Raw genomic sequence first — 54,548 nt, forward strand, 5'->3', positions numbered from 1 at the left:
GCGATTGTTGCGCTCTGGGTTGGCCGAGTTGCCGGGGATGCGGCGCAGTCACAGCTTAAATCGACAAAGTCGCTCAACCCCTCCATGGCAGGGCTACTCGGTCAGGCCCTCAAGGTCGCGTTCATGGCGGCGGCGATACTCATTGCGATGTCGTCGCTCGGGATCAATCTTACCGCGCTCACTGTCTTCGGCGGTGCTCTTGGTGTCGGTATCGGTTTTGGCCTTCAGTCGATCTTCTCGAACTTCATTTCAGGCATCATCATCCTGTTCGAACGGACGATTAAGGTTGGTGACTTCATCGAGCTACAATCGGGCGTGAACGGGCTCGTGAAAGAGATCAATATCCGCTCGACGCTGGTCACGACGAATGACAATGTCGATATCCTCGTCCCCAATGAAGAGTTCATCAAGGCGCAGGTCATCAACTGGACCTTGCGGGACGCGCGTCGGCGGATGCGCGTTGGCTTTGGCGTTGCCTATGGAACCGACAAGGAACTCGTCAAAAAGGCCGCTCTCGAGGCTGCGGAGGAAGTCGACTGGACGTTCGGCGGTCTTCCCGGCCGTGAGCCACAGGTCTGGCTCGTCGGCTTTGGCGATTCCAGCCTGGATTTCGAACTCGTTGTCTGGCTGACCGAAGAAGCGGTGAAAAAACCGGCCCGCGTAAAGGCGGACTATTATTGGGCGCTTCATACAGCGCTCTACAAATACGAAATCGAGATTCCGTTTCCACAGCGCGATATCAACTTCCGGAATGCGGGTCAGTTTGTCGTTCAGTCCCGCAGCGAAAAAGGGGAAACAGGCGAGAGCTGACCTAGCGCTTGACCCAATCAAGCGCCGCCTGAAGCGCCGAATCCGGGCCATTGCCATTGTCGGCGACAACCTCATAGCGCGGGCGCCATTCATGCCTGTCGGTGCCTTTGACGTGCATCAAATTATAGGTCGGAAAGCGGACGGAATAGGAGCTGCCCGGCAGAGGGAAACTCTCAATTCCGCCCGCCAGCTGCGCCATCTGCGAACCGTAGACACGGCCTCTTTTCAGGCCATCGAACCCGATGGCCATGCCCTCGCCCATACTCCCCGTCCAGCGTCCGACAAGAACCGCGACGCGGCCGCGCGCACGCCAGTCACCACGGGACGCAACGCGTCTGACAGGCTCGCCCTCCCATCGCGGTCCGGCAATCTGATATTTCTTCACGCCCCTGATGAACCGGCCCATGATCGGTTCGGCGACGGAGGTATTGCCGCCGCCAGGCGTGTTGCGCAGATCAATGATCCAGCCATCGGCCTCGCGGAGCTCTTCTAGCGCAGCGTCGAAAGCAGCGACGGTGTCGCGATCGCCGAGCGAATCCTCAATCCGGATATACCCCGTATTTCCCGACAGAAAGGTCGACGTGACAGTGCTTTCCGGACGGGTGGGCCACGGTTTTCCAAGCGCAAGCTTGAGTGTTTCTTCGCCTCGTCGTACCGAAACATTGCGCGGCGCGCCGCGATACCCGGCCGCTTGCGCATTCAGCGCCCAGTTAAGGCGCGCAGCGCTGACCGAGGTGCGCCCATATCGCATCCGTCCTGTTGCAGCGGCAAGAACAGGCACTGAATTCATTGAAATAATCTCGTCGCCAACCTGCAGCCCGGCTTTCGCCGCGCCCGAGCCGCGCCGGACGGCTTTCACCAGGGCTTCGCCATTTTCAAACTCAATCCAGTAGTCGCTGCCTGAGGGAACAAGCCGCGGTGAGACGGCGGAATGCGTGTCCAGAGAAACGTGATTGTCCCACAATTGGTCCAGCATCTGTTCCAGCAGCGCGAGGTGACCGGCAGACGTTTGGGCCGTTTTCTGGGCCGCCCGCAAACGCGACCGGCGGCAGGTTTCTTCCCACACGCTTTTGCGGGTCTCGTAATAGACGTAATGCTCGGTAACGAGTGTGCACAGCGCATCAACGTCCTGCTGAACTGGCGTCTGCGCGGCGTCGATTTCCTGCGCGAAGGACGGTGTCGTAAGAGGCAACCAGGGCCGCATATTTAGTGTCGTAGCGGTGTAAAATACGCCGATGGCGGCCGCTTTCAGGGCAAGTCTGGAGAATAAGGTCAACGGGCCTCCCTCAAAGCCGAAATCACCCTCTCCCCTGCCCGAAAGATGCAGATTGCCCGCCTGCTCACCGCCTGTCCATTTTCCGTCGCAGTCTCTCAGCTGCGCTTGAAACGGATCGACTTGCCGGCAACAAATCCGATGACCAGACAAATCAGGATGAGGAAAATCCGGCGCGTCTCGAAACCGAGCCCCAGGAAATTGACCTGAATGACCGCCATATTCTGCAAGGCGAAAATCAGAACCAGAATGATGAGTAAGCCGGCAAGCCAGGTCTTGGCGTGTTTCATGATGTGGGTCCTTTCGCGGGTCACGTCACCCCAGTAGGACGCCCGGCATCGCACGGGTCAAGCCGCCCCCTGTCGGAACTGGCAGAGCTCCTCGCGAGTTACACCTCTGATGGGCACTCCAAAATTTATCAATCGGATCAGGCAGACAGGTTTCTACCAGAAGCGGCTCGATCCTGTGGTCGATATCACCGGCCGGACCTTGGCCCGCATCGGGCGCGATGATGTCGCGCTCGTGTCTGGCGGCGTGGCGTTTTACGCTTTCCTCTCAATTTTTCCGGCCGTCGCCGCTGCGCTGATGCTGTGGGGTCTGTTCACCTCTTCGGCGGATCTGCGCGACTATTTCGAGGTGATGAACACCTTCCTGCCGAACGAGGCTTACAAGCTAATCACCAATCAGATGATCCGCATCGCGGAGTCCCAGTCCTCGGGCCTTTCATGGGGCGCCGTGATCTCGCTCCTCGTGGCGCTCTGGTCGGCTTCGCGCGGGGCGAATGCCCTGTTGCAGGCTGTTGAGGTCACCTATGACCGGCCGAAGAAACGCGGCTTTCTTGCCCAGAATGGGCTCGCCATAGGCTTTACTGCCGGCGCAATCGTCTTCGCGATCATCTCGCTGGCAGCCATCGGCGCGGTGCCGCCGATTATCGAGGCCCTGCAGCTCGGCGCGATCATAGATGCGGGTTTAAGAATTCTCAGATGGCTCGGCCTGATCGCGCTCTTTCTTGGCGGCATCTATGCCTTCTTGAGAACCGCCCGCCCGCGCGGGGTGAAAGGCACAGAAGGCCAAAGCCGCCGCATCCTTCCGGGCGCCATCGCATCAGCGGTTATCTGGCTGATGGCCTCACTCGGCTTCTCTTTCTATCTCGGCTCATTCGCCGACTATAATGAGACGTTCGGCTCGCTCGGGGCCGTCGCCGCCCTTCTCATGTGGCTCTGGCTGTCTGCCTTCGCGATCTGTGCCGGCGCTGAGCTCAACGGCGTTTACAGCCGCCGCCAGCGCGGCCTGACGACCGACACCGCCAAGGAAGGCGCGCCAGCCGAAGACGAGGAAACGCTGCAGCCGGGCTAAGACAGCCTCCGCCCCTTGCGTCATGCCTTGCAGACGATTGCGTTCCAGCTAGGGTGGCCTCCAACAAGAAAATTCCATGGAGGACACCGCATATGAAACTCTACACATCCGTAGGCCCAAACCCCCAGGTCGTAACGATGTTCATGGCCGAACGCGGCCTGACCGTGCCTGCCGAACAAATCGACATCATCAAGGGTGACAATCGCCAGCCGGACTATTTGAAAACAAACCCGCACGGCCAGGCGCCAGCGCTTGTGCTCGACGATGGTACGCTGATCACTGAGATCACCGCCATCTGCGAATATCTCGACGAAACCCAACCCGGCGACAGCCTGATCGGCTCAACACCTGAAATGCGCGCCCAGACCCGCCGCTGGACCCGCTGGGCTGACCTGAATGTCGCTGATCCTCTGACCGTTGCATTTCGTGGCTCTGAAGGCCTGCCCATGTTCAAGGATCGCGTCGTCTGTGTGCCGGAAGGTGCCCCTGGACTGAAAGCCTATGTGCAGGACCGGCTGAGCTGGCTCAATGAGCATTGGGACGGCCGCGAATGGCTCGCCGGGGACAATTTCTCGCTCGCCGACATTTTGCTGTTCTGCTTCCTCGCCTTCGGTGAACAGGTTGGCCAACCGCTGAACCGGGACTTCAAGAATGTCGCTGACTGGTTCGACCGTGTGGCTGCGCGCGAGAGCGTGAAGGGGTAGGTTTGGGAGGCGAGGCTTTGAGCCATCGCCGTTGCGCTTGTTTGAGCGCTCAGGAGATGGGCCCTCGGACCGCTCACGCGGTCGAGGGTGACGCCTGATGCGGGTGCTCTATGCAAACTTCGAACTTACAAAGTGCGACGCTTGCCGCATGCGTCACTCCCGATGAGCGTTAGCTCATCTGGTAGGCCAGCTCCTAAATACTCCTACTCGCATCCGGCCTCATGCTGAGCTTGTCGAAGCATGCTGGCGCGGCGCTTGTGGCTTCATCCTTCGACAAGCTCAGGATGAGGTTCCGGCGTTTCGGGGCTAGCCTCGGCAGTCCCCTACTCGTCCACCTCGACAACCAGTTCCTCATCGCAAAGTTCGATCGTGCGGTTGAGCTTTGCGACGAAGTCTTTCAGCCCCTCGGTGCCGAATTCGCGTTCGATGCGGGCATTGATTGAGAGCGTCTGGGAATTGGCCTTGGCGATGGCGGTTTCGCCGTTCTTTGTGAGCTTGAGCGCCCAGGCGCGGCTGTCGCTCTGGCTCCGCGTTTTCTCGATCATGCCAAGCGTCATGAGGCGTTTGACCATCGCGGTGATGGCCGAATCGTTGAGCCGCAGGTCGCGTGCAAGACTCGTCTGGTTCAACTCATGGGCGGCATCAATCCGGTTCAGGACGCCAAGCTGGGCTGCGGTAATGCCCGCGACCTCAACCAGCTGGCGGTCAGTGACCTTGCGTAGCATCTGCGCAGCGATCTGGAGCCGTGAATAGACACGCGGATTTCTGGGTTCACTCATTGTCGCATGCCCTTGCACTCTCGTTCACCAGGAAGTATACTTCACTAGTGAAATAAATGACAGCCTTGTTAGGTTCCGCTTCGCAGGTCTGCCCTCTGGAATTTATGTTAAACCCCACGGGAGGAGAGTAAAACCATGGATACAGCAACACTCGGATCAATGACCGTTCGCGACGAGATGAACGATCTTCGTATGTCGGAAAAGTCGATCCCTCTTTATGAGCATGTGAAGAAATTCATCGCTGAAGAAGTCGAGCCCATGAGCAAGAAGTTTCATGAGCTTGGTGCCAATCGCCCGGACCGGTTTTCATATGCCCCAGGCCAGCTGGAAGCGCTTGAGGAAGTCAAACAGAAAGCCAAGGATCAGGGTCTCTGGAACTTCTTCCTGCCGGACGCAGAAACCGGCGAAGGCCTGCCCAACCTCGACTATGCGTATATCGCAGCCGAGCTTGGCAAGAACTCGCTCGCGTCTGAAAGCATGAACTGCGCCGCGCCAGACACAGGCAATATGGAAGTTCTGGAACGTGTCGGCACGAGAGAGCAAAAAGACAAGTGGCTGAAGCCTCTGCTCGCCGGCGAGATCCGCTCTGCCTTCGTGATGACCGAGCCTGAGACCGCCTGCTCCGATGCGCGCAACGTGCGCACCCAGGCCGTTCTGAAAAATGGCGAATGGGTCATCAATGGCGAGAAGTACTACGCCTCTGGTGCCGGCGACCCACGCTGCAAGATCATGATCGTCATGGTGCAGACAGACCCGGACGCGCAAAGCCACCAGCAGCAGTCGCAAATCCTGGTCCCGATGGACACGCCCGGCGTTGAAGTGCTCGGCCCGATGCATGTCTTCGGCAAGGATGACGCGCCACACGGCCACATGCATATCCGCTTCACGGATGTGAAAGTGCCTGAAGAGAATATCCTGCTCGGCGTTGGCCGCGGCTTCGAAATCTCCCAGCTGCGCCTCGGCCCAGGCCGCATCCACCACTGCATGCGCTCCATCGGCGCGGCAGAAAAAGCCCTCGACCTGATGCTCGAGCGCGGCATGACCCGTGAGGCGTTCGGTCGTCCGCTGATCAAGCTTGGCGGCAACCAGGAAATCGTCTCGCGCGCCCGCATCGAAATCGAAGCCATGCGCCTGATGGTGCTTAAAGCTGCCAAAGCGATGGACGTGCTGGGCAACAAGGAAGCCCGCGTCTGGATCTCCATGGTCAAGGCAATGGTGCCGGAACGCGTCTGCAAGATCATCGACGATGCGATCCAGATGCACGGCGCAACCGGTGTGTCCCAGTGGACGCCGCTCGCCGACATGTACACCCAGCAGCGGACCCTGCGTCTCGCTGACGGCCCGGATGAGGTTCACCACATGGTGGTCGGCCGCAACGAAATCGGCCGCATGGGCATGAAGGGCATGACCAAGAAGTAGGCGTAGAGCTTCATTATCAGTGAGAGGCCGTCCCTTCGGGGGGCGGCCTTTTTCTTTGCGGTCAAGGCTTCCGAAATTATATTAAACTATATGGTTGACTAAATGTCGCGCGGCTTTACTAAACCAAATGGTTGAACAAAAGGCCCGGACACATGGATGCGATTTTTCAGGCGCTCAGCGATGGCACACGCCGGCAAATGTTGCGTGACCTCGCAACCGGCGACCGCACCGTGAGTGAACTCGCTGCGCCGCACCCGATGTCGCTCGCGGCAGCTTCGAAACATATCAGGGTTCTGGAGAATGCCGGTCTGATCCGGCGCGAGATCGAAGGCCGCACGCATCGCTGCCATCTCGAAGCCGCCCCGCTTGCGGCCGCGCACAGCGAACTCTCCTTCTACGAACAGTTCTGGACATCCAGCCTCAATGAACTCGACCGCCTGCTGCGCGAGGACGCGGCGCAGGAGAAACAGGCCGCTATTTCATCCCGCCCAGCCGCTCACAAGGACGATTAGAATGACTTCCCAACCAGACGAAGATGATTTCGCCATTCTGACCGAGCCGACCACGCTGGTCATCAAACGCTGGCTGCCTGGCAAGCGCGAACGCGTCTGGGACTATCTCGCCGACAGCGACCTTCGCCGTAAATGGCTGGCCTCCGGCGACATGCCGGCGACCCCCGGAGACACATTCACGCTGACCTGGCGCAATAGCGAGCTCAGCCCGGACGCGCCAGCCCCCGACGGCAAGGGAGGCGAACACAGCATGGAGAGCGAGATCGTCACATTCGATCCGCCGAAGACGCTCGAATTCATATGGGGCAATGGCACGGTCACATTCGACCTGGAGCAGAAAGGCGAGAAGACACTGCTCACACTGACCCATACCGGTATCGAGACCCGTTCCAACAGGGTCGGCATCTCGACCGGCTGGCACGCGCATCTGAATCTGCTTGTCGCCGAAATTGGCGGGACCGAGCGCGGCTCCTTCTGGGCGTCGTACGACGCGCTAAAAACGATCTATGAGGCGCGCGTGCCGTAACAGGTTTACCGCTCGCGCCCCCATGGAAGCCGGCAGAAACCGGACCTGTCGGCTTTTTTTCATTAGTTCTAGCCCGCCTGCCCTTCCTCGATGCGGCGGAGCGTGACCATGCGGTCGACGAACCAGAGCTTGGCGAGCATGGAGACGGTCATCCCGAACAGGGTCGGCCAGATGTCGAGCTGCCACAGCCCCCAGGCAAAGGGCAGCATGGCGAGCGCACTGAGGCCGTTGAGCAGGTTTGCCATCCGCGCGTGATGCGCCGGGATAGGCCGCACATTACGAGCAAGCCAGATCCGCTCCCCCATGACGCCGCGCGACATCCAGTTGTCGAGGCTGCGCGGTTCGGGAAAGAGGCGCGGATTGAGCCAGGTCCACAGAAGGACGAGGACAATGAGGGCAAGCGCCCACCAGCCGATCCAGGCGCGGCTCCAGATCGCAAGCGCGAGCGCCGGCAGGGTCGCGACACGGCTCCAACCGCTCCATGGATTGGCATGGCGACGCCAGGTGGCGTCATCCATGCTCATCAGTTTTTCCGAGGCGTTTCCAAAATCGACCATTTCAACCGCCCTCCCTGGCTCGCTGTTTGCGGAAAGCCTTATGCGTCCATGTCCCACTCGCTCGGCGCTTCATCCATCACGCCGACGGCCCTGCGGACGTCCTCATCGGATTGATCAGAACCGGCCGCAGCTCGCGCGCTTTACCACGGTGAGAGTTGCCAATCATAGCCTTCGCGGGCCTGCTCTTCGCCAATCGCGTAGAGCTTGCGCATATAGGTTTGCTCGAACGGGCGCTTCGATGTTTCGGTGAAGGTTTGTGGGATATAGGCCAAGCGGAAATCCAGGCCGTCTCGCTGTGTGAGGCTGTAAATCTCGGAAATGCTGCTCTGGGAGGAATAGTGTAGCAGGAGCGCCACTGACCGTCCGGCCACTTCATACCATCTCGGGCCCGTCTCGGAGTGCAGCGGCAAACGTCTTCCATTCTTTATAACATACACCGTCATCCGGATATCGGCTGGCGCGCTTTCAAGAATTTCGCTGACATCGACTTGTGGCCCATAGGCAAACAGGCTTGCCGCCACGCTGCCGTCTGCATGTAACTCTGAATACACGTTCTGGCCCACACTCACCTCGATCGGGACGGGTGGAAAGGCCGCCGGTACGGACGCAGATGCGCGGATGACTTCACGGAAAAGGGCGAGAGCTTCCGGGCCGCCATGACTGGCAATCGCTCCCATGTCCCAGACGACCGGCCTGCCCGTGTCCAGTTCTGTTGTGCTGACGAACAGTCGCCGTCCGGCCCTGTGTTCCGTCGCTATGTCGCGCAGGACATCAGGCGTGATGTTCGCTTCGATCATGTTACCAAGAGGCGTGGAATCAGAAAGCGCCGAACCGGTGAGAATGTTTTCCAGAATTTTAGGCGTATAGATTTCAGAGGGCGTGACCTCTGTGTAGGCCACCCGAAGCGCGTCATCATACGTTTCACCAAGAAATGCAAAAGGTGCGATGAGCGCGCCGGTGCTGACGCCCGTTACGACCTGAAACTCCGGCCGCGTTCCCGAGGCTGACCAGCCATTCAGCAGGCCTGCCCCATACGCTCCATATTCGCCGCCGCCGGATACGACCAGGAAGGACAACTCTACAGGCGATCCGTCTTCAATCTCTGCGGCATGGCTCTTTAGAAACGGCTTGTCGGCCAACGGGGATGTCAGGGTCTGCGGCGGTGCTGCATCTCCCCAATATCGGATTGTGCGGTCAAAACCGCTCACCACGACATCATCTGATAGCTCTGCCGGGACCGGAACACGGTCGACGCTGATCGTTGTGCAGGCCACCGCCAGAAAAGTGACGGCGACCAGGAGGACAATCCTGTGTATCATCATACCGTTGCCCTGCCCCAAAAACCGGTGCCAACCGGCTGCGCATGGGTCCTGATCGTACCGCGTTACCCCTCCATCTCCCACTCGCTGAGCGCTTCATCCATCACGCTGACGGCCTTACGGACGTCTTCGTCGGTGATGATCAGAGGCGGCGCGAGGCGCAGGACATTGTTACCGGCGACGCCGACGAGCAGGCCCTTCTCGCGGCAGGCATTCTGGACGGGCTTTGGCGCCGCCTTCAGTTTCAGACCGGTCAGCAGGCCCTTTCCGGTGACGCCGTCGACCTTGTCGGCATGGCTGTCAGCGAGGGATTTGAGGCCTTGGGCAACAGTTCCGGAAACGCGGCGGACTTCTGCGAGGAAGTCTTCGTCAGCGATCGTGTCCCAGACGGCATTGCCGACGGCCATGGCCAGCGGGTTGCCGCCATAGGTCGAGCCGTGTGAGCCTGGCTGCATGGGCAGGCCAACCTCTTCGGTCATCAGGCAGGCGCCGAAGGGGAAACCGCCGCCGACACCCTTGGCGACACACATGATGTCTGGCTGAGCGTCCGGGGCCCACTCATGGGCGAAAAGCTTACCGGTGCGGCCCATGCCGCACTGAACCTCGTCATAGATGAGCAGCGTGCCGGTCTCGTCGCAAAGTTTGCGAAGGCCCGTGAGGCATTCTTCAGGCATGGCGCGCACGCCGCCCTCGCCCTGCACAGGCTCGACGAACACCGCGCAGGTCTTGTTGGTGACGGCGGCCTTCAGCGCATCATGATCGCCCCATTCCAGCTGGCGGAAACCTTCAATAGGTGGGCCGAAGCCTTCAAGGTATTTTGGATTGCCGCCAGCATTGATCGCGCCGAGTGAGCGGCCGTGGAAGGCGCCAGTGAAGGTGATGAACTCAATGCGGTCTTCATTGCCCTTGGACCAGTGATACTTGCGGGCGGCCTTGAGCGCGCATTCGACAGCCTCGGTGCCGGAGTTTGTGAAGAAGACACGGTCCGCAAAGGTGCGGGCGCACATCTTGTCGGCAAGCTCCTCGCCAGCCTTGACGCGGAACATGTTGGACAGGTGCCAGAGCTTTCCCGCCTGGTCTTGAAGCGTCTCGACGAGCTTGGGGTGCGAGTGGCCGAGCGAATTAACTGCAATGCCTGCGACGAAGTCCAGATATTCAGACCCGTCCTCTGTATAGAGATTGACGCCCTCGCCTCGCACAAACGCTTCTGATGGCGGGGCATAGACCGGCATGATGTGGGCGCGGGGATCGGACATGGAAGGCTCCAGACTAGGGGTATAAATCTTGTGTTGGGCATGGCTGGCGGCTGATCATAAGTCAACACTGAGCGCTGGGCGCCATGCCGTATGAACTCACGTAACGGCGCGGGAGCAAACTAGTTGCAAATGCAATCATGCATGGATGCCATGCCGACTGAAGCGGTAGCCATGCATAACAAGAGAGATTACATCCCCCATGGTCGTTTCAACTGAAACGGCTAAACAGGTTTTAATAATTGTTTTTCGATATGCACTTGACGGTAATCGATATGTGTTTTATTGAAAAACAATAATAACAAGAGCCCGGTTGGTTGCTACCCCTGACGCCCTGACCCTGAGCCGCCAATCGGGCCAACTCTCACAAGTCAACTCTATCAGAGGCCCCGAAAGGGGCCTTTTTCTTGTGCGCGCAAAAAAACTGAAGTCCGCTCGGGCCCTACCGACTTTAGAAGCTTTCAGAGTTTCTGCTATGAACTCCCCAAGCTTCATAAAAAGGGGACATCATGAAAGCTTGTATCATCTGCCTGACGGCAGCTTTGAGCGCAGCGACCGCTGCAAACGCGCAGACACTGACTTTGCAACCGGGCGAGTGGGAAACCATGACGACCGAGACTTTCGTCGATGAAAGCGGGGTCGAAGACGTAAATAGCTGGAGTGAAAACGTTTGCATCGCGCCAGCGGACGCTGACCACGACGCCAGTCGATTTGCTTCGGCTGGCTGCACGGCATCCGACAGTCGGATTGAGGACGGTATCCTCAAATTCCAAGAGACCTGTCATGACGACTTCATGACTTTGTCAGGAGACGCCACCGTCACCCAAAGCAAAAGCGACGGCTCAATCCGGATTGATGAAAGTCTCGCCGGGGAAGATCTGATCCTCGGACCGATCGTCATCGACCGGGTGATCACATCCAAGCGCGCGGGCGATTGTTAAGGCCGGGGATTGCTAAGGCCAGGGTTCGAAACGCAAGACAAAAAAATGGCGCGGCTATCGAGCCGCGCCTTTGAGAGTTCTTGCAGCGTTTCCTCCCAGAAACTTGCCTGCTCTGTATCGCCGCTTTTCTGTCACATTGTCAAGCGCCTCGTTCCAATTCAGTAACAAACGCTACGAAAGACGGCGTTTCGCGTTCGAAAATGAAGTCCGCATTAACGATTGAGACAGGTCCTGCCCCCGATTCAGCGATTCTGCGGGCATTTTCTGCCGCACTTAAGGCAGGCGAAAGAACAGAATTTGCCGAGACGCGGGTCAACCCCTGCGCGTCGATGAGAGAATCGGGGATGGAATCAGCGGCCTGAAGCAGTTTTTGCGCATCCGCCGATTCGACTGCGCCGATGGCCGAGAGCAGTTTTTCGAGCGCGCCGAGCGACTCGCCCGTCCAGTCGGCTTTGAGCGATCCGGTGAGCGCCGCCTGGCTTTTCAGGATCACACCATCATCGAGGACTTTCAGGCCATTGGCCTTCAGCGTCGCGCCAGTCGATGTGATGTCGACGATGACTTCAGCCTGCCCTGAGCTGGGCGCCGCTTCGGTCGCGCCCGCGCTTTCCACGAGGCGGTACTCGCCGACAGACTTCTCGGCAAAATAGTTGCGCGTCAGACGAAGGTATTTGGTCGCCACCTTCATGCGGCGGCCATGGCGCTGGCGGAACCGCGCACCTGCCGCTTCGAGCTCGCTCAACGTATTCACATCAAGCCAGGCCGCCGGGACAGCGACGACAACATCAGCGCCGCCAAAGTCGAGCCGTTTGATGACGCTGGCATCGCGGGAGAGATCCGCCGAGAGATCATGCAAAAGGTCTTCACCAGTCACCCCGATATGGAACGCGCCGTCGATCAGCCCCTGCGCAATCTCACGGGCCGAGAGCAGAAGTACGTCTGCCTCAGGCAGGCCGCGAAGCTCTGCGGTGTAACCGCGTTCGCCGCCAGCCTGTTTGAGGCGGAAGCCTGCCTTGGCGAGCCAGCTCTCGGCATTGTCTTTCAGGCGCCCCTTGGACGGGATCGCAATTGTAAGCCGGGTCATGATTGGGCTCCCTTGGTGAGCCGGTCAGGCCGGACGACACCGCCGATGGCTGTTGCATCGACCTTGCCGCCGGAGAGGCGGGATAACAGCGTGTCATAGCGCCCCCCTGCCCCGAACGGTTTTCGGCTGGAGGCATCGCCGGGATGGAAAATCTCAAACAGGAAGCCGTCATAATAGTTGAACCGACGACCAAATGGCGTGCCGAAACGGGCTGAGGCGAGCGCGCCGGGCATGAGGGCTTTCATCTTCGCCGCGCGCGCTTCAAGACGCTCCAGAGCGGGCTCAACGCCTGATATCCCTGCCTGACGTGCGATGGCGAGCAAGGCGTCGGCCGCTTGCTCGGCCGTCGTGTCGACAGCCATCACGGCTTCAAGCGTCTGGCGGGCAATATCTGGCGTGGCGCCATATTCTGCGTCAGCCGCCTGTGCGAGCAGCCCTTCGACAATCTCGTCGAGCGAGCGCGTCCCTTGAGGCTGGATGCCGGAGAGCTCAAAGATGTCCGACACGATGGCGCGGGCCTCATCAGCGCTTGCGCCTTTCAGCCGGGAGGCAAGGCCATGGGCCGGTTTGCCGGGCTTTGCATTGAGCAATGCGGACACGCCGCCTGCCTGACGGAAAGCCCGCTTCAGCGCATCGGCAAGCCCGGGCGCGAGATCGAGCGCATCGACGAAAGCCGGGAAGATGGCGAGATCGCCCATGCGAACATCCGCAGCCTCAATGCCTGCAGACGCCGCCGCCTCATAGACAAGCGCGAAGGTCTCAGCATCAGCGTCTGCAGTGGACGGCGCGCCATAGCGCTCAAAGCCGATCTGGGTGAACTCCATGACATCACCCGGGACGACCGGCAGGCGGAACGCGCGCGCTTCATAGCGCCGGACGGTTTCACCCGAAACGCCTGCTTCGGCCTGCGCAATCGCGACGGGCAACGTCAGGTCTGGCCGCAGGGCGCATTCCTCACCATTCTCGCCCATGAAGACGCAGAGGCGAGCGCGGACAGCCTCACCGGAAAGCTCCAGCGGCTGGTTGGCCGGCATGATGACGGGCGGGTCGGTCAGCTCACCGCCGAGGCGGGCAAAGATATCAGCGGGACTGCTCATTCGGACATCTCGATGATTTCGCGGATACGGGCGACCATGTCGGCGCGAGGCGCTTCAAACTGGCCGGGCCGGGCTTCGCGGTATTCCTCATTGGACTTGATTGCCTTGGCTTTCTTCGCGCCCTCTTTCAGATCCTTGATCGTGACGACGCCCTTAGCGATCTCATCTTCGCCCACCATCACGGCGACAGGCGAGCCGCGGCGGTCTGCATATTTCATCTGCGGACGCATACCCGAGCTGCCCATATAGGCCTCAGCACGGATGCCTGCACGGCGGAGTTCTGCGGCAAGCTTCAGGGCCTCGGTTGGGTCGTTGCGATCCATATTGAGGACGACCACCGGGCCGTTCAGCGCTTCAAGCTCACCTGAAATCGCAAAGGCTGTCGCAAGGCGCGAAATACCTACCGAGAAGCCGGTCGCGGGGACTTTCTCACCGGTGAACCGCGCGACGAGATCATCATAGCGACCACCGCCGCCGACCGAACCGATGCGAACGGCATTGCCGTCTTCATCCAGCGTCTCTTTCAGCAATTCTGCTTCGAAGACCGGGCCGGTATAATATTCCAGGCCGCGCACAACGGAGGGGTCAAACAGGACGTCGCTGTCGGGGCAGCCGAACGCCTCAAGACCGCGGGCAATGGCCGACAGTTCTTCGAGACCAGCGGTGGCTTCCTCGCCGGTGCCGACAGCTTGTCCGAGCGCTTCGAGCGTAGCGCTGCGGGTCTCGCGCCCGGCCTTGGCGAAGGCGAGAACGCGGCGCACTTCATCAGCCCCAAGTTCAGCGCCCTTTGTGAAGTCGCCGCTTTCATCCATGCGGCCTTTACCGAGGAGATCTGCCACGCCGTCTTCGCCGAGGCGGTCGAGCTTATCGAGTGCGCGGAGGATGGTAAGGCGCGCGCCATCTGTGTTGGCGCCGACGCCTTCCAGCACGGCGTTGAGCAAGCGGCGCGTGTTGACGCGAACGGCAAACTCACCATCCGACGCGCCAGCTGCGCGCATCGCTTCCGCAGCCATCGCGATCATCTCTGCATCGGCGTGCGCGCCTGCCGCGCCGACCGTATCGGCATCGCATTGCAGGAACTCACGGAAGCGGCCGGGACCGGGCTTCTCATTGCGCCAGACGGGACCAGCGGCATAGCGGCGGAAAGGCTTTGGCAGGGTCTGCCAGTTCTCGGCGGCAAACCGGGCGAGCGGGGCGGTCAGGTCATAACGAAGCGAGATCCATTGCTCGTCATCATCCTGCATGGAAAAGACGCCAGCATTCGGCCGGTCATCATCTGGCAGGAACTTGCCGAGCGCGTCGGCATATTCCCAAGCGCCCGTTTCCAGTGCTTCGAAGCCCCAGCGGCGATACACAGATGTGACCTTGTCGATCATCTCGGCCTGGGCATGGATCAGCGCTTCGCGGCGGTCCGGGAAGCCGCGCGGTTTGCGGGCAAGGTCCTTGCCGCTTTTCGGGCCGTCCTGATCTTGTGATTTCTTGCTCATGGGGCTTGCTCGTTTTCGTGTCTGGTCGCTTGGCGCTTCGCTTAGACGAAGCTGGATGGGGTGTGAAGGCGTGAGCCCCTCATGACAGCGCGAGACCCGGCGTTTCAGCCTGTCTTCCCTATCTGGTTCAATGTCTTGAGATGAACACTTTAGAGAGACGCAGCCGGACCGGTTCGCGCCTCATGCGGCGCGTCACGAATGATGGTGGTGGTGATGCAGGCTCGTGTTCATGGTGGCGGGGGATATGGGCAAGCCGGGCTGATGTCAAGATTGGCCCGCTCGCCCCCCGCCCGCGGCCCTGCCCTGTCTCTCTTGTCTGGACGCCCGCACAGTGACAATCTGCCGACCACAATCGCGAAAGGGCTTTGGCGTTATGGGCATTCGAACTTCCGGATACATTCTGATTATTCTCGGCGTTCTCGCCATTCTATTTCCGTTCGTTTCAGCGATCTCACTCAGCGTTGCATTCGGAGTTATCTTCCTGTTCGCGGGGATCAGCCATTTCTCGGCCGTCTGGAAGAAAAATGTCGAAGGCCATGTCCAGCATCTGGTGCTAGCCCTTCTCTATCTGGCGGGCGGCGCCGGCATGATCCTGTTCCCGCTCATGGGTGTGATGTCCCTGGCCATCATTCTGGGCATCAGCTTGATCGCCCAAGGCATCGCCCAGCTCATCATTTTCTCCAAAGTGACGGCCAGCAATAAATGGCTGCTCGCGATCAGCGGCGGGCTGGGTGTCCTGCTCGGCTGCTACATCCTGTTTGATCTGCCCCTCGCGGCGACATGGGTCGTCGGGACCCTTGCCGGGATCAATTTGCTGTTCACGGGTTTCACGCTGCTGGCGATCTCGTCCGCCCTACCCCGCACTGGCCCAGACGCCTGATTCCGCAAGATTTTGGCGGGTCGCCGGGCTGAGCAGATGCTTGTTAGAGGCAAAGGTCGGCCTGCTCGGCACGGGCCTTGCTTCGCCTGAGAGGAGAATCTGGAGATCGTGCCGTGATGAAACGTATTCTGCTTGCTGTGTTTGCGCTCGCGCTGCCGATGAGCGCTGCCGCGTCGCCTGAACTCGCAACCGATTGGGGCATCAAGGCGAGCCAGCTTTACGGCGAAACGGTGGATCTCATCGAGGCGGTTGAGGCAGGCGATAATCCGGCGATCCCGTCCGATTATGAGACTGGCATCGCCCGATTCGCGCTGGCGGCGACCAATCTCGGCAGCTGGATCGACGGCAATGACGGCCCATCCGATCTTGGCTGTATCTTCCGCGGCATGGCGCAGGAGGGCGAAGTTCAGCTCGACGCGCTGGAAACCGCAGACAATCGCCAGGACATGCATGCCAGCCTGAAGCGTCTCGCGACGATGTTCTCCGATGCCGAGATCATCGCGGCGGCTGCCTCGGCTTCAGCGGGCAATGATACGCCAGCAAAAGCGCCGGACGGCGTGATGGCGAGCTGCGCGGCAAGCAGCGACGCCGCGAACGCCGCGCTCCACTAATCCTTTTTCGAAAAGCGGGCCTTGAAGGCCGCCGGGTCAAAGATCCGGATGATGCCAGACTGGCTGCCGGTTGCCATCAGCGTGCCGTCATCTGCGAACATCGCCGCGCGGCCATGCACGAAACCATTGTGCACGCCCTCAACTTGAATCTCGCAGCACACCCATTCAGTTTCAACGATCTTGCGGATGCGCAGCGTATTGTCGAGCGAGTTGGCACCTGCCGGAAGGCCAAGCGCATGGCTGGTGCCTGACGGGACAAAGTCATTGATGATGGCAAGCATGGCCGAATCGACGGGCGCACCGCTGACCGATCGGCCCCAGAGCACGACATTGCCATCCTCACTCTTGCCGCCCTTCACATTGCGACCGGCGGCATAGCGACCGCGCGCCACGCGCATGTCGAGCGAGGCGTGGAGATCGTCTGAGGTCTCGTCAAAACGCGGGAAAGGCGGGCAATCGTCTGGCTTCGGGACATCCGGCATTTTCAGCCATTGATGCGAATGCTCGGACTCGCGTGCGCCGACAGCGGCGTTGACGGTGAAGATCTCACGCTCATCGATATGTGCGCGCACGCGGGCCTGCGTGATGTTCTTGCCGGCGACCGGGACTTTCACATCGATGTCGAGAATGTCCGGCGGATTGGCGAAGGAGAGGTATTGCGCAGTGGCCCAGATGCAGGGTCGGCCGGTCGTGCGCTCAAGCGCGCTGATCGCAGTGGCGAGGCCAACGCCGCCGAACAGGAATTTGTGTCCCGGCGGGCCGACACAGAGGCGCGGTTCAACCGGCAGCGTCCAGCGATGCGGATTGTGCGTGGGCTTGAGATCGATGAAAGGTATGGTCGTCATGAACGGGGTTTAGCGTTCTTTCGGATCGAGCGCATCCCGCAATCCATCGCCGATGAAATTCAGGCAGAGCAGCGTCACCGCCATCAGGATGGCTGGCGCCATGAGCAACCATGGCTTGTCCTGCATTTCCTTCGCGCCGTTCGAGATCAGCACGCCGAGTGAGGTCAACGGCTCGTTCACGCCGAGGCCAAGGAAGGAAAGGAAGCTCTCTGCCATGATCACGACCGGGATGGTCAGCGTCACATAGACGGCGACCGGGCCGACAACGTTTGGCAGGATATGACGGCGGATAATCGCCGAGCCGGGCACACCAGCGGCGCGGGCCGCCTCAATGAATTCCTTGCCTTTGATGGCAAGCGTCTGGCCCCGCACGATCCGGCTCATGGTCAGCCACTCGACCGCGCCAATAGCGGCAAAGATCAGGATGATGTTCCGACCGAAAACCGTCAGCAGCAGGATCACGAAGAAGATGAAGGGCATCGCATAGAGCACGTCCACGAAACGCATCATGAAATTGTCGACGCGCCCGCCAACGAAGCCGGCAATTGCGCCCCATGTCACGCCGATCAGCAGCGAGACAATCGTCGCGACAAGGCCCACCGCCATGGAAATACGAAGACCCAGCAGATTGCGGGCGACAAGGTCCCGGCCCTGCTCATCCGTGCCGAGCAGATGCCAGTTGTCGAAGGTCGGCGCCAGCTCTGTCTGCGCGGAGATCTGGTCGTAATTGTGCACCCAGAGCATCGGGCCGAGTGTGGCGAGAAACACCATCACGCCCAGCACCCACATGGAGACCACGGCCGCCTTGTTGTTGAACAGCCGGCGTCTGGCATCATCCCAGAGCGAGCGCCCGCCTGCGAGGGCCTTTTCGACCGGATCTTTCCGGCCAGTCATGTCCAGCGTATCAACCATCAGTCGTACTTCACTTTCGGATCGAGCAGCGCGTAGAGGATGTCCGCGAGCAAATTGAACAGCACGATCAGCGTGGCGTAGATAATCAGCGCGCCCATCACGAGCGTATAGTCTCGGTTGATCGCGCCATCGACAAAGTAAGAGCCCATGCCTGGCAGGCCGAAGATGCGCTCAATCACGAGCGACCCGGTCATCACGCGCGCCATGGCCGGACCGGCATATGAGACCAGCGGCAGGATCGCAGATGGCAGGACGTGACGGCGAATCACTGTGCGCTCTGGCAGGCCCTTGGCCCGCGCCGTGCGCACATGCGGGGACCTCATGGTCTCGATCGTGGAGGCGCGCATCAGCCGCGAAATGATCGCGATCTGTGGCAATGCCAGCGTCAGGACCGGCAAGGTCATATTGTGGACGTTCATCCCGATATTCGGATACTCACCGAGACCGCCGACCGCGAAAAGCCCTGCCCCCAGTGCAAAGGCGAGAATCAGCAAGGGCCCGGTCACGAATGTCGGAATCGAGATGCCCGCCATCGCAAAGCCCATGACGGTGTAGTCGCCCGCCGTGTTCTGACGTAGCCCGGCAAAGACACCGAGCGCAGTACCAACGGTCAAAGCAACCAGCATGGACAGCGTACCAATCGCCAGACTCACCGGGAGGCCATCAGCGATCAGATCGTTCACGCTTTTGCCGAGCGTCTTCATCGACGGACCAAAATCCCCCTGGAGCACCCCCAGCAGATAATCGACGAACTGTTTCCAGAGCGGCTGATCGAGGCCAAACTTCGCGGCAATGGCCGCTTCAGTGGCGGCGTTGAGCTTGCGCTCACCATCAAAAGGCCCGCCGGGCGCAAGCCGCATCATGAAAAATGCGACCGCAATGATCACCAGCATCGTTGGAATTGCGAACAGGAGCCGACGAAGAACGTAGGCCCAAGGTACGCGGGAAAAGCTTCGCTGCAGCGCTGACACGTTTGTGGAATCTCTTCTTCGTTACACCATAAGCGCGTGGCGAGACTTGGCAGCCTGCCCAAGGCTTCCTAGGTTCACGCCAGACGACAGCTTGTCAACGCTACATCACACCGAGGTAAAAGATGGCCGACATCCGCAATGTGACCGATCATTTCGCGGTCGCTCCGCAAATCACCGAAGACGACATCGACGAGATCAAGGCGGCGGGCTTCAAGACGATCATCGCCAACCGCCCTGATGGCGAAGGCGGCGTTGACCAGCCACGCATGGGCGCGATCCGCACTCGCGCCGAAGAAAACGGGCTGACTTTTGTCGCACTGCCATTCTCAGGCGCACCAACGCCGGAAATCATCGAACGGATGCAGTCGATTCTCGCAGAGGCCCCTGCCCCGGTTCTGGCATATTGCCGCACTGGAACACGTTCCGTGACGGCCTGGGCGCTGACGCATGGCGGACAGGGCCAGGCCGATGATATCGTAGATGCTGCTGCAGGCGCAGGATATGATCTGTCAGGACTTCAGCACTTACTGTAATCGCTCAGCCGGTAGCGCAGTAAACGATTGATCACATGAGACTCAGCGTTAAATAGTTGATAGTCTATCGAGGGCGTGCGATTCAGCGCGCGCGGGCTGGGGAGCCCCGAGAGAGGGAGTAATCGATGTCGCGTAACTGGCTGACAGATTTCAAATATGAGGACGGCGCCTGGCTGGTCAAAAAGACTGGTCATCGCGTCCCGGCGAACCGTCAGCTGGCGAATGACATCTTCACCTGGCTCACCTTCTATACGCTTGCCCAGTCCTGGCGCACCTGGCGCCGACTGACTGGCCACAAGCGCCCAACCATTGCTTTTCACCCTGACAAGCCCCGCCCCTGGTACTTTATCTGGCCAGTCATGCACGCCTCCGGAGCCAAGCTGATCTCCGACGTCTCCAAGGCAGACATCGTTTTCCAGTTCGACGACACGACCCATGCCGATCATCGCGTGCCGCAGACCAAGCCCGGCGCGCGCCTTGTCAATTTTGGCTGCAACGACATCTCGAAATCCAATGTTGCCGAAGCCTTTGCTGTCGCCGCTGGCTACAGCCTGAAAGTCGATCCACGCACACATGATGGCCCGATGGTCGAGAAGTCCGAAAAGAATGCCTGTCATGACGGGCGCATCATTGAAGGGCCGATGGAGCCCATCGAAGACAAGACCTATCAGTGCCTTGTCGACAATGAGATCGAGGGCGGTCTGGTCGAGGATCTACGCTGCTGCATCGTTGGCGGCGAGCCAACGCTGGTCTTCCGCAAGCGCCGGCCCATTGGCCGCCGTTTCCTGAACGAGAATGCCGAAGTCATCATCGACGAACCTCGCAAATGCTACACGGCCGATGAACTTGATGTGATCAGGCGCTTTTCAGCTGAAATCGGACTGGAGTGGGGCGGCGTTGATGTGTTACGCGACCGCTCTTCTGGTCGTATTTTCATTGTGGATGCAAACAAGACTGATATGGGCCCGCCTGTGGCCCTCAATCTTGGTGACAAGCTGAAAGCAACACGCCGCATGGCGCGCGCATTTGTCACCTCATTTGCACCAAAGCGATCAGCTTAAAATCGCCTATACTGGCGGTTTCAGAGGTCTGCTGAAGAGGTTTACGTGGGAATTCCATACGTAAAAGAAATCGATTTTGAGTATGGCAAGGTTGAGCAGGTTTCACCGCTTATTCGCCGCGTCATCGCAAATAATCCCGGTCCATTCACTTTCGTCGGCACGGGTGTCTATATCATCGGCCATGGCAATGTCGCGGTGATCGATCCGGGCCCGGAGCTCGCTGACCATTTCGACGCGCTAAAGCAGGCCCTCGCAGGCGAGACGGTCACGCATGTGCTTGTCACGCATGGGCATTCGGACCACTCGCCGCTCGCAAAGCCGCTCGCCGACTGGGCGGGTTGCAAGACCTACGCGAAGAATTGCGGCGTCCCGACCGCCAAAGGCGAGCTTGGCTCTGCTGACGATCTCGGCTTTGAGCCAGATGTGAAAATCGGCGATGGCGATGTTATTTCCGGTCCGGGCTGGACCCTCGATGTGATCGAGACCCCCGGCCACACATGCAATCATCTCTGCTTCAAGCTTCGCGAAGAGAATGCATGTCTGAGCGGCGACCATATCATGGGCTGGTCCACGACAATCGTCGCGCCACCTGACGGCAATATGGCCGACTATATGCGCTCACTCGACAAGATCGAGGCGCTGAATGTCGACATTCTCTGGCCGACCCACGGCTCACCTGTCGATCGCGATGTGAAAGGCTTCATCCAGGCCTATCGCCAGCACCGGATGGACCGGGAAGCTGCGATCATCGAGCATTTGAAAGCCGGTGAGACAAACATCCCGAAAATGGTCGAGGTCATGTATGCCGACGTTGAGAAACGTCTGCACCCGGCAGCGGCCATGTCGGTGCTTGGCCAGATGCTGAAGCTCGTCGACGAAGGCCGGGTTGAGACCGAGGATGCGAAGCCGACTGTGCGCTCGGCGTTTCACTGGAAGGCGCTTCAGACGACGGAGTAGCGCCACAGCCGCTTCATCCTTCGACTTCGCTCAGGATGAGGTTGCGCACTTTCAAGCCGCTTGTGACGTCTTCCCTCAAGAATTCAAATTGAACCTGCCCCGTCCCAGGCCTCATCCTGAGCGAAGTCGAAGGACGAGGCCGTCTGGCAGCTCGCTCTAGAAGCCCAGCCCCTTTGCAATCGCTCTCACCTTTTCGACACGGCCGGGCGCGGCCTTGTTCACCAGGGACCAATAGCGCTCGAGCGTCGCAGGATCGGCCTTGTCCGGCGTGCCACTGTCGAAGGGCGGATGCGGATCGTATTCGATAGATAGCTGGATGAATTTGGCGTGGTCCTCACCGCGGATGCGGGCGGCAAGTGCCAGCGCGAAATCAATGCCGGACGTTACACCGCCTCCGGTCAGCCGGTTGCGATCAAGTACCACGCGCTGGCGAACAGGCACCGCGCCGAAGAAGGCGAGCTGCTCATGCGAGGCCCACAGTGCGTCGTCGCCTCATAGCCTTTGAGCAGCCCTGCCGCGCCGAGCACGAGTGACCCGGTACAGACGCTGGTGACCCAGTCTGCCTTGCCTGCGATCTGGCGCACCCAGGCGAGCGATGCTTCATCCTGCATGACGTCCACCGTGCCGAAGCCGCCCGGGACACAGAGAATATCGGCCTCCATGACGTCTTCGAATGTCGCGGTCGGCAGCAGTGAAAAGCCAGCATCCGTCGGGACGGGCTCTATCGTCTTTGCGACGAGGTGGACGGTTGTATTGCCAAGCCGCGAAAGGACTTGCGCCGGGCCTGTCAGGTCCAGCTGGGTCACATTCGGGAAGAGAAGAAAGGCAACGGAGATTGGCGAAAGCTCGGGCATGGGGCGCCCTCCTTCAGGTCAGAGGTTGATGCCCAGACGCCCGGCGTGTCATCGCCGCGCTCCCCGGTGTTGATCCACCTGATGCGTCAGTTACGCGGCATCCTTATGTTATGCGAATACCAACCCCTAGTCGATCAGTAATCGATCTTCTTTGGCTTGCAAAAGACCTGGAAGATAGCACCAAGCGTCGCGCCGACCAGGACAAGCACCGGTAAGATAAGCAAATATACAATTCCGTTGAGGGCAGACAGGCTTGCCGGCTCGGTCAGGCCAAGTATTGGTCCACGGACATAGAGCGCGGCCACGGCATTCGTGAGCAGGAACCCGGCCGACACGATAGACGCAACCCCGGCAGCAGCCAGAATCGAACGCTGCCTCGGACTGGATGCTGCAAGCAACACCAAAATCAAAGAAGTCATCAGAAACGCGAAGTCGCCTACGGGTCTACTGATAAGGAAGGCGCCAAGTCCTGCCATCATGACGAGCAACGCCATCGAGACAATAACCAGATACCTTTGAGGCCATGCGCGCGACGCGAGAATCAAGGCTCGCGACGACCGTTCGCTCGATCTTCCAACTCATCCATGAAGGATGAGACGCGGCGGGCATTGGCACCAAGGTCGGAAAGACCCACACGGCTGATCGAACGCATGTCGACACGCGTTGCACCGTCAACGGCGCGTATACGCACAGCGACATCGTCCTTGAAGCCGAACCATCCTGTCGTTGCTGTCGCTTCCATCATGGTGCTCTCAACATCCTGCCCGGTGGCAGGAGGCGAAAAGATCGTCCAGCCTTGATGCTCTGCCAGCTGCAGCGCGAGGGCGGCAATCTCGCCGGGGGACTGATCAAAATAGACGGGTTCAATCGGCCGGTCATAGGCGGGTGGGACGGTCTCGCCATCGACAACGCGTTCGGCTTCTGCCTCTTCCTGCACTTCGGAGACCAGACGGCCGCCCATGCCGGGCCATCGGGCATCGGCACCCTCTGCAATGACAGGCGCCTCCTCCACAGGATTGGTCGCGTCGTCGCTCTTGCGTTGCGCAAGCAGCGACTCAGAGAAACGGATCGGGTCAGACCAGTCGGTCTGGATGTCATGGATTGGCGGCAGTGAACCGGCCTGCGCCTTGAAGCCAATCAGACGGAACCCAATCATTAGCGCAATCAACAAGGCAGCGAGCGCGAGAATAACCGGTTGAACACGTGGTGACTTGATCATGCCAATAATCAACGCAATGACTGAAAGGCCGAGCGCGAACCCCGTAATCAATGGCCCCCAGGCGAGCGTCATCTTGCCGAGCCCGAACGGCCAGCCCCAAAGCCCGAATTTGGCCCCGAGGGCTGCAATAGCAAACCAGGCGACGGCAAAGATCGAAACAGCAAGGGCCACACCGGCAACGGTCAGCCGCCAGCCTGCTGACTGGGCGCGTTCACTCATGGGAATCCTCCGAAAACTGGTTGCCTCTAGCGAGGAAGCCTTATCGTCTTCTCATCGTTCCGCAAGGGGAAAGCACCGCCTTCCCCTTGCGTCACTTTTCGAGGTCATGCTGTTGGAAGCTTGTAATCCTTGAACATTTTACGAAGAGCAAGTTTGTTGATCTTGCCGGTCGCGCCAAGTGGAATCTCGTCAACGAATTGCACGTCGTCCGGCGTCCACCATTTGGCGATTTTGCCTTCGAGCTGTTTGAGGACGTCTTCCTTGCTCGGCGACTGGCCTTCGGCAGGCTGGACGATCAGCAAGGGACGCTCGTCCCATTTCGGGTGATAGATGCCGATCGCCGCAGCATTCGCGACTTGCGGATGTCCGACAGCGAAATTCTCGATATCGATCGACGAAATCCATTCCCCGCCGGACTTGATGACGTCCTTGGCACGGTCTGTGATCTGCATGGTTGAGTGCTCATCGAGCGTCGCGACGTCGCCCGTATCAAAAAAGCCGTCATCATCGAGGACTTTTCCGCCATCGCCCTTGAAATAGGCCTTGGAGATGGCCGGACCTCTGCAGACCAGCCGGCCAGAGGTTTCGCCGTCGCGCGGCAACTCTTTGCCGTCATCGTCCACAATCTTGAGCTCGACGCCGAATGGCGGGCGGCCTTGCTTCAGCTTGTAAGCAATCTTCTCTTCATGCGAGGCGTCCGCCAGGGCGGGCGGTATCGCCCCGAGCGTGCCCATTGGAGAGAGCTCCGTCATGCCCCAGGCGTGGAAAACTTCAACGCCGTAATTCTCTTCAAACGCGCGCAGGATCCGCTCTGGAACGGCAGAGCCACCGATCACGACTTTGCGCAGGTGCGGAAGCTTGAGATTGTTCTCTTCCAGATAGGTGAGCAGCATCAGCCAGACGGTTGGAACAGCCGCTGTGATCGTCACCTTTTCCTTGTCGAGCAATTCGTAGATCGCCGCGCCGGACATGTCAGCGCCAGGCATGACCATCTTGGCGCCGGTCGCCGGACAGGCAAAGGCTAGCCCCCAGGCATTGGCGTGGAACATCGGAACAACCGGAAGCAGCACATCATTCGCGCCCATACCGATTGTGTCGACACCCATGGTGATGAAGGTGTGCAGCACGTTGGAGCGGTGCGAGTAGAGCACGCCCTTCGGATTGCCTGTCGTGCCTGACGTGTAGCAAAGGCCGCAAGCGGTCTGCTCGTCGAAATTGCCCCATTCAACGTCTGTCGAACGCCCGTCAATCCAGGTCTCGAAAGAGACGGCGCCGAGCGAGTTCTCGGGCATGTTGGCTTCGTCGGTCAGGATGATGAACTTCTCAATCGTCTCAAGCTGAGGCTTCGCGGCCTCTACGAGCGGAAGGAAGGTTGTGTCGAAAATCAGGATGCGGTCTTCGGCATGGTTCGCGATCCATGCAATCTGGTCCGGGTGAAGGCGCGGATTTACCGTGTGCAGGACGGCGCCGATCCCCATCGTGCCGAACCAGGCTTCCATATGGCGCGCGGTATTCCAGGCCAGAGTCGCGACGCGGTCGCCCTGCTTGATGCCTTCTGCGAGAAGCGCCGAAGAGACCATTTTCGACCGCTCACGGATGGTGCGGTAAGTCGTTCGGACAATATCGCCTTCTACATTGCGGGTTACGACTTCGCGGTCGCCGTGATTATTAGCCGCATGGTCGATTACCTTATCGACTGTCAGTTGCCAGTCTTGCATCAAGCCTTGCATAATATTCCTCCTCGATATCATCCAGCGCGGTTTCCGCTGCGTTCGGTATCTTCTATGACCCGATGCCAGCAACAGCAAGCAAGCGAAAGCCTTCACGACATGATTTGTCTTAAAAGCCTCATTATTCCAGTCCTTGGCGCTGGTTTCCTGATGTCCTGCACTCCCTCCAAGCCTGCCACCCCAGACGCGGCAGCCCCCAAGCAGGACGCGCCTGCTTCAGAGGCGAACGAAGTATCGCAAACGTCATTTGATCTACCCGCTGTCTTTGATTGCGTGCGCGAGAGCGGCGGCCTGTTGATTGCAACCCATCGCGGTGGCCCGGCGCCCGGCTATCCGGAGAATGCGATCGAGACCCTTCAACACGCCTATGATGAGGGCTTCCGGGTGATGGAGATCGACGTCGCTGAATCGCGTGATGGCAGCTTGTTCCTGATGCATGACCGCTCCCTGGGGCGCACGACGACAGGCGGCGGCGCAGTCGCTGATACCGATTGGTCCGAAATCTCGCGCCTGAAGCTGGTTGATGATGATGGCAAGGTGACAAGCTTTGCCCCGCCCCGCCTTTCGGAAACGCTCGACTGGGCCGTGCGCACAGGCGCGATCCTGGAGCTGGACCGAAAACCAACGACAAGCTACCGCAACATCATAGATGCCGTCCGCGAGGCCGGTGCCGAACAGAACGTTCTGATCATCACCTATAATGATGACGAGGCCCTTCAGGTCGCAAGGCTGGCGCCAGACCTCATGATGACGGCTGGCATTGGCAGCCGCGAACACGAAGCCGAGCTGCTGGCTGGCGGTGTAGACGAAACACGACTGGTGGCATGGACAGGCACAAACCGTCCAAACCCTGGCAAATGGCGAGGCCTTGGCCGCAGCGGTATTGAAAGCGCTTTCGGGACGCTGGGACGCAAGGGAGAACGGCTCGACGACGTCTACTGGCAGGATGGAGACCCATCCGAATTTGTAGACCTGATCGATGGTGGACTGACCATGTTGGCCACAGACGTGCCTTATCGCCTCAAGGCAGCCGGCGGCGAAATCGGAGAAGCCATGTCGACCGCAAACCGCTGCCTGGACTAGGCAAAGGCTGCGGTTTTAGCCGTTTATGACACAAAACAGTGACAGACGGTCGCAGATTTCCCGCCTAGCGAGAAATTTGAGCGCTGTATATTTCGCACAAAATGCGATCAATACGCCTATACATGATACATAATCGCTCAGAACGGCCGAATGCCTCGCCAAATGGCCTTCAAAGCATTTTTCTATTTTTAATGGTAAAATTTCTTACTTTTGGAAAGAGATTATTCATATCCTCGCGGCATATATAGGGCCAAGATTTTTACGGACAGGTAGAAAATCAAAGTATCCCGGTTGATAAGTCCAGTGGAGGGGGACGAAATCATGATGACCAAGGCTATTCGCTACGTCTATCTACTTGGTCCGCTTGTTTTCGCGATCGGATTTCTGACCCCGCTTTTCTCCCAACTCATCACCGCAAGCGACTGGACCCCGCCATTCGGCCTGAGCCCACTTGAAGCCGGGTTTTTCGGCGCGCTGGTCCTGGGCATCCCCGCTCAATTGAGAGGACGGTGGATCTAATGTCAGCACGCGATTTCGACAGCTTGAACGTCACAGAGCTCGCCCGCATGGAGCGCGATATTGCCCGCAAGCATATCGGACATTTCCCGTGGCTCTCGGTTATCGGCGGTCTTTTGAATGTCGCCATCTGGCTGGCGCTCTGGCCGCTGGTCTTTACAGGGATCATGCCGGTCTGGCTCGGACTGATTATCGCGACGATCAACGCTATCGCTGGCTATCTGCCGTCTCATGAAGCCCAGCATGACATTATCGGGCGTCCGGGTTCAAAGCTGCACTGGTTGAATGAACTGGTCGGCCACCTGTCGACGCTTCCGCTAGCCCTGCCCTATCGACTGGCCAAGGTCACGCATCGCCAGCATCACCTCTATACAAACGATCCAAAGCGCGACCCCGACTATGACTCGCGCGCGAAAAACCTTCCGCATGCCGTCTGGCGCGCGATCCAGAACCGCCAGCCACGTGCCAGAGGTGGCTTCAACGCCTATGCCCGCACGCTTTTCAAGCTTGGCGAACGCAGTGCACTTATCGAGGCTTCGGTGTACAGAGTCTGCTGGTTCTTCATATTGTTTGGTCTTGCCTGGAGCGGCCACGCGATCGAAGCGGCCGCGCTCTGGTGGTTGCCGCATCACATCGGTTACACCTATCTGCAGGTCTATCTCAGCTGGGCGCCGCATCACCCCGCAGAAGAAACCTCCCGCTATCGTCAGACGCGCAGTTTCAAGGCAGCGGTGGGGAATTTTCTTTCACTGGGCATGCAGTACCACATTATACATCACCTGCATCCGCGCATTCCTTACTACCGCACGGCGCGGGCCTATTGGGAGATGAAACCCATCCTCAAGGCGCGCGGCGCGAACGTGGATAGCCTGTAAGAGATCTGCCAATATATTGACGTTCGGCGAGGTTCGGCCTATCAGCCCGCGCAGGTTGAGACGCCTGCCGTTCGCAAGACGTGTTGTCTGAAGGTGAAGATCTCCGGGGCCCATACGCCCTGCCCAATTGAAGCTGACCTTTCCATCACGGACCGGAAAAGCGGCAATGCGAACACCCGTATGATTTCCCGGTCCTGATATGTGAAAGACGAATCAGTGCCTCACACAATTACGACACGCGCCCACGCCAAGGCCCGCGCCCGGGAATTGCGCGCCGACGCATCAAGTCGCGGCGAAAGCCTCAGTCATTCCAAAGCCCTCGAAGCGGTTGCCAGAGAGCTTGGCTACAGGGACTGGAACACCGCTTCTGCCCGACTTTCCAACCAGCCGGACGTCCCCTTGCAGATCGGCGAAAGGGTCTCAGGCCGCTATTTGAAACAGCCCTTCGAAGGGCGCGTTCATGGCGTCAGGGAACTCGCCGGCGGAATGGGTTATGAAGTGGAGCTTCACTTCGATACCCCGGTCGACGTGGTCGAGTTCGAAAGCTTTTCAGGCCTGCGTCAGCGGGTCCGGGCGATGATCTCTGAAGACGGCGTCTCCTGGACCAAAACCAGCGACGGTGTCCCGCATCTGGTCGTGGTCCGCGAGAATGCGGGCATTATCTGATCCGGCGCGGCCGGGCGGCGTTTCTCAGGGATAAAGCCGCTCGGCCGACCAGCCATCTTCAGTTCGGACAAATTTCAGCCGGTCATGCATACGGAAGGCCTGGTCCTGCCAGAACTCGATGCTTTCGGGCACAAGCCGGTAGCCGCCCCAGTTTTCAGGACGAGGCACATCATCTGTGCCTTCATATTGGGCCTGAAGCGCCTTGATGCGGTCCTCGAATGTCTCACGCGACGGCAAAGGCTGCGACTGCTTTGACGCGATCGCGCCGATCCGGCTGTCCTTGGCGCGGGAGGCAAAATAGACGTCTGCCGCCTCATCAGGCACAGGCAAAATCGCGCCGCGAAAGCGCACCTGACGGCGCATGGATTTCCAGTGAAAGCACACGGCCGCGACCGGGTTATCAGACAGCTGATGGCCTTTGGCGCTCTTAAAATTAGTGAAGAAGGTCAACCCGTCAGCGCTGATCGCCTTGAGCAGAACAATTCGCACATCCGGCAGCCCCGACGCATCAACCGTCGCGAGCGACATGGCGTTGGAGTCGTTTAACTCATGCTCGCGGGCGGCCGCCATCCAGTCCTGAAAGAGACTGATCGGATCTGACGCATCCGGAATAAGCGGCTTTCCGTGGCTGTCAGTCACATAATCCGCCGCGCTTGGGGTTGGCGGGATGACGCTAGGCGTTTGTTGGTCTGTCATGGTTACACTTCTACAAATTCACACTCAGAAAAAACAAGATCAGGCAATCATGCCCCCATCAACGCGTAGGACCTGCCCGGTGACATAATTCGCCTTGTCGGACGCCAGAAAGGCGACCGCATCGGCGATGTTCTGCGCACTGCCCCACCGGCCCTCGAGCGGGATGAGCTTTGCCATGCGTGACATGGTCTTCTCGCGGTCGAGACCTGCATCAAAGGCTGTCTTCCACATGCCATCATCAATGACGCCCGGCGCAATCGCGTTCACCCGCACACCAGACCGGCCAAGGTCAATCGACATGTTGCGGGTCATGGAATTCACGGCGCCCTTGGAGGCGGCATAGGCAATCTGCCCGATACTGCCCGAAAAGGCTGAAATCGAGGAGATGTTCACCACATTGCCCCGGCGCGATTTCAGGCTGTCTGAAAGCGCATTGGTGAGAAGGATCAGATTTCGGACATTGACGCTCAGCGTCAGGTCCAGCCCGTCCTCGGTCACCTCGCCAGCTGGCTCACGATTGCTGACCCCGGCATTATTGACGAGGATATCCACCGGGCCGAGCTGTTCGACGATGGCCTCGGCGGTCGGTTTCCAGCCATCGGACGACGCGAGGTCAGCGCGGATCACCACCGGATCATTCGGCAAAGACTTGGCGAGTTTCTCAAGCGCATCGGCGCTGCGGGCCACCAGACAAACGCGCGCGCCGCCTTCGGCGAGCGTTCTGGCAATCGCTTCGCCAATCCCGCGGCTGGCACCCGTTACAACAGCATTTTTGCCTGAGAAATCGTAAGTCATCATTGCCCTCCAGAGCTTCTGTTCTTGCTGTCAGCGTATGCTGATTGGCGCTCTTGGCAACAGCGTCAATGAGGCCATACGTCCACCACGCCCATTGAATTGCCGGTTGAGGCAAGCGTCCCTGTCCGCCCCGGCATGAGAACATTACGGCCTCAGCGTCGCACCCGCTTGCCCTCACGCTTCAAATTCGCCATTGATGCGCGCAAACAACACCGCAATTCGCACGAAGGACATTCCAATGAAAAAGCCAGTCAAAGTTGCCGTTACCGGAGCCGCCGGTCAGATCGGATATGCACTTCTGTTCCGTATCGCCGCCGGCGACATGCTTGGGCCGGACCAGCCGGTCGATCTTCACCTGCTGGAAATCACCCCGGCGCTCGGCGCACTGAACGGCGTGGTAATGGAGCTGAATGACTGCGCCTTCCCGCTGCTGAACAATATCGTCGCCACCGATGACCCGAATGTCGCGTTCAAGGATGCCGACTTCTGCCTGCTCGTCGGCGCCATGCCACGCAAGCAAGGCATGGAGCGCAAGGACCTTCTATCGGCCAATGGCTCGATCTTTGGCCCACAAGGCAAGGCGATCAACGATCACGCCTCGCGCGATGTGAAAGTTCTCGTGGTTGGCAACCCGGCCAACACGAACGCACTGATCGCTCAGCAGGCCGCACCGGACCTCGACCCGAATTGCTTCACCGCGATGGTCCGTCTCGACCATAACCGCGCGATGAGCCAGCTGGCTGAGAAGACCGGCACGCACAATACCGACATCAAGAAGATGACGATCTGGGGCAACCACTCGGCAACCCAATATCCAGACCTGCATCACGCGACGGTCAAAGGCGAGGCTGCGCTCTCCAAGGTCGACATGGACTGGTATGACGGCACCTTCATTCCTGAAGTGCAGCAGCGCGGCGCAGCGATCATCAAGGCACGTGGCGCGTCGTCTGCGGCATCCGCCGCTTCGGCTGCGATCGACCATATGCGCAGCTGGGCGCTCGGCACTGAAGATGGTGACTGGGTCTCCATGGGCATTCCGGCCGACGGCTCCTACGGCATCGAGCCGGGCGTCATCTACGGTTATCCGGTGACCTGTAAGGACGGCAAATACACCATCGTCCAGGGCCTCGAGATCAATGAGTTCTCGCGCGCCAAGATGGATGCCACCGAGAAAGAACTGCGCGAAGAGCGCGAAGCGGTAAAGGATCTGCTGGGCTCGTAAGAGACCGGCAGACCCGATTGGGCAGCCATGTCGCACAATAGCTTCGGCCACCTCTTCCGCGTGACAACCTGGGGCGAAAGCCACGGGAAAGCGCTTGGCTGTGTGGTCGACGGCTGCCCGCCGGGATTGGCGCTGGATGAAGCGTTCGTGCAGGATTTCCTCGACAAGCGGAAGCCCGGCACGAGCCGTTTCGTCACCCAGCGCAAGGAGCCGGACCAGGTCAAAATCCTGTCCGGCGTCTTCGAGGATGACCGCACGGCCCAGCAGTATGGGGGTCAGGTCACAACAGGTACGCCAATCTCGATGATGATCGAGAATGTCGACCAGCGCTCGAAGGATTATTCTGAAATCCGCGACCGCTATAGGCCCGGCCATGCCGACTATGCCTATGACCAGAAATATGGCGTGCGCGACTATCGCGGCGGCGGGCGCTCTTCAGCCCGCGAGACCGCCGCGAGGGTTGCCGCAGGCGCTGTCGCGCGGCGCGTGATTGGCGATGGCATCACCATTCGCGGCGCCGTTGTGCAAATCGGGCCGCATGCGATTGACCGCGATGCGTGGGACTGGGCCGAGACGGGCAACAATCCGTTCTGGTGCCCTGATGCCAAGGCCGCCAAACAGTGGGAAGACTTCCTGGACGAGACGAGAAAGGCCGGGTCCAGCACGGGCGCCATCGTTGAAATTCACGCCTCTGGCGTGCCTGCCGGATGGGGCGCGCCGATCTATGGCAAGCTCGACGGCGAGCTTGCCACTGCGATGATGAGCATCAATGCCGCCAAAGGCGTCGAGATCGGTGCAGGCTTCGCCGCCGCCGCCTTCTCCGGCGAGCAGAACGCCGACGAGATGCGCATGGGCAATGATGGCGTGCGCTTCCTGTCGAACAATAATGGCGGCGTTGCAGGCGGTATCTCGACCGGTCAGGACGTGGTCGTGCGGGTCGCGATCAAACCGACTTCATCGATCCTGTCCGTGACCCAATCTGTGACGCGCGACGGCGACGAGGTGGATGTGCGCACTAAGGGCCGCCACGATCCCTGCGTTGGCATAAGGGCTGTTCCCGTTGCTGAAGCGATGATGGCCTGCGTGCTGGCAGACGCGAAACTGCGCCATCGCGGGCAGATGGGCTAGCGCTCGGCTGCGCGATAGCAAAGCACGCCAATCACAAGTCCAGTCAGGCAAATCCCTATCCCTGTGCCCGTTTTCCCGAACACCGAGATCAGGCTGACGACGCCATCGTACACAGCGTCCCCTCGCAAACTGTCCGCCTTGGCATTCAGCGGGTCACCGAACAGGACCACCAGTCCCAATCCGATGATGGTCGCGCTGACCACGATGGCGATAAACTTCAGAAAAAACGTATAGCTTTGCCACCCCATGGCTCAGGCCTTTCTCGAAGCGTACCACCAGAGGCCGCCGCCGATCAGGATGCCGACAACGATCATGGCAATTCCGCCGCCCGGATCGCCAAACGCTTCGCGCAGCCAGCGAAGGGCGCGGGCGAAGCGAGCCATTCTTGTGTGGCTGCCTGCATCATCAGGTTCGCCGACAAGCGCAACAATTCCGACAAGAACGAATAGTCCGCCGATCATAACGCCCCGACGCTTCATCTGCTTTGCGCTGCGGGGGCCGGGACGAATCCGAAATTTCAAAGCGTCAGCACCATCTGGACGTCGCACCGGCTATACGGCGTTTGGTGGTACTCTCCGCAGGCAAGTTCCTGGAACCCGTGCGCACGATAAATCCCAAGCGCTTCGACCAGTTTCGAATTCGATTCCAGCCAGATCTGTTTGGCGTTCATCTCTTTTGCGGCAGCAATGGCCGCCGCCAACAATGCCTTGCCGATGCCCTGGCCCCTGAGGTCGCTTCGCGCGCTCATCTTGACCAGTTCGAGCGAACCTGGCGTCGCCCCTGCGATAAGCCCAACCGTGCCGACCGGCTCGCCGTCAATATGAGCGATCAGGACGCGACCGCCTTTGTCGATGATATTTGTCTGAGGATCATCAAGCTGGGCCAGATCAGATGGCTCGACAGAGAACAATGACTCAATCCAGGCCAAATTCAGCGCTTTGAAAGCGGGCCCATCAGCTGATGTGAAGTCCTGAACGGAAACTGGCGGCATGACGTGACTCCCCTTGCCGCCAGAATAAGTTCATTCCACGCAGATCAGTCAAGCGATGACAGAACCGCCGCTTCACCTTCAAAGTAATAGGTGCCGACTTCAGGCTCGAGCGAGAAGCGCATATAGGCACGGCTCTCCTCATCATAGGCCGGCCAATATGGCAGACCGCGTGCGTTTGGATTGCCATGGCGGGCAAAGCTGATCCAGGCTTCTGCCATCTTGTCCGCGAGCGGCTGGGCCGGCTCGACACTGCCGATCATCGACAGCGAATTGGCAAGATTGTCGAAGGTGAAGCCAAGCTCCATGGCATGCGGCGCGCCGAGCCATCCGCCCATGACAGGTGTGTCCCAGTCAAACAGGTAGACATAGATCGGTGCCCCGCCTTGGGCGGCCTTGCGCTCTGCCTGAGCCTTGGACCCACGCGTGAAGGAGAGATCGGACAGGATCGTGACATAGAGCTCTTTCGGCGTCTGGTCCGGGAAGATTTCACGGTAGCCATCAACCAGTGTCTGCGCCTGTTCAGGCGTGCGGCCAGATGACAGGCGTTTGACCGCGCCCTCAAAGGTCAGCGCATCCATCGCGGCCTTGTCGGCAACGACGTAGAGCGAGCGTTCATCATCATTCGTGCCGACAAGCATCGGCACATTCAGCGCCGTGGCCGGAGCGTCGGGGCTGAACGGGTGACGTGGCAGCGAGCGATTGTCCAGCACAGGCCGGAAGGCGACGCCAGCGGCGAGGCCCTTGCTGACAGCACCGGTGACATCTTCGACCGGAATGGCTTTGAGGGCTGCAATCGGGTCTTCGCTGTCAATGCCAAGCGCCTTGATGAAGTTGTTGGTGTCTTCAATCGCGTCTTCCAGCGTCACCGCTTCGGTCAGCGATCCGCTTTGTACGATAGCGCGGTCAAAGAGGCCTTCAGCCGATGGCATGGCGAGAAGCGTGCTGACTTTCGCGCCGCCGCCGGACTCACCGAAAATGGTGACGTTCTCGGGGTCGCCGCCAAAATTCTCGATATTGTCGCGCACCCATTCCAGCGCCATCACCATATCGAGATTGCCGATATTGCCGCTATCTGGATAGGCATCGCCGCCCGGCAGGTCACCGAGATAGAGATAGCCCATCATGTTGAGGCGGTGGTTGATCGTGACGACCACGACATCTCCGCGATTGGCGAGGCGCGTGCCCTCATAGACCGTGCTTGAGCCATTGCCGTTGATGAAGCCGCCGCCATGGAGCCACACCATGACCGGCCGTTTGCGATCATCGAGGCCCGGCGTCCAGACGTTGAGGCCCAGCATATCTTCGCTTTGCTTGGGGTCTGGATCAGGCTGCCAGCTCGCAAAAAGCGGGCTGCCGCGGACCATTTGCGGTGTGCTGTCGGGATATTCGACGGAAACGCGGACATCGTCCCATGGGGCCGGTTCTTCGGCCGGCAGGAAACGGGTGTCTGCGGTGTCCGCGCCATAGGGGATGCCGCGAAAGACGTTGATGCCGTCTTCCATTTCACCGCTCACCTGGCCGTATTCGGTGTCGGCTATCGGCCCATCCTGTGCCATTGCCAGCGGGGCCGCCAACACCATAAAGGCGAGGCCGGCCAACGCGCGGCGCGGGCTTTTCAGTAAGGTCATGTGTTCCTCCATCCGGGTCTGTTCGAGCAGACCCTGTTGATTATTCGGCTTCCAGAATGGCGCGCTCACGCGCGAAATATCCGGTTTCGACCTTCGATTCGGTGTTGATACGCATGACCGGAGAGGTTTCCGCGTTGTAGGCGGGCCAATGCGGCAGGCCGCGCGCATTCGGGTCACCGAAGCGGGCAAAGCTGATCCAGGCTTCACTCATCTGATCCGCGACAGGCTGCGCCGCTGCCGGATCACCCACCATGCTCTCGGAGTTCTCCAGCGTGTCGAACGCGAACGGGATTTCCAGCGCGTGCGGGGTTTTCAGTCTGCCGCCAGCAACCGGGGTTTGCCAGTCAAAGAGGTAGAGCCAGACCGGCGCGCCGCCCTGCTCCGACTTGCGAAGCGCCTGAAGCACGGCGTTGTGGCCATAGCGGAAATCCGAAACGATCGTGAAGAGAAGCTCTGTCGGTGTCTGATCAGGGAAGATCTCGCGGTAACCTGCGACGAGCTCAGGGGTCGCTTGACCACCGCGCCCATAGGCGGACGCGAGTGCCGGGATACCGTCAAAATCAACAGTCCAGACACGTTTGTCAGCAAAGAGGAAGATCGAGGCTTCGTCATCATTATTGCCGATCAGCATCGGCACATCCATCGCAGATGCCGGCGCGGCCGGGTCCCATGGATGGGCCGTCATGTGCACGCCATCGAGCACAGGCCCAAAGAAAAGCCGGCCATCCTTGAGCGCCGCCTCAAAGGCTTCTGGCTCAATCTCATCAAGCTTGTCGAGTTCGTCCGGCTTGAGGCCAAGACGGTCGAGATACTCAATTGAGTCCTTGGTGGCCTGCTCAGCGGTGCGGATGCGCATATGCGAGCCGCTCTGGACGATCGCGCGGTCAATCAGACCTTCAGCTTCCGGCATGGCGAGAAGCGTGGAGACCTTACGGCCCCCACCGGACTCACCAAAAATCGTTACGTTTTCTGGGTTTCCGCCAAACTCTTCGATATTGTCACGCACCCATTCGAGCGCCATGATCATGTCGAGATTGCCGATATTGCCACTGTCTGGATAGGCCTCGCCGCCTTCGAGTTCCGCCAGATAGAGATAGCCCATCGCATTGAGGCGATGATTGATCGTGACGACAACCACATCCCCGCGATTGGCAAGGTTCACACCTTCATAGGCCGTGCTGGAGCCGTTGCCATTTTCGAAGCCGCCGCCATGCAGCCAGACCATGACCGGCCGCTTGTGGTCATCAAGTCCGGGCGTCCAGACATTCAGGCCGAGCGCGTTTTCGCTGTGCGCCGGGACCGGATCAGGCTGCCAGCTCGCGAACAGCGCGGTGCCGGTGGCGACCTGTAGCGTGGAGTCAGGATAGCTCGTCGCCTCGCGAACTTCGGTCCAGGCCTCGGGCTTGTCGGCCTTTTTGAACCGGGTTGTGCGCGTGTCGGCGCCATAAGGAATGCCGAGGAAGACGTTCACGCCTTCTTCGACTGCGCCGCGCACCGGGCCATAGGCCGTTTGGGCGACCGGACGCTCAATAGCGACCTCGGCGGCCTGTTCCGACTCGCCAGCCTGCTGCGCCATCGCTACTGGTGCGGTTATCGCAAGACATACCAGCGCGGATGACGCCAGGATTTTCCGGGTAAGACTTTTATAAAACAATGCACTCTCCCTTTGCGGCGAGCACGATCCGGCTATTCATTCAGCCGAACGTACTTCCCTTTTGAGGAGAGCTTACTTTACATGGTGTTAGCTGACTAGCGTCAAAATTTCAAAATCTAGCCAACAAACGCTTTTTCGATGACGAACTCCGCCGGGGCCGCGTTGGAGCCTTCCTTGAGGCCTGCGTCCAGCATCAGCTGCTTCAGCTCAAGCGTCATGGGCATGGAGCCACAGATCATGGCCCGGTCGACCAGCGGATTGAGCGGTGGGACGCCGAGATCTTCGAACAGTTTTCCAGAGCGGATAAGGTCCGTCGGCCGGCCCGTCCGCTCGTAAGGCTGGCGCGTGCAGGTCGCGTAGAGACGAAGCTTGCCGCGCGCCATTTCACCAAGGAACTCATGGTTCAGCGTGTCTTCAATGATCTGGCGTGAATAGGTCAGCTCATCGACATCCCGGCAGGTGTGCGTGACGATCACTTCCTCGAACTTTTCATAGGTCTCCGGATCGCGAACGATACTGGCGAATGGCGCAAAACCCGTCCCCGTGGAGAAGCAGTAGAGCCGCTTTCCAGGCACCAGCGCGTCATGCACGAGCGTGCCGACGGGCTTTTTGCCCAGAAGCACCTTGTCACCCGGCTTGATCATCTGCAGCCTGGACGTCAGCGGGCCGTCCTGAACCTTGATGGAATAGAATTCGAGCTCCTCATCCCAGGATGGGGACGCAACCGAATAGGCGCGAAGCAAGGGTTTGCCGTCTTCCTTCCTCAGGCCGATCATGATGAATTCGCCAGAGCGGAAACGGAAAGTGGACGGCCGCGTCAGGCGGAATTTGAACAGCCGATCCGTGTAATGCTCGACAGACAGCACCGTTTCTTCTGTTGGGGCATTCGGGTTCACGCGCGCTGGCGCTTTTTCGCTACTGGCAGTGGTCATGTCTAATCAGTCCCGCTCGATTTGCTCGTCGTGGCGTCAGATGACCGCGCACCACGTCTTCTGCAAGGCCGCAAATCATCGCATTAGCAGAACTAAAGAAGCAACAGGCGCGGCAAATGACGCCGCACCCGCCTGTTTCGCGTGCCCCTTTAGAACGAGAGCGCCGGTTGAGCGCGTGTCCAGTTGAGGTCCTCATGCGAGGTCTCAACGACGTCAGCAAGTTCATACACGTTGCGATATCCGTAGCCATAGAGGTTGATGAAGGTTGGAATATTCAACGCGAGCGGTGACCGCTTGAGGAGAACCGGCTCGACATCATCCGAAAAATTATTGTTGCAATAGATGAGGATCCGCGTGTCGCGCGAGGGAATAAGGTCCGCCAGACGTTCGTCAGAGAAATCTGAAAAGCTGAGATGGACCGCGCCATCGATATGGCCCTGCCGATAGGCGCTTTCGCTGCGGGCATCGAGGATGATCGTGTCCGGCTGGGTCGCCATCTCGCTGAAGTCTTCGAGGCTGACAAGACGGGCCGCGCGAACACCGCGAACCTCGTCGCTGACGTTCAGAAAGCCGTCATAGTCGATTTGCGACGACGGTCTTTCAGCGCCCTCGCCCACCTGAGCACTGGCCGTAGCCAGCAATCCAGTTGCCACGAACGCTATGAGCGTTGTGAGGCTAATCAGAGTATTTCGTCGTGCGCCCATAGCCGGTCTCCTTCTCTGGCCACGGAGAGAAAATCGTCTTCAAATCGGGCCGGATTGGGGTGGCGATCAGGTCTTTAAAAGAAAATGGCTCCACAAACGGCCATAATTGCCGCCTGTGGAGCCATAAACTCAAGTATTCGGGACGGGTAAGCGCCTACCAGTAGCGCTCGACCTTGTAGTAATCGAAGGCGGCTTCGCGCGCGGTCTTTCCGTCATCCTTGCTGAGCTCATGGATGGAGTCAGCCGGTGCTTTTTCAAGCTGTTCCTTGGTGTAAGGCACAACGTAACCGCCCTGATCTTTTTCATAATCCAGCGATGCCCATGGGATCGGGTGATACTTCTCACCCATGCCAAGGAAGCCGCCGAAGCCGACAACGGCAAACATGATATTGTTGTGCATCTTGTCGAGCATCACGTCCTCAATCTCGCCGATCTTGTCGCCGGAAGTGGAGTAAACGTCGGTACCGATGACGCGGGAGCCTCGAATAGCGGTGGTGTGACCTTGTGGAGTTGGCATTGAACAGTCCTTTCTGTGTTCGTCTTGATCGCGTTCTTGCGGTCATGTGAGATCAACAGTCGGGCCCGTCAGGCGTTCCAATCAGGGCACGTGAAACCCGGTTACATCTTCCCAATGTTTGCGGCAGAGCGAGACATAATGCGCCTTGTCGGTATCGACCTGATCGCCCTGCGTCAGCGCGCGCCCCGATTCATCCAGACGCGCCGTCATCGTTGCCTTGCTACCGCAGTGGCAGATTGTGCGAACCTCGCGCAGCTGATCGGCAATTGCGAGCAATTCGGACGAGCCCGGAAAGAGCTTGCCCTGAAAATCAGTTCGAAGCCCGAAACACATCACCGGGCAGCCGAGGTGGTCTGCGACGCGCGAGAGCTGCCAGACCTGCGTCGGCGTCAAAAACTGGGCCTCATCGACAAATACCGCGTCGAGCCGTTCCATCGTCATGTGCGCAGCGATCACCTCAAATATATCGACATCGTCCACATAGAGATGGGCATCCGCCTCAAGGCCAATGCGGGAGGTGATACATCCGGTGTTGCCTTCATGCTTGCGATAGTGGCCGGACGTCCACAGCATCACCTTCATGCCGCGCTCACGGTAGTTGTGGGCCGACTGCAAGAGCATCGTCGATTTGCCGGCATTCATCGCCGAATAGGTGAAATAGAGTTTTGCCATCAGCCTGTCCTGATCGTGCGTTGCCTTGCCTAAGATCGACAGCTATCGCGCCAACGAGGTTCAAAGCCAAGCCAGTCGGCCTGTCCGTATATCATTCTTCGGGACTTTCCACATCTTCGGTCAGAAAATGGCGGCCTTCACGGTCCTCAATTTCGAGGACCCATAAATCGCTATCGCGTGACCTGGCGCGCTGCACATAGGCATCGACGTCCGACTCAAGCTCTCCGACACCCTGCAACCGGACATCGGAAAAGATGCGCTCGCCATCCATATCGGTTCGAGGCACATAGGCCCGCGCGCCGCCCGACAGGTCCGAGACCTTGATAAGCACATCGCCGCGATCATGATCGCCTTTTTGCAAGACAAAGCAGGATGAGCCTTGGACCTGCACCCGGCGGATCAATGCATCCACCCAGAGCCAGCTGGGAAGGCGTGCTTCAGGCATCATGGGAAATTCCTTTCCGGCGGCATGGCGCTTGCAGCGCCCGTCCCGTCTTAACACATCGATAACCAGTACGACCGGTGCCCATCATGTCTTTTCTAACCGCCTTCCTTGTCAAAGCGTCTACTGCTGTCGCTGCGCGCACCGAACCGGTCGTAAACAGCCTGTCGGCCGGTGGAAAGGATGTGTTGAGCGAGCGCATGCAGAACGCGATTCTCGCAGGCAATTTTCCGGTGCAGACGGCATTCGTTGTTGTCGGATGCCTGCTGATCAGTGGTTTTGTGCTTCTCGTCCGCGAAACGCATATCGAGAACAAGCGTCGGCAACACCCGTAAGGTCTCCCGAGGCCTCTACTCCGCGGCGTCCTCAACCCCAGCTAGCTGATCCGACGATGCCTTAGGCAGCACGACGCGTACGCGGGTGCCCTGCCCCGGGGCCGTGTCGATGATAACCTTTCCCTTCATCTGGTCCGCGAACGATTTCACAACCGCCAGACCCAATCCTGTGCCGGCGCGGCCCTTGGCGTTCTTGCCTTGCTGAAACGGCTTTGCGACCCGGTCGAGATCGGCCTCATCCATGCCTGCGCCTTCATCGCGAACCGACAGCGCGACAGAACGCTCACCGGTACGTGCATCGATGACCACCGTCTTGCCTGGCTCCGAATATTTGATCGCGTTGGACAAGAGGTTTTGCCAGATCTGACGAACGGCCCGCGCATCGGCCACGGCCCAGACTTCGCCTTTCGCGAGCTGGCGGATGGCGACGCCAGCGCGTGAGGCATGTCCCGAAAGCTGCGCAATCACGGACTCGCCGCTGGCCACCAGATCAACCGGCTCAAGATCGAGGCGCGAATGTCCCGTTTCTGCCTTGGCGTAATCCAGTATGTCCTCAACGACGAGCAGCAGATCCTGCCCGCTATCATGAATAAGCTGTGTGTATTCCTTATACGGGTCCGCTAAGGGCCCGCGCAGTTCGGCGCGCATCAGGTCTGAAAAGCCAAGGATGGCGTTGAGTGGCGTCTTCAGCTCGTGCCCAAGGCCAGCAAAGAAGGCGGTGCGCTGGACCAGTGCCTCTTCGGCCTGAACAGCGCGCGATTCCGCGTCACGGACCATGATGTCCGTCGCGCCATGAATGAGCATTGAGTCGTCGATGGGGCTGAGAAAGACGCGTGTACCAAGATCATGATGATCCACAGTGAAGGCAATCCCGGCATCACCAAGCGCAGGCTGGGTGAATTGTCCGCCCGTCTCTAGGCCAGCAGCGATATCCTTTTGTGCATCCTGCGGAAAACTGGCGAGAAATGACTGACCGGTCTTCGGCTGGATGCCGCCTGGTGGAACACCGGAAGCAGACCGGATCACGCCATCATGCGCGACATCGACAATCATGACCGGATCAACCGGGACGTCACTGTCGGTCGCAGGAACAATAATGTCGCTGGCCAGCTCAGATGTTTTAGCCGGCTCTTCAATAGGCGAAGACTTGCCCAGCAGTGCGGCGGCCAGGAGCGGCAATAGAACGAGCCCGGCAAGCGCCTGATACCCCACCGCAATTGTGAGCGCACCCGCCCCCGGAAGCCCGGTAAAAAAGGTCGCGACCAAGGCCGCGCCAACCGCGCCCAGCAGCGAGAAGACAGCTGTTTCGACCGCGCGCGCCCGCCAACCAAAAAGCAGGGCGACAATGGGCGGATACACGGCCAGGACGAGCGCTGGCGACGATACCCCACCCGACAGTGCGATGAACAGCATGCCCATCAAATTCCACGGCAGTACGGCAATCAGGGTCTGTCGGCTCTGCGGCCAGTCTTTACCCCGGCGCTTCACAATGAGCGAGCAGATCGCCGGCGCAGCTGACAGAACACCGACCAGGATCGACACGGCGAGCGGCTGACCGGTTGCGATTGTGACAACCGCCACGATCAGCGTCAGAACCAGCCATATCGATAAGGTGAGCACGAGCATGTTCTGCGCAACGCTATTAACAGCCCGGTGAGATTTATTAGTCATTTTGATCCTGGCCGAAGATTAAAAAGTCAGTGTGAACGGACTTCGAACCTAGGATACCGATTGAATTTGCGGAAAGATAGGCCACAGTGAAGTCTTCAATGCGAGGGACGGAATAATGACTTTTATGAAAGTGTGCGCAGCCATGCTAGGCGCAACGGCGGTCGCATTCTCGGCTGGCGCTCAAAGCGAATCGACCAGCGATTCCCCGGCCACGTCAACGACGACAACCTACTCTGCACCTGATGCAATTTCGTCCGCTGCAGCCATTTACGCAAACTTTCATGATCACGTCACAGACCTGAAACAAAACGATTTTTCCAACGCGGATGAGATACAGGAAGCGCTCTCGGCGCTCGGCACGCAGAATTCAGATCAACTCGCCCGCGGCTGGGTCGCCTATTCCGCGCTTGTGGCCTCGCAAGATCCTGAATTCCGTGCCGCTGTCCGTGACATTGAGGGCTTCTATGGGCCCGACACTGTCGCGCAGGGTTTGCAGAACAATGTGCGTTTTGCCCGCTCACTTAACGGTGGAAATTCGGCCGTGCGCGCAGCGCTGAGCGCAACTGAAGCTGATTCGATTCGTCTCAAATCAACCGCAGAGATTGTGAAGGAACAGGCCTACTCCCTACAGGCGTCCAGCTGGGCCAAAGGGAAAATGGGCAATTCCGGCGCCGTCGCAACGCGCCTTCGTGCGGATTCACTTGTGACCCGTCCCCCGCGGTCAGACCTCGCCACGACATTCTCAGCGCCAAATATAGACAATGTGCTCGCAACCGCCGGCAAAAGCGGTCAATCGTCTTTCTGGGACAAGCTGGGAGGCGCTTCACGCTCGGTGATCAACCTGCCTACCATCACATCCCCTTTCAGCCGCTCGAGCGAGAAAAAGCTCGCTTACGGCAAAGAGCCGGTCGCAGACCAGATCGCAACGCTGGCGGCGTATCGCATCATCGGCAATGACGGCCTTCACGTCACCCCTGCCCCGACAACCATGAGCGACAGCGAGACGGCAGCCTGCCTGAATATGGCGCAATTGAACCTGCAGCAGTGTATCGCGGCGACCCACCAGCATTTCGAAGTCCCGTTCTGCATTGGCGAGCATGCTCTGGCTGATGTTGGTCGTTGCATCAGCAAGGTCAGCCAGTAAGGTCAAATCACTTTCAATCTCCTCACCCCGGACTTCGTTGTGAAGCCGGGGTTTTCTTTTGCCCGCCGAACCCCCAGATGCCAGTCATGACCGTACAAGACCGCGCAACAGACATCGCTGGCGAATTCGAGTTTCTCGACGATTGGGAAACGCGTTACGCCCACATCATTGACCTTGGTAAAGCGAACCCGCCGCTGGACGCTTCGGAACGAACCGAACAGACGCGTGTGCGTGGCTGCGCGTCGCAAGTGTGGATGGTGATTGAAGAGGAACCGGGCGACGCGCTGAAGATCCGGGCCGAGTCCGACGCCATGATCGTGTCGGGCCTCATCGCCATTCTGATCCGTCTGTTCTCCGGCGCGCCGCGCGAAGAAATCCTGGCCTTCGATGCACCTGCCTTCCTTGATGAGATTGGCGTCAAAGGCACCCTGTCAGCCCAGCGCTCCAACGGCCTGGCGTCCATGCTGGAATGCATCAGGACCGTTGCTGGCGCAGGCAACGCCTAGGGGTTGATCGCCGAGCTGCGAGGCGGACGGCCAAGCAGGCCTGATACATTTTTCAATTGTGATTCAAGACCATCCAGCCATTCATCCACGTCTGGATCATCACGGTAATCTTCAATCTTGTGGCATCCATGCGCCACGGTTGAACGATCGCGGCCCATTGCATCTGCAACGCGGGCCAAGCTCATGCCAAGGCCAACATGCGACAGGTACATCGCCACCTGCCGGGCGCGGACAATACGATGATCGCGCTGGGTCGCTGCCAATATATCCTCTGCCGGGATCTGCAATGAATAGCCCGTCAGCCCAACGGCCAGACGCACGCTATGCTCGTCCCGCATCCTGTTTTCGAATGTTCTCATTATCCATCTCCCGTTTCTGATGTCGCAACTTTAGGACAACAGGACGGGTGTAGGATATTTTTCCTAATTATATACCTGACAAAGCAATCGCCGATTCGCTTTTCGGGTATCTGGAAGGATACCTATGATGGATAAGGAATTAGAGCATCAGCTGGTTCGACTGATTTCGGCTTGGGAAGATCATGGCGACTCAACGCTGGAATTTGCCAAGTTTCTTGCTCAGCTTGTTGACCGTCCAGAGGTCAAATCCAGCTTTCTCCAGTGTGAGCCGAGCCTCTTTCGGAAGTTTGTTCGCAACGGATTGCAGCATGAATTTCTGGGTAGCCTCGAAAGCCGATAAAGTTTTGTTGCGCGCTTCTAGAGAAGTGAGGCCCAATAATGGATTTGTTAGCTGCGGATCTGGCACATTGCCTTTGTTTATGCGAACGGGGTTTGTCATCTGGTGAAGAAGTTGACCTCTTCCTAGAGAAAACGGCAGAAAGCTGTATGCGATGATAAGTCGGTATTTCTTGAGGTTTATGAAGACCTGTCGAAACCTGGTGCTTCCGGCAACCTTCTTCGGGCCGTCTAGCGAAGTCACGAATACACCCAAAATGGGAGTGCAGGCTGGTGCTGCACAATAAGAGAGTTCGACAATCGTATCTCTGGCGTTTGCGTTGAGTAAATATCGATCATTCGAAAGTGGTGGACACGCCCGAATGAAGATCAATTGAAGTTTGTCGGTTTTGGGGCCAAGCGTTCTTAAGGATGTCTCGAAAGTCGTACCATTTTCGAGTTCAAGTGTTTGCTTGACCTCATTAAAATCTGCCTGCTTGCTTGGGTGAATTGAGTATCTTTGCTCTAAAATGCGAGTGTCTTCGTAGGGCGGATCATCGAAGTATTCTGCCGCGATAAGAATTATTCGGACGTCATCACCCTGATCCCGCACCTTGAGTATTTGACGAATATGCCCATCAATAGGCATGACTATTCTGGTAAGAGGCTTCTTTGCCATGACCCAACCAAGCGAACGTAAGTTCAACGACACCCTCAAACGGCTCATGGATTCAGATCCAAAGCCGCACGACGAAGTTAAAGACGAGGCCAAGTCTAAGCGTGAGTCTGAGCGACGACGCAAGATGGGTCCAATAGACCCCCTTAAGCGTCGTCGCCGCGATTTTTAATGTTCTGGCGCTTCCTGTAGCGCTTGAAGGCGCGCGCCTTCTGCTTAGGCGAGCGCGGCTTCACCAGTCCGCCGATAGGTCAGGCGCTTGCCTGCAACGGCCTTTAGGAGCTGGTTGTGGCGGTCTTCATCGTTCACGCCGAGCTTAGCGCGACGGTTATAACGGAAGTCAAACTCTGACAGGTAGCGGTGAAGATGGGCTTCGCCGCAGTGCTGGTAGACGCCAAGCATGCCGCGCTTAAAGACGGAGAACACGTTTTCAATCGTGTTGGTGTGGACCTCACCGCGCGCGTATTCTTTTGCGGAGTGGTTGACCGTCTTGTGGTCTGCGTACTCGGTGCCTGTCGTGGTGTAGAGGCGCGACTCGTCAGTGAACAGGCGAGACTTGCGGTCTGCATTGCGAACCAGAATGTCACGAACCTGAGCCTTGTTGGCGATACGGACGTGGAAAGAACGGACGCGACCGCCGCGCTCAACTAGGGACACAACGGGGCGCTTCTGGTTGCCACCTGACTTGATGAAAGGACGGCCTTCCTTGATGCGACGTGGGGAGACGTAAGGCACGTCACGCTTGCCGATATATGTTTCGTCGGCTTCGATAATCTTGCCCTCGCCACCGAGCGGGCCGGATGTGGAGTTGTCTTCCTTCATCGCTTCGCGGATGCGGTGGAACATGAACCATGCGGTCTTGTAGGTAACGCCAAGCATGCGGTGCAGTTGGTGGGCAGACATGCCCTTTTTGGACGAAGCCAGAAGATAGGTAGCGGCAAGCCACTTGTTCAGCGGCACTTTGGAGCGCTCGAACACGGTTTTAACGGTGACGGTGAACTGCTTGCGGCAACCGTTACACTGGTAGAGGCCTTTGCGTTCCTTGCCTTCTGGATGCGCAGTAGATGGACGCGCGCGGGCGCCTTTGATCGCGGTGACATGATCGTCGCCAACACAACCGCAATGCGGGCAAACCGCACCATCAGGCCAGCGCTGCGCCTCAAGATGTTCGCGCGCTGCGTCTTCGTCGGTGAAGATTGGATCTGTAAGCGAAATAGACATGACGTTTCTCCGTTGAGCCTTTATCGCTCCAAACGGGCTGCTTTGTCAAGTATATAATTAGGATATTTTTCCTATCTCAGGAAATCAATCCCCTTTGGGATCAGGCAGCAAGCTGCGGAAAGATGGGTGGAAAAAGGCTGGAAAACGGGCTGATGTGCTCGGTCTTCTGTTTGAGGAAGACATCATGACAGAGGATGAGACCAAGGCCATCTGTCCCGGGATCGAGCGGCAGACGAAGCCAGGCGTGACGGTCTTCTGACCGTTCGGTTACCCCGCCGGTAGCCGTCTGCTTTTTGATTGTGCGCTCCAGATCGCGCGACCAGAGCGATGAGACGTCGCCGCTCAAGCTGCTCAGGGATCGTCCGCGTGCATCGCCGCCAAGAAGCGGTTGAAGCCGCGTTCCGACCAGACGGAAACGGGCCTCGCCATCCAGGTCAACTTCAATGAGCGATATCGAGCCGAGATGCGCCCTCAGCTTCCCCGGATCAATGTCAGCACGCGTGGGAAGCGCGCCATTTCTGGCTGTAGACTTCCAGTAAGAAACAATATCGCGCTGTGCTGCGGTCAGTCCCTCAAAAACGGATCGACTCTTCATAGTCGGCCACCCCTTGCTGATTCGATAGAATCATAAGTGACCGAATTCGATTCGCGCGACAAGAGTCAATGCAAATAAAAATTAACCTAGATTTATAAAGTACTTCATTTCGATTTCGAAATGATTGTCTTTTTTAAGTAATGGGCGCGAACGCCTGACTACCGGCTCTACTTCTTGCCGGTACCCAGTCCCATTTCTTTTGCGAGCTTTGAGCGCTTACGCGCATAGCTTGGCGCGACCATCGGATAGTCGAATGGCAGGCCCCATTTTTCGCGATATTCTTCCGGCGTCATGTCGTATTTCGCGCGCAGGTGACGCTTGAGCGACTTGAACTTCTTGCCGTCTTCCAGACAGATCAGGAAATCGTCTGTGACCGACTTCTTTACAGGAATGGCCGGCTTGTGATCCGCGACAGGCTGGGTCTCGCCACTCAACCCTTGCAAGGTCGCGTGGACATTTCGGATCAGGCTGGACAGATCTGCGCTCGGAATGGGGTTATTGCTGACATAGGCAGCGACGATTTCTGTCGTCATTTCCATTGTCTCGATTGATGCGGTGTTTTCTTCCACGTTTGCGTCCACAGTCTCACTCCACGTATTGCAGGGCCTACCACCTCACCATGATGACCACAGTGCGTGTAAATCCAATAAAGCAGCTTAGAGATTTCCCGAAAACAGGAAAAACGCAGGCGCTTAACCTATGTTACTTAAACTGCTGCTAATTAATGCTTGGGACAGCAAGCAGTTCCCCAGTCTAGGGACTGCAGCGCAGTGCGTTTTTTACGGCGATAGCTAGCGTATAAAGAACCCGATCAGCAATGCGAGCCCCAACAGGACCACGGTCCAGATGGCCATGCTGTTATAAAGACCGCCCTGGGCAAGCGTTCCACGGGGGCTGAAAGCCGCTTCGAGCCGCGAGAAGGTTCTAGCGCCCACACTGCCGACAACGGATGTCATCGTCGGCCCGACCTTATTCCAGACCCGGCCAGACCATGCAGCAAAGCCATAGCCCACTTTGCGGAACACGATGTCTGTGTCGAGGATGATCCCACGCTTCTCTGGCGGATACGCCCCGATCCGTTGAAGGACCGCAAAGGCGAACACGGCCAGCACAAGAAGCTGCATCTGCGTCAGGATATGGTCGCCCGTGTAAGGCTCATACCGCACAGTATATGGGTCGTTCGCATATGGCAGGATCGAATAGAGCCAGTTGAAACCAAAATTCGGGAAGAAGGCCGGCAAGCCAACGGCGATACAGATAAAGGCGGCAAGCCCCATCGCCAGCAGCATGTTGAACGGCGCTTCCTTGGGCCGTTTACCGCTATCATGCCCGAAGAAGGCAAAATACGGGATCTTGATGCCCGAATGCTCAAGCACACCGGCCGACGCGAAGAGCAGCATCAGCCACGGGATCAGGAAAGCGCCCCCAGCAACGGCGCTCATCGTCAGCGACTTGGAGACAAAGCCGGAGAAGAGCGGGAAGGCAGAAATCGATGCTGCCCCGATCAGACAGAAAACCGTCGTCCACGGCATCGTGCGGAACAGGCCGCCGAGTTCGGTCGCCTTGGTGGTGCCGACGCGGTAGAGGACTGCGCCCATGCTCATGAAGAGCAGCGACTTGTACATGATGTGGCAGAAGGCATGCGCCGCAGCGCCGTTCAGCGCCAGCGGCGTGCCGACACCGATCGCGCAGACCATGAAGCCGAGCTGATTGTTCAGCGAGAAGGACAGCACCTTGCGAAGATCGTTTTCAACGACGGCGAAGAAGACCGGATAGACTGTCATGATCGCGCCGATCCAGATGAGGCTCTGCTCACCAGCGAACGTACGTGCTAGCGCATAGATGGCGAGCTTCGTCGTAAATGCCGACAAGATGACGGTGCCTGTAACCGTGGCTTTCGGATAGGCGTCGGCCAGCCAGGTATGCAGGAAGGGGAAACCGGCCTTGATGCCAAACGCCAGGAAGACCAGCAGGACACCCGGATTGCCAAGCTCCAGCGCACGGATGCTCATATCGCCCGTGTCGAAATAGATCTGCATCGCGCCGAAGAGCAGCAGTACGCCCGAAAGAACGTGCAGGCCAAGATAGCGCATCCCGGCCTTGTAGGCAGCGCTTGTGCCCGACCGGAAGATCAGGAAGACCGACGTGACCGCCGTCAGTTCCCAGAAGACGAAAAGACTGATGAAATCGCCGCAAAAGGCGGCGGCCACAGCCGCGCCCATATACGCCATGCCCATCGAATCTTCGAGCTGGCTGTCCTGATGAAGGGCGTAGATCGCATTGATGAAGGCCGCAATCAGGAAGGCAAGGCCGAAGATGAAGGAGAGGGAATCGACCCGGTAGAAGACAAGGTCGAAGCCAAGCATGCTCATCGATGCGAGATCGGTTTCACGCGGCGCGGCCAGCAGGAGCGCCAGGCCGATAAGCGGCGCAGCCAGCGCGAGGCCCTGGCGCACGCGCTGAACCGGCGTCACACCGGCAATCAGACCAGCGAGGATCAGGATCAGACCTGGATTGATCGAGGAGATGAGCGCGCTCATGGGTGCGGCTCCGTGCCTGCAGGCTCTTCTTCGTCTTTGTAATAGTCTTCAGAGCGGCGCAGCAGCTTGCCAAGCGGCCAGCCCGCCAAGACGACCAGCGAAAAGGACGCAAAGCCCCACATCGCGTAGAAGGCCGTCACCCCGTCGATCGCAAAATAGCTATGGCGGAAATGATGCCCCTCGCCCGACAGCGCCTCCAGCAGCGGCTCAAGGCCGATGAGAATCACGGACAGGACGGCCAGCGTCCAGAAAACCATTTTTCCAGCCCACGGCTTTGTCGTCCAGCCGAACAGGAATTTGGCAGCCGGCGTTGTATGGGACTCGTCCGGCAACTGGTGTTCCCCATGGTCGCTGAGGTGCGGGGGTTTCACATTATCGCTCATGGCTGGCCTCCAATAGCGGGCAGCAGGAAGTCATAGAGTTGGCCCATCGCGAAGAACAGGACGAGCGTACCGAACGCGGTAAAGACGGGCGCGGCAACGGTCAGAACAGGTGCACCATCCGGCCGCTTGTAAGGCGCAGGCTCCCCTCCCCCTTTTGGCGGCATCAGCCCCAACACCGCAATCGGCAGAAGGTAGGCAATGTTGAGGAGTGACGAGATGATGAGCACCCACGCGACATAGACATCGCCGCTATCGGCTGCACCGAGCATCAGCATGACTTTCGGCCAGCCGCCCGCGAGCGGCGGAAGGCCGATGATCGACAATGAGCCAACCAGAAACGCGCCGAACACCCAGGGCATCCGTCGGCCAAGACCGCGCATTTCAGAAATCAGCTTCTTGCCGGTCGCGACATAGATCGCGCCAGCACACATGAAGAGCGTCATCTTGCCAAAGGCGTGGGCCGGGATCTGCAGCGCCCCGCCCATCATGCCAGCCTGATTGGCGAGCATGACACCTGCAGTCACATAGGCGAGCTGGCCGACCGTCGAATAGGCAAGACGGGCTTTCAGATCATCCTTGGTGAGCGCAATGAGGGAGGCAACGACGATCGTGAAACAGGCCACGGCCAGAACAAAGTCCCGCGCCGGCGTCTCTTTCAGCAAATCAAAGCCAAAGACGTAGAGACCAACTTTGGCCATCGTGAACACACCGGCCTTCACAACCGCCACAGCGTGAAGCAATGCGGACACGGGTGTCGGCGCAACCATCGCGTTTGGCAGCCAGAAATGGACAGGCATCAGTGCGGCCTTACCAATCCCGAACGCAAACAGGATGAGCAGCGCGCTGGATATGACCGGCGTCAGGCCTTGAGCCCCGGCCAGCAATCCGCCCGGCACGAAGTCCAGGCTGCCGGCGAGCGTCGCGGTCCAGATGATCGCGACGAGGAAAAGGCCAATCGATGTTGCCAGAAGCGTCATCAGATAGATGCGCGCACCGCGCATCGCATTTTCGTCTCCCTTGTGTGCGACCAGCGGGAAGGTCGACAGGGTCAACACCTCGTAGAAGACGAACAGAGTGAAGAGATTGCCCGCCATGGCGACACCCATTGCGCCGAGCAGCGCAATTGCAAAGCACATGTAGAAACGCGTCTGATGGCGCTCTTTATTGCCGCGCATATAGCCGATGGAATAGAAACTATTGACGATCCACAGGCCGCTCGCGACCAGCGCGAACATGGCGCCAAGCGGCTCCAACTTGAAGCCAAATTCCAGCCCCGGAAGAGCGGTGCCGAGCATCGCCTCAGCTGGGTTGCCTGTCGCAACAGAATACGCGAGCGCGCACGCGACCGCGAAGAGCGAGACCGCGCCAACAAGCGTAATGCCTTCGCGGACATTCGGCGCCTTGCCCGCGAGGAAAATGCCCACCGTCGTGACAAGCGGAATGATGAAGGCCGCAATAATCAGGGTCTCGCCGCTCATCGTGCACCTCCGATAAAGAGGCTCGCTGCCGCATCATTTGCGAGCCCGGCCACGAAGCTGCCCTGCACACCGATCCAGATGTTGGCAATCACAAGCACCCAAAGCGGGATGAGCAGCAATAGCGGCGCTTCCTTGTGCGCTTTCTGCGGATTGGCAGGCGCGCGGAAGAACACCGCTTCGAGGATGCGGCCCATATAGATCACCGCCAGAACGCTGGAGAACACCACAATCAACGCAGCCCACCACCAGCCGCTCTCAAGCAGCGCAGAGACCAGCGCGAACTTTGACTGGAAGCCTGCCGTCAATGGCACACCAATCAGCGACAGGGCCGCGATTGCAAATGCTGTCATTGTCCATGGAGCAGACCGCCCAAGGCCCCGGAAGTCATGAATGCGTGTGCCCTGATACGTCAGAACGACACCGGCAACGGCCATGAACAAGGCACCCTTGATGACCGCATGGTTCACGAGGTGGAACAGGCCAGCCGACACACCCGCGGCCGTGCCAAGCGAGATGCCCAGCAGCATATAGCCGACCTGAGCAACAGACGAATAAGCAAGCGTACGGCGTACATCCAACTGGAAGATCGCCTGGAACGAACAGGCCAGCATCGCCGCAATGCCCATCGGCGCAAGGATCAGCGACAGGCTCATGCCTTCAAACGCGAAATCGAGCGAGAAGACGCTGAACAGGAACCGCACCAGCGCGTAGATTGCGACCTTGGTGGCTGTCGCCGCCAGGAAGGCCGTCACAAAGCTTGGGCTGTAGGCATACGCATTCGGCAGCCACTGGTGCAGCGGGAACATCGCAGCCTTGAGGCCAAGCCCGACAAGGATGAACGCAAACCCGACCTGAACCACCCGGTTGCCGCCGACATCCTGTAGCTGAACGGCGAGGTCCGCCATGTTCAGCGTGCCCGTGGCGGCATAGAGAAAGCCGACGCCGACGACATAGAAGCTCGCGCCGATCGTCCCCATCAGGAGATAGTTCAGCGCGGCCGGAAGCGCGCGGCGGTCCCGTCCGGACCCCAGCGCGACCAGCACATAGGTCGCAATGGAGGAAAGCTCGAGGAAGACGAAGAGGTTGAACGCATCGCCCGTCGACGCGACGCCAAGCAGGCCCATGAAGCAGACTTGGAAAGCGGCAAAGAACATTGCGCGCTTTTCCTCGTTGATCTCGGCCTTGACGGTAGGCCAACCGAAAATGCTGGTGAGAAACGCAATCGCGCTCACCAGCATGATGATCAGCACGTTGAGGGAATCGATGCGGAATTCGATGCCATGCGGCGGCGCCCAGCCCCCCATCGAATAGGAGATGATAGCCCCGCCTTCGATGGACTGGACTTGTCCAAGCAAGACGATCGAAAGCAGCGCACACAGCCCGGTCACAAGGACTGTCAGCAACCACGCCAGGCGGCCAGCACCCGGCAGGAAAGCCGATATCGGGGCCGCCAGCAGCGGCAATAGCACAATCAATGCTGGCGCATGCGCTTGGGCCCAGGCCGGCGCGAGATTCATGATCCACTCAATCATGCTGGTGTCGCCTCGTCAGGGTGATCCTTAGCGTACTCGGCGCGCGCAACTTCGAGATCGATTTCGCGGATCTCGTCATTTTCGATGCTGCCATACGCTTCGCGGATACGAACCACGATGGCCAGCCCCACAGCGAGGGTCGCAACGCCAACAACGATCGCCGTCAGCATCAGGACGTGTGGGAGCGGGTTTGAGTAGACGTGTTCCATGCCGTGATGCGCCGCAGATGCTGCCCCATGCGCTGCATCGGCGGCGCCATGGGTCGCGTCCGTGGCGGCGTGGGTCGCATCAACAGCTTTGCTTAAGGCGCCCTCTTCAGCGTGATCACCGCCATGCCCCTTGGCATCGGCGCCAAACAGGATTGGCGCCGTCCCACCATCAATGCGGCTCAGCGTGATGTAGAAAAGGATGATCGAGGTCTGGAAGACCGAAAGCCCAACCAGCTTCTTGATCATGTTTGACGCTTCAAACAGCGTATACAGGCCGATCATCATCAAGCCGATGATCGCCCAGTAATTGCCGCGCTCAAGAACAAATTCGAGCATTACCAGTCCTCGTCCTTGATCTCGGTGACACGGCCAGCGAACGCATAAAAGATCGACAGCATCGACCCGGCGACCGCAAACAGCACGCCCAGTTCGACAATCAAAATTCCGTAGTGCTGACCATGGTGGCCGCCCGGCGGTTCGTTGAACAGGACATTATAGTCGAGATAGTTGCCGCCCATGATGAGCGCCCAGACACCAACGCCCGCATACAGGATGAACCCGAAGGCGGACAGAAAGCGGGCGAACACTGGCGGAACCGCGCGCATAGCCGGCGCAATTCCAAAAATCAGTGCGTATAGAATCACCGCAACAGCGAGGATGACGCCAGCCTGAAAGCCGCCCCCCGGCGAATAGTCGCCATGGAACTGAACATAGAGCGCGAACAGCGCGATGATCGGGATCAATGGCTTTGCGACAACGCGCAGGACAACGTGATGATCGGTACGGCTATTGGCCATCAGCCTTCACCTTTCTTCTTGCGCATCGTCGCCGAGAGTGACCGCTCACCGAAGCCAAGCAGCAGGATGACCGCCAGCGCCGCGGAAAACACCACGCCTGTCTCCCCGAGCGTATCAAAGCCCCGATAGCTGGCGAGGACAGCGGTCACGATGTTTGGAACGCCAATATCCTGCGGTGTCCGCTCGATATAATCGGTGCCGACATAGGTATTCGCCGGGCTGTCAGGGTCACCGAAGGCCGGCAGGTCAATCGATGCATAAATCAGCATGGCGCCGGTCGCGATGACGACGAGAAGTGGCACGATCTGGCGGGCCCGCGGCACGACCTTCGCCGTGCGAGACGTCAAAAGCATCGCC

At 58.9% G+C, this 54,548-nt stretch carries 61 protein-coding genes, 1 pseudogene and 1 riboswitch (2 of these 63 only partly in view); of the genes and pseudogenes, 21 read left to right on the top strand and 41 right to left on the bottom strand.

Translation table 11 applies throughout. The features are described 5' to 3' along the window. Nucleotides 1-810, top strand: partial view of a mechanosensitive ion channel family protein gene (locus tag B8783_RS07625; RefSeq protein WP_084419594.1) — the 3' portion only. 711 nt of this gene lie to the left of the window's left edge; only the last 810 of its 1,521 coding nucleotides appear in the window; its start codon lies off the left edge, out of view; the stop codon is at nt 808-810. Between the two features lies 1 nt (nt 811). Here B8783_RS07625 and B8783_RS07630 read toward each other — a convergent pair whose 3' ends face one another. Both B8783_RS07630 and B8783_RS07635 read right to left on the bottom strand, forming a co-directional pair. Further along, complete coding sequence (locus B8783_RS07630; protein WP_084419595.1) at nt 812-2,086, bottom strand: S41 family peptidase; 1,275 nt, start codon at nt 2,084-2,086, stop codon at nt 812-814. A 95-nt stretch (nt 2,087-2,181) separates the two neighbouring features. Continuing rightward, nucleotides 2,182-2,373, bottom strand: a complete 192-nt coding sequence (locus B8783_RS07635) for a LapA family protein (RefSeq protein ID WP_084419596.1) — start codon at nt 2,371-2,373, stop codon at nt 2,182-2,184. 109 nt (nt 2,374-2,482) lie between these two features. Here B8783_RS07635 and B8783_RS07640 point away from each other — a divergent pair, with 109 nt between their 5' ends. Further along, nucleotides 2,483-3,439, top strand: a complete 957-nt coding sequence (locus B8783_RS07640; protein WP_084419597.1) for a YihY/virulence factor BrkB family protein — start codon at nt 2,483-2,485, stop codon at nt 3,437-3,439. 92 nt (nt 3,440-3,531) lie between these two features. Beyond that, the gene (locus B8783_RS07645) at nt 3,532-4,143 is read left to right on the top strand and encodes a glutathione S-transferase family protein (RefSeq protein WP_084419598.1); all 612 of its coding nucleotides are present in this window, start codon (nt 3,532-3,534) and stop codon (nt 4,141-4,143) included. A 323-nt stretch (nt 4,144-4,466) separates the two neighbouring features. Here the strand turns inward: B8783_RS07645 and B8783_RS07650 are convergent, their stop codons facing one another. Further along, the gene (locus B8783_RS07650; protein WP_084419599.1) at nt 4,467-4,922 is read right to left on the bottom strand and encodes a MarR family winged helix-turn-helix transcriptional regulator; all 456 of its coding nucleotides are present in this window, start codon (nt 4,920-4,922) and stop codon (nt 4,467-4,469) included. A 135-nt stretch (nt 4,923-5,057) separates the two neighbouring features. On the opposite strand from B8783_RS07650, the gene B8783_RS07655 reads away from it, so the two are divergent. The 3 genes from B8783_RS07655 to B8783_RS07665 all read left to right on the top strand — a co-directional run bounded on the left by B8783_RS07655 (nt 5,058) and on the right by B8783_RS07665 (nt 7,379). Further along, a complete protein-coding gene (locus B8783_RS07655; RefSeq protein WP_199288158.1) occupies nt 5,058-6,341 on the top strand; it encodes an acyl-CoA dehydrogenase family protein in 1,284 nt (427 codons plus the stop codon). A 152-nt stretch (nt 6,342-6,493) separates the two neighbouring features. Further along, nucleotides 6,494-6,853 (top strand): ArsR/SmtB family transcription factor, encoded by a 360-nt coding sequence (locus B8783_RS07660; protein WP_084419600.1) that lies wholly within the window; start codon nt 6,494-6,496, stop codon nt 6,851-6,853. Between the two features lies 1 nt (nt 6,854). After that, nucleotides 6,855-7,379 carry an SRPBCC family protein gene (locus B8783_RS07665; protein WP_169711736.1) on the top strand — a complete coding sequence of 175 codons (525 nt, stop codon included), beginning with the start codon at nt 6,855-6,857 and terminating at the stop codon, nt 7,377-7,379. Between the two features lie 68 nt (nt 7,380-7,447). Here the strand turns inward: B8783_RS07665 and B8783_RS07670 are convergent, their stop codons facing one another. The 3 genes from B8783_RS07670 to B8783_RS07680 form a co-directional block, all read right to left on the bottom strand. Then, nucleotides 7,448-7,936, bottom strand: coding sequence for a DUF6653 family protein (locus tag B8783_RS07670; protein ID WP_084419602.1), 489 nt, complete (start codon nt 7,934-7,936; stop codon nt 7,448-7,450). Nucleotides 7,937-8,076: 140 nt separating this feature from the next. Further along, entirely contained in the window at nt 8,077-9,258 is a 1,182-nt protein-coding gene (locus B8783_RS07675; RefSeq protein ID WP_084419603.1) for a patatin-like phospholipase family protein, read from the bottom strand. A 62-nt stretch (nt 9,259-9,320) separates the two neighbouring features. After that, nucleotides 9,321-10,511, bottom strand: a complete 1,191-nt coding sequence (locus B8783_RS07680; protein ID WP_084419604.1) for an aspartate aminotransferase family protein — start codon at nt 10,509-10,511, stop codon at nt 9,321-9,323. A gap of 506 nt (nt 10,512-11,017) precedes the next feature. Between B8783_RS07680 and B8783_RS07685 the strand changes: the two genes are divergently transcribed. After that, nucleotides 11,018-11,449, top strand: a complete 432-nt coding sequence (locus tag B8783_RS07685) for a DUF3617 domain-containing protein (protein ID WP_084419605.1) — start codon at nt 11,018-11,020, stop codon at nt 11,447-11,449. Between the two features lie 139 nt (nt 11,450-11,588). Here B8783_RS07685 and hisG read toward each other — a convergent pair whose 3' ends face one another. From hisG to hisS, 3 genes are read right to left on the bottom strand one after another with little or no spacing between them, the layout of a single operon-like run. After that, entirely contained in the window at nt 11,589-12,533 is a 945-nt protein-coding gene (gene hisG / locus B8783_RS07690) for an ATP phosphoribosyltransferase (protein ID WP_139792286.1), read from the bottom strand. Beyond that, nucleotides 12,530-13,630 (bottom strand): ATP phosphoribosyltransferase regulatory subunit, encoded by a 1,101-nt coding sequence (locus B8783_RS07695; RefSeq protein WP_084419607.1) that lies wholly within the window; start codon nt 13,628-13,630, stop codon nt 12,530-12,532. The genes hisG and B8783_RS07695 overlap by 4 nt, the downstream gene beginning before the upstream one ends. Next, nucleotides 13,627-15,117, bottom strand: a complete 1,491-nt coding sequence (hisS, locus tag B8783_RS07700; protein WP_084419608.1) for a histidine--tRNA ligase — start codon at nt 15,115-15,117, stop codon at nt 13,627-13,629. The genes B8783_RS07695 and hisS overlap by 4 nt, the downstream gene beginning before the upstream one ends. A gap of 331 nt (nt 15,118-15,448) precedes the next feature. On the opposite strand from hisS, the gene B8783_RS07705 reads away from it, so the two are divergent. Further along, nucleotides 15,449-15,997 (top strand): HdeD family acid-resistance protein, encoded by a 549-nt coding sequence (locus tag B8783_RS07705; protein ID WP_139792288.1) that lies wholly within the window; start codon nt 15,449-15,451, stop codon nt 15,995-15,997. Nucleotides 15,998-16,110: 113 nt separating this feature from the next. Then, complete coding sequence (locus B8783_RS07710) at nt 16,111-16,608, top strand: hypothetical protein (protein ID WP_139792290.1); 498 nt, start codon at nt 16,111-16,113, stop codon at nt 16,606-16,608. Here B8783_RS07710 and B8783_RS07715 read toward each other — a convergent pair. The 3 genes from B8783_RS07715 to B8783_RS07725 are packed head-to-tail and all read right to left on the bottom strand — an operon-like array spanning nt 16,605 to nt 19,336. Next, nucleotides 16,605-17,453 (bottom strand): acyl-CoA thioesterase, encoded by an 849-nt coding sequence (locus B8783_RS07715; protein WP_084419611.1) that lies wholly within the window; start codon nt 17,451-17,453, stop codon nt 16,605-16,607. The two genes, B8783_RS07710 and B8783_RS07715, sit on opposite strands and share 4 nt — an antisense overlap. A 9-nt stretch (nt 17,454-17,462) precedes the next feature. Further along, nucleotides 17,463-18,365 (bottom strand): ABC transporter permease, encoded by a 903-nt coding sequence (locus tag B8783_RS07720; protein ID WP_084419612.1) that lies wholly within the window; start codon nt 18,363-18,365, stop codon nt 17,463-17,465. After that, nucleotides 18,365-19,336, bottom strand: a complete 972-nt coding sequence (locus B8783_RS07725) for an ABC transporter permease (RefSeq protein ID WP_233355711.1) — start codon at nt 19,334-19,336, stop codon at nt 18,365-18,367. Before B8783_RS07725 ends, B8783_RS07720 begins: the two co-directional genes overlap by 1 nt. A 122-nt stretch (nt 19,337-19,458) precedes the next feature. Here B8783_RS07725 and B8783_RS07730 point away from each other — a divergent pair, with 122 nt between their 5' ends. From B8783_RS07730 to B8783_RS07740, 3 genes are all read left to right on the top strand, one after another. Beyond that, nucleotides 19,459-19,869 carry a TIGR01244 family sulfur transferase gene (locus tag B8783_RS07730; RefSeq protein ID WP_084419614.1) on the top strand — a complete coding sequence of 137 codons (411 nt, stop codon included), beginning with the start codon at nt 19,459-19,461 and terminating at the stop codon, nt 19,867-19,869. 125 nt (nt 19,870-19,994) lie between these two features. Then, nucleotides 19,995-20,930 carry an ATP-grasp domain-containing protein gene (locus B8783_RS07735; RefSeq protein ID WP_084419615.1) on the top strand — a complete coding sequence of 312 codons (936 nt, stop codon included), beginning with the start codon at nt 19,995-19,997 and terminating at the stop codon, nt 20,928-20,930. Nucleotides 20,931-20,975: 45 nt separating this feature from the next. Then, the gene (locus B8783_RS07740; RefSeq protein ID WP_084419616.1) at nt 20,976-21,887 is read left to right on the top strand and encodes an MBL fold metallo-hydrolase; all 912 of its coding nucleotides are present in this window, start codon (nt 20,976-20,978) and stop codon (nt 21,885-21,887) included. 156 nt (nt 21,888-22,043) lie between these two features. On the opposite strand, the pseudogene B8783_RS07745 reads toward B8783_RS07740, so the two are convergent. The 4 genes and pseudogenes from B8783_RS07745 to B8783_RS07760 form a co-directional block, all read right to left on the bottom strand. Further along, nucleotides 22,044-22,741 (bottom strand): annotated as a pseudogene (locus tag B8783_RS07745) (DJ-1/PfpI family protein). Between the two features lie 23 nt (nt 22,742-22,764). Beyond that, a riboswitch (ZMP/ZTP riboswitch) is annotated at nt 22,765-22,845 on the bottom strand. A gap of 30 nt (nt 22,846-22,875) precedes the next feature. Further along, entirely contained in the window at nt 22,876-23,220 is a 345-nt protein-coding gene (locus B8783_RS07750) for a hypothetical protein (protein WP_139792292.1), read from the bottom strand. A 62-nt stretch (nt 23,221-23,282) separates the two neighbouring features. Further along, entirely contained in the window at nt 23,283-24,179 is an 897-nt protein-coding gene (locus B8783_RS07755) for a DUF1499 domain-containing protein (protein ID WP_084419618.1), read from the bottom strand. 104 nt (nt 24,180-24,283) lie between these two features. Continuing rightward, on the bottom strand, nt 24,284-25,909 hold the full coding sequence (locus tag B8783_RS07760) for a long-chain-fatty-acid--CoA ligase (RefSeq protein ID WP_084419619.1): 1,626 nt from the start codon (nt 25,907-25,909) through the stop codon (nt 24,284-24,286). 150 nt (nt 25,910-26,059) lie between these two features. On the opposite strand from B8783_RS07760, the gene B8783_RS07765 reads away from it, so the two are divergent. The 4 genes from B8783_RS07765 to B8783_RS07780 all read left to right on the top strand — a co-directional run bounded on the left by B8783_RS07765 (nt 26,060) and on the right by B8783_RS07780 (nt 29,049). Next, nucleotides 26,060-26,992, top strand: coding sequence for a glycerophosphodiester phosphodiesterase family protein (locus B8783_RS07765; protein ID WP_084421971.1), 933 nt, complete (start codon nt 26,060-26,062; stop codon nt 26,990-26,992). A gap of 321 nt (nt 26,993-27,313) precedes the next feature. Then, nucleotides 27,314-27,511 (top strand): hypothetical protein, encoded by a 198-nt coding sequence (locus B8783_RS07770; RefSeq protein ID WP_084419620.1) that lies wholly within the window; start codon nt 27,314-27,316, stop codon nt 27,509-27,511. After that, entirely contained in the window at nt 27,511-28,383 is an 873-nt protein-coding gene (locus tag B8783_RS07775) for a fatty acid desaturase (RefSeq protein WP_084419621.1), read from the top strand. Before B8783_RS07770 ends, B8783_RS07775 begins: the two co-directional genes overlap by 1 nt. A 216-nt stretch (nt 28,384-28,599) precedes the next feature. Further along, nucleotides 28,600-29,049: a glyoxalase superfamily protein gene (locus B8783_RS07780; RefSeq protein ID WP_084421973.1), complete on the top strand. Its 450-nt coding sequence runs from the start codon at nt 28,600-28,602 to the stop codon at nt 29,047-29,049. Between the two features lie 24 nt (nt 29,050-29,073). Here the strand turns inward: B8783_RS07780 and pdxH are convergent, their stop codons facing one another. Together pdxH and B8783_RS07790 are read right to left on the bottom strand one after the other, a co-directional pair. Further along, nucleotides 29,074-29,745, bottom strand: coding sequence for a pyridoxamine 5'-phosphate oxidase (gene pdxH / locus B8783_RS07785; RefSeq protein WP_084419622.1), 672 nt, complete (start codon nt 29,743-29,745; stop codon nt 29,074-29,076). Between the two features lie 39 nt (nt 29,746-29,784). Then, nucleotides 29,785-30,540: an SDR family NAD(P)-dependent oxidoreductase gene (locus B8783_RS07790; protein WP_169711737.1), complete on the bottom strand. Its 756-nt coding sequence runs from the start codon at nt 30,538-30,540 to the stop codon at nt 29,785-29,787. A 238-nt stretch (nt 30,541-30,778) separates the two neighbouring features. Here B8783_RS07790 and B8783_RS07795 point away from each other — a divergent pair, with 238 nt between their 5' ends. Then, nucleotides 30,779-31,762, top strand: coding sequence for a malate dehydrogenase (locus B8783_RS07795; protein WP_084421975.1), 984 nt, complete (start codon nt 30,779-30,781; stop codon nt 31,760-31,762). A 27-nt stretch (nt 31,763-31,789) separates the two neighbouring features. Continuing rightward, complete coding sequence (gene aroC, locus B8783_RS07800; RefSeq protein WP_084419624.1) at nt 31,790-32,890, top strand: chorismate synthase; 1,101 nt, start codon at nt 31,790-31,792, stop codon at nt 32,888-32,890. Here aroC and B8783_RS07805 read toward each other — a convergent pair. From B8783_RS07805 to B8783_RS07850, 10 genes are all read right to left on the bottom strand, one after another. Next, nucleotides 32,887-33,138: a hypothetical protein gene (locus tag B8783_RS07805; protein ID WP_084419625.1), complete on the bottom strand. Its 252-nt coding sequence runs from the start codon at nt 33,136-33,138 to the stop codon at nt 32,887-32,889. The two genes, aroC and B8783_RS07805, sit on opposite strands and share 4 nt — an antisense overlap. Nucleotides 33,139-33,141: 3 nt before the next feature. Next, complete coding sequence (locus tag B8783_RS07810; protein WP_139792294.1) at nt 33,142-33,411, bottom strand: hypothetical protein; 270 nt, start codon at nt 33,409-33,411, stop codon at nt 33,142-33,144. Beyond that, nucleotides 33,408-33,881, bottom strand: coding sequence for a GNAT family N-acetyltransferase (locus B8783_RS07815; protein ID WP_084419627.1), 474 nt, complete (start codon nt 33,879-33,881; stop codon nt 33,408-33,410). Before B8783_RS07815 ends, B8783_RS07810 begins: the two co-directional genes overlap by 4 nt. A 44-nt stretch (nt 33,882-33,925) precedes the next feature. Beyond that, nucleotides 33,926-35,509: a carboxylesterase/lipase family protein gene (locus tag B8783_RS07820; protein WP_169711738.1), complete on the bottom strand. Its 1,584-nt coding sequence runs from the start codon at nt 35,507-35,509 to the stop codon at nt 33,926-33,928. A gap of 40 nt (nt 35,510-35,549) precedes the next feature. Further along, nucleotides 35,550-37,163 carry a carboxylesterase/lipase family protein gene (locus B8783_RS07825; protein WP_139792296.1) on the bottom strand — a complete coding sequence of 538 codons (1,614 nt, stop codon included), beginning with the start codon at nt 37,161-37,163 and terminating at the stop codon, nt 35,550-35,552. Between the two features lie 116 nt (nt 37,164-37,279). Next, on the bottom strand, nt 37,280-38,095 hold the full coding sequence (locus B8783_RS07830) for a ferredoxin--NADP reductase (RefSeq protein ID WP_084419630.1): 816 nt from the start codon (nt 38,093-38,095) through the stop codon (nt 37,280-37,282). A gap of 149 nt (nt 38,096-38,244) precedes the next feature. After that, nucleotides 38,245-38,799: a rhodanese-like domain-containing protein gene (locus tag B8783_RS07835; RefSeq protein ID WP_084419631.1), complete on the bottom strand. Its 555-nt coding sequence runs from the start codon at nt 38,797-38,799 to the stop codon at nt 38,245-38,247. Between the two features lie 154 nt (nt 38,800-38,953). Further along, nucleotides 38,954-39,316: a PRC-barrel domain-containing protein gene (locus B8783_RS07840; protein ID WP_084419632.1), complete on the bottom strand. Its 363-nt coding sequence runs from the start codon at nt 39,314-39,316 to the stop codon at nt 38,954-38,956. An 81-nt stretch (nt 39,317-39,397) separates the two neighbouring features. Continuing rightward, complete coding sequence (locus tag B8783_RS07845) at nt 39,398-39,988, bottom strand: thymidine kinase (RefSeq protein ID WP_084419633.1); 591 nt, start codon at nt 39,986-39,988, stop codon at nt 39,398-39,400. 91 nt (nt 39,989-40,079) lie between these two features. Next, complete coding sequence (locus B8783_RS07850) at nt 40,080-40,436, bottom strand: DUF1491 family protein (RefSeq protein ID WP_233355714.1); 357 nt, start codon at nt 40,434-40,436, stop codon at nt 40,080-40,082. 83 nt (nt 40,437-40,519) lie between these two features. On the opposite strand from B8783_RS07850, the gene B8783_RS07855 reads away from it, so the two are divergent. Beyond that, nucleotides 40,520-40,765, top strand: coding sequence for a hypothetical protein (locus tag B8783_RS07855; protein ID WP_084419634.1), 246 nt, complete (start codon nt 40,520-40,522; stop codon nt 40,763-40,765). Between the two features lie 15 nt (nt 40,766-40,780). On the opposite strand, the gene B8783_RS07860 is transcribed toward B8783_RS07855, so the two are convergent. Then, the gene (locus B8783_RS07860) at nt 40,781-42,436 is read right to left on the bottom strand and encodes a sensor histidine kinase (RefSeq protein WP_084419635.1); all 1,656 of its coding nucleotides are present in this window, start codon (nt 42,434-42,436) and stop codon (nt 40,781-40,783) included. Nucleotides 42,437-42,551: 115 nt separating this feature from the next. Here B8783_RS07860 and B8783_RS07865 point away from each other — a divergent pair, with 115 nt between their 5' ends. Then, nucleotides 42,552-43,580, top strand: coding sequence for a hypothetical protein (locus B8783_RS07865; protein ID WP_139792297.1), 1,029 nt, complete (start codon nt 42,552-42,554; stop codon nt 43,578-43,580). An 86-nt stretch (nt 43,581-43,666) separates the two neighbouring features. Then, nucleotides 43,667-44,086, top strand: a complete 420-nt coding sequence (locus B8783_RS07870) for a SufE family protein (RefSeq protein WP_084421979.1) — start codon at nt 43,667-43,669, stop codon at nt 44,084-44,086. Here B8783_RS07870 and B8783_RS07875 read toward each other — a convergent pair. The 12 genes from B8783_RS07875 to B8783_RS07930 all read right to left on the bottom strand — a co-directional run. Then, nucleotides 44,083-44,445 carry a helix-turn-helix domain-containing protein gene (locus B8783_RS07875; RefSeq protein WP_084419637.1) on the bottom strand — a complete coding sequence of 121 codons (363 nt, stop codon included), beginning with the start codon at nt 44,443-44,445 and terminating at the stop codon, nt 44,083-44,085. The two genes, B8783_RS07870 and B8783_RS07875, sit on opposite strands and share 4 nt — an antisense overlap. Nucleotides 44,446-44,635: 190 nt before the next feature. Further along, a complete protein-coding gene (locus B8783_RS07880) occupies nt 44,636-45,487 on the bottom strand; it encodes a hypothetical protein (protein ID WP_139792298.1) in 852 nt (283 codons plus the stop codon). 165 nt (nt 45,488-45,652) lie between these two features. Next, entirely contained in the window at nt 45,653-46,657 is a 1,005-nt protein-coding gene (locus tag B8783_RS07885) for an IS1595 family transposase (protein ID WP_139792299.1), read from the bottom strand. A gap of 100 nt (nt 46,658-46,757) precedes the next feature. Beyond that, the gene (locus tag B8783_RS07890; protein ID WP_084419639.1) at nt 46,758-47,252 is read right to left on the bottom strand and encodes a PAS domain-containing protein; all 495 of its coding nucleotides are present in this window, start codon (nt 47,250-47,252) and stop codon (nt 46,758-46,760) included. Between the two features lie 167 nt (nt 47,253-47,419). Then, nucleotides 47,420-47,791 (bottom strand): MucR family transcriptional regulator, encoded by a 372-nt coding sequence (locus B8783_RS07895; RefSeq protein WP_084421983.1) that lies wholly within the window; start codon nt 47,789-47,791, stop codon nt 47,420-47,422. 252 nt (nt 47,792-48,043) lie between these two features. Further along, nucleotides 48,044-49,792 carry a Na(+)/H(+) antiporter subunit D gene (locus B8783_RS07900; RefSeq protein WP_084419640.1) on the bottom strand — a complete coding sequence of 583 codons (1,749 nt, stop codon included), beginning with the start codon at nt 49,790-49,792 and terminating at the stop codon, nt 48,044-48,046. Next, on the bottom strand, nt 49,789-50,175 hold the full coding sequence (locus B8783_RS07905) for a hypothetical protein (protein ID WP_084419641.1): 387 nt from the start codon (nt 50,173-50,175) through the stop codon (nt 49,789-49,791). Before B8783_RS07905 ends, B8783_RS07900 begins: the two co-directional genes overlap by 4 nt. Continuing rightward, the gene (locus B8783_RS07910) at nt 50,172-51,653 is read right to left on the bottom strand and encodes a proton-conducting transporter transmembrane domain-containing protein (protein WP_084419642.1); all 1,482 of its coding nucleotides are present in this window, start codon (nt 51,651-51,653) and stop codon (nt 50,172-50,174) included. Before B8783_RS07910 ends, B8783_RS07905 begins: the two co-directional genes overlap by 4 nt. Then, nucleotides 51,650-53,185, bottom strand: coding sequence for a monovalent cation/H+ antiporter subunit D family protein (locus B8783_RS07915; protein WP_169711739.1), 1,536 nt, complete (start codon nt 53,183-53,185; stop codon nt 51,650-51,652). The genes B8783_RS07910 and B8783_RS07915 overlap by 4 nt, the downstream gene beginning before the upstream one ends. Further along, nucleotides 53,182-53,730 (bottom strand): cation:proton antiporter subunit C, encoded by a 549-nt coding sequence (locus tag B8783_RS07920; RefSeq protein WP_084419643.1) that lies wholly within the window; start codon nt 53,728-53,730, stop codon nt 53,182-53,184. Before B8783_RS07920 ends, B8783_RS07915 begins: the two co-directional genes overlap by 4 nt. Beyond that, complete coding sequence (locus B8783_RS07925) at nt 53,730-54,191, bottom strand: Na(+)/H(+) antiporter subunit B (RefSeq protein WP_084419644.1); 462 nt, start codon at nt 54,189-54,191, stop codon at nt 53,730-53,732. The genes B8783_RS07920 and B8783_RS07925 overlap by 1 nt, the downstream gene beginning before the upstream one ends. After that, nucleotides 54,191-54,548, bottom strand: the 3' portion of a protein-coding gene (locus B8783_RS07930) for a DUF4040 domain-containing protein (RefSeq protein WP_084419645.1). The gene runs 236 nt beyond the window's last position; 358 of the gene's 594 nt are visible here — the last part of the coding sequence; its start codon lies off the right edge, out of view; the stop codon is at nt 54,191-54,193. The genes B8783_RS07925 and B8783_RS07930 overlap by 1 nt, the downstream gene beginning before the upstream one ends.

Origin of the sequence: Henriciella litoralis (genome assembly GCF_002088935.1) — a bacterium.
GTDB lineage: Bacteria > Pseudomonadota > Alphaproteobacteria > Caulobacterales > Hyphomonadaceae > Henriciella > Henriciella litoralis.

Bases quoted from the DNA above. Each gene is read 5' to 3' on its own strand.
- B8783_RS07635 (WP_084419596.1), bottom strand. From the start codon at position 2,373: ATGAAACACGCCAAGACCTGGCTTGCCGGCTTACTCATCATTCTGGTT.
- B8783_RS07640 (WP_084419597.1), top strand. From the start codon at position 2,483: ATGGGCACTCCAAAATTTATCAATCGGATCAGGCAGACAGGTTTCTAC.
- B8783_RS07645 (WP_084419598.1), top strand. From the start codon at position 3,532: ATGAAACTCTACACATCCGTAGGCCCAAACCCCCAGGTCGTAACGATG.
- B8783_RS07650 (WP_084419599.1), bottom strand. From the start codon at position 4,922: ATGAGTGAACCCAGAAATCCGCGTGTCTATTCACGGCTCCAGATCGCT.
- B8783_RS07655 (WP_199288158.1), top strand. From the start codon at position 5,058: ATGGATACAGCAACACTCGGATCAATGACCGTTCGCGACGAGATGAAC.
- B8783_RS07660 (WP_084419600.1), top strand. From the start codon at position 6,494: ATGGATGCGATTTTTCAGGCGCTCAGCGATGGCACACGCCGGCAAATG.
- B8783_RS07665 (WP_169711736.1), top strand. From the start codon at position 6,855: ATGACTTCCCAACCAGACGAAGATGATTTCGCCATTCTGACCGAGCCG.
- B8783_RS07670 (WP_084419602.1), bottom strand. From the start codon at position 7,936: ATGGTCGATTTTGGAAACGCCTCGGAAAAACTGATGAGCATGGATGAC.
- B8783_RS07675 (WP_084419603.1), bottom strand. From the start codon at position 9,258: ATGATGATACACAGGATTGTCCTCCTGGTCGCCGTCACTTTTCTGGCG.
- B8783_RS07680 (WP_084419604.1), bottom strand. From the start codon at position 10,511: ATGTCCGATCCCCGCGCCCACATCATGCCGGTCTATGCCCCGCCATCA.
- B8783_RS07685 (WP_084419605.1), top strand. From the start codon at position 11,018: ATGAAAGCTTGTATCATCTGCCTGACGGCAGCTTTGAGCGCAGCGACC.
- hisG (WP_139792286.1), bottom strand. From the start codon at position 12,533: ATGACCCGGCTTACAATTGCGATCCCGTCCAAGGGGCGCCTGAAAGAC.
- B8783_RS07695 (WP_084419607.1), bottom strand. From the start codon at position 13,630: ATGAGCAGTCCCGCTGATATCTTTGCCCGCCTCGGCGGTGAGCTGACC.
- hisS (WP_084419608.1), bottom strand. From the start codon at position 15,117: ATGAGCAAGAAATCACAAGATCAGGACGGCCCGAAAAGCGGCAAGGAC.
- B8783_RS07715 (WP_084419611.1), bottom strand. From the start codon at position 17,453: ATGACGACCATACCTTTCATCGATCTCAAGCCCACGCACAATCCGCAT.
- B8783_RS07720 (WP_084419612.1), bottom strand. From the start codon at position 18,365: ATGGTTGATACGCTGGACATGACTGGCCGGAAAGATCCGGTCGAAAAG.
- B8783_RS07730 (WP_084419614.1), top strand. From the start codon at position 19,459: ATGGCCGACATCCGCAATGTGACCGATCATTTCGCGGTCGCTCCGCAA.
- B8783_RS07735 (WP_084419615.1), top strand. From the start codon at position 19,995: ATGTCGCGTAACTGGCTGACAGATTTCAAATATGAGGACGGCGCCTGG.
- B8783_RS07750 (WP_139792292.1), bottom strand. From the start codon at position 23,220: ATGATGGCAGGACTTGGCGCCTTCCTTATCAGTAGACCCGTAGGCGAC.
- B8783_RS07755 (WP_084419618.1), bottom strand. From the start codon at position 24,179: ATGAGTGAACGCGCCCAGTCAGCAGGCTGGCGGCTGACCGTTGCCGGT.
- B8783_RS07760 (WP_084419619.1), bottom strand. From the start codon at position 25,909: ATGCAAGGCTTGATGCAAGACTGGCAACTGACAGTCGATAAGGTAATC.
- B8783_RS07765 (WP_084421971.1), top strand. From the start codon at position 26,060: ATGTCCTGCACTCCCTCCAAGCCTGCCACCCCAGACGCGGCAGCCCCC.
- B8783_RS07770 (WP_084419620.1), top strand. From the start codon at position 27,314: ATGATGACCAAGGCTATTCGCTACGTCTATCTACTTGGTCCGCTTGTT.
- B8783_RS07775 (WP_084419621.1), top strand. From the start codon at position 27,511: ATGTCAGCACGCGATTTCGACAGCTTGAACGTCACAGAGCTCGCCCGC.
- pdxH (WP_084419622.1), bottom strand. From the start codon at position 29,745: ATGACAGACCAACAAACGCCTAGCGTCATCCCGCCAACCCCAAGCGCG.
- B8783_RS07790 (WP_169711737.1), bottom strand. From the start codon at position 30,540: ATGACTTACGATTTCTCAGGCAAAAATGCTGTTGTAACGGGTGCCAGC.
- B8783_RS07795 (WP_084421975.1), top strand. From the start codon at position 30,779: ATGAAAAAGCCAGTCAAAGTTGCCGTTACCGGAGCCGCCGGTCAGATC.
- aroC (WP_084419624.1), top strand. From the start codon at position 31,790: ATGTCGCACAATAGCTTCGGCCACCTCTTCCGCGTGACAACCTGGGGC.
- B8783_RS07805 (WP_084419625.1), bottom strand. From the start codon at position 33,138: ATGGGGTGGCAAAGCTATACGTTTTTTCTGAAGTTTATCGCCATCGTG.
- B8783_RS07815 (WP_084419627.1), bottom strand. From the start codon at position 33,881: ATGCCGCCAGTTTCCGTTCAGGACTTCACATCAGCTGATGGGCCCGCT.
- B8783_RS07820 (WP_169711738.1), bottom strand. From the start codon at position 35,509: ATGACCTTACTGAAAAGCCCGCGCCGCGCGTTGGCCGGCCTCGCCTTT.
- B8783_RS07830 (WP_084419630.1), bottom strand. From the start codon at position 38,095: ATGACCACTGCCAGTAGCGAAAAAGCGCCAGCGCGCGTGAACCCGAAT.
- B8783_RS07835 (WP_084419631.1), bottom strand. From the start codon at position 38,799: ATGGGCGCACGACGAAATACTCTGATTAGCCTCACAACGCTCATAGCG.
- B8783_RS07840 (WP_084419632.1), bottom strand. From the start codon at position 39,316: ATGCCAACTCCACAAGGTCACACCACCGCTATTCGAGGCTCCCGCGTC.
- B8783_RS07845 (WP_084419633.1), bottom strand. From the start codon at position 39,988: ATGGCAAAACTCTATTTCACCTATTCGGCGATGAATGCCGGCAAATCG.
- B8783_RS07850 (WP_233355714.1), bottom strand. From the start codon at position 40,436: ATGATGCCTGAAGCACGCCTTCCCAGCTGGCTCTGGGTGGATGCATTG.
- B8783_RS07855 (WP_084419634.1), top strand. From the start codon at position 40,520: ATGTCTTTTCTAACCGCCTTCCTTGTCAAAGCGTCTACTGCTGTCGCT.
- B8783_RS07860 (WP_084419635.1), bottom strand. From the start codon at position 42,436: ATGACTAATAAATCTCACCGGGCTGTTAATAGCGTTGCGCAGAACATG.
- B8783_RS07865 (WP_139792297.1), top strand. From the start codon at position 42,552: ATGACTTTTATGAAAGTGTGCGCAGCCATGCTAGGCGCAACGGCGGTC.
- B8783_RS07870 (WP_084421979.1), top strand. From the start codon at position 43,667: ATGACCGTACAAGACCGCGCAACAGACATCGCTGGCGAATTCGAGTTT.
- B8783_RS07875 (WP_084419637.1), bottom strand. From the start codon at position 44,445: ATGAGAACATTCGAAAACAGGATGCGGGACGAGCATAGCGTGCGTCTG.
- B8783_RS07880 (WP_139792298.1), bottom strand. From the start codon at position 45,487: ATGAGCCGTTTGAGGGTGTCGTTGAACTTACGTTCGCTTGGTTGGGTC.
- B8783_RS07885 (WP_139792299.1), bottom strand. From the start codon at position 46,657: ATGTCTATTTCGCTTACAGATCCAATCTTCACCGACGAAGACGCAGCG.
- B8783_RS07890 (WP_084419639.1), bottom strand. From the start codon at position 47,252: ATGAAGAGTCGATCCGTTTTTGAGGGACTGACCGCAGCACAGCGCGAT.
- B8783_RS07895 (WP_084421983.1), bottom strand. From the start codon at position 47,791: ATGGAAATGACGACAGAAATCGTCGCTGCCTATGTCAGCAATAACCCC.
- B8783_RS07900 (WP_084419640.1), bottom strand. From the start codon at position 49,792: ATGAGCGCGCTCATCTCCTCGATCAATCCAGGTCTGATCCTGATCCTC.
- B8783_RS07905 (WP_084419641.1), bottom strand. From the start codon at position 50,175: ATGAGCGATAATGTGAAACCCCCGCACCTCAGCGACCATGGGGAACAC.
- B8783_RS07910 (WP_084419642.1), bottom strand. From the start codon at position 51,653: ATGAGCGGCGAGACCCTGATTATTGCGGCCTTCATCATTCCGCTTGTC.
- B8783_RS07915 (WP_169711739.1), bottom strand. From the start codon at position 53,185: ATGATTGAGTGGATCATGAATCTCGCGCCGGCCTGGGCCCAAGCGCAT.
- B8783_RS07920 (WP_084419643.1), bottom strand. From the start codon at position 53,730: ATGCTCGAATTTGTTCTTGAGCGCGGCAATTACTGGGCGATCATCGGC.
- B8783_RS07925 (WP_084419644.1), bottom strand. From the start codon at position 54,191: ATGGCCAATAGCCGTACCGATCATCACGTTGTCCTGCGCGTTGTCGCA.